Raw genomic sequence first — 57120 nt, 5'->3', positions numbered from 1 at the left:
AGAGCCCCGCCTTGGTGACCGAGCCGTTCTTGACCAGCGGGTCGAGCACGTCCGCGACCCGGGTGCACTTGGGGTCCTTCAGGTCGATGTGCACCTTGTCCGGCCCGGTCACCTGCTGGATCGGGCAGCCGCTGGACCAGAAGTAGTCGTAATAGGTGAAGAAGCTGCCCGCGCTGCCGATGACGTAGCCGGGGTGCTCCTTGGCCACCCGCTCGCCCAGCGCCCGGTAGTCGTTCCAGGTCTTGGGGAGCTGATAGCCGAAGCGCTCCATGAGCGGCTTGTTGTACCACAGCACGGTCTGGGCCAGGTCGTTGCGCAGGCAGTACAGCTTGCCTCCCACCTCGCAGGGCGCGTTGGCCGTGCCGAAGTCCTTCCGGATCTGCTCCTGCACCAGTGAGTCGAGGGGCTGGGCATAGTCGAGCTTCCCGGCGAACTGGGAGACCATGTTGGGCTGCCCGGCGAAGATGACGTCCGGCCAGCCCTTGCCGGTGCGGTTGAACAGCTGGATCTTCGTCAGCAGGCTCTGCCCGTCGTAGGTTTCGACCTTCATCTTCAGGTTCGGGTGCGTCTTCTTGAACTGTTCGAATCCGGCCAGCCGGGTGGGGTCACTCCACACCAGCAATGTCGCGTCACGATCCTCGGTGATGGCACCGCTGACGGCTGCGGGCGTGTTGGACGAACAGGCGGCGAGCAGGGCGCCTGCGAGGCACGCCGTTAGGGGGATGCGAAATCTGATCACAGCTGCCTCGACAAAATCGTGTACGATGTCTGAAGTCAGATGTTGCATGTATGTTACGGCGACGTCAACCCCCATTTGTCGCTATGTTGTGAACGTCAGGAGGCTTGGATGACCGACTCACCCGCGCCGGCACCGGCGCTCCCCCGCCGGCAAGTGCTGGCCGACGACGTGTACGACGTGTTGCGAGAAATGCTGCTGAGTGGCCATATCCCACATGGCAGCCGGGTCAAGATCGACGCCCTGGCGGCCCAGCTGAAGATCTCCAACACGCCGATCCGCCAGGCCCTGGGCCGCCTGGAGGCCGACGGCCTGGTCAGCAAGCACCCCTACCGCGGCTTCGTCGCCGCCGACCTGCCCGACCACAAGACGATCTCCGACCTGTACGAGTTCAGGCTCCTGCTCGAACCTCCCACGGCCGCCCGTGCCGCCCAGGAGTTCCGCGCGGAGGACCGGGCGTTCCTGCGCCGACAGGTCGACGTTCCCGGCGGCGACCTCACCATGCTGGCCAAGGCAGACGAACTACTGCACGGCAAACTCGCCGAGATGGCCAAAAACCTGATCGTGGCCGAGACCCTGGAGCGGCTGTTCGTCCGTTCGCGCGCTTTCCGGATCTTCTACGCCCGGGAAGGCGCCGCCGAGCTCACCCGGGACGAGCACGAAGCCATCGTACGAGCAGTCGTGGCGGGCGACAGCCCGGCTGCGGCGGCCGCGATGACCGCCCATCTGCGATCGGCGGGAGAGCGAATGCTCGCGTCACTGCCGTGAGATCCAGAGGTCCGCGGCCGCCGATGCCAGGGGCTCTGGTGGCCGACGGCGGTGAGGTCACCCACGTCAAGGCCCATCTGGTCATCCCGGTCGACGCATCCGGCGCGGGCGACACGTTCGACGGGGCCTTCGCCGCGCGCCTGCTGCGGGGCGCCACCGCCGTCGAAGCCGCCCGGTACGCGGCCGTGGCCACGGCCATCACCACCATCGGACACGGCGCCGTCCACCCGATCCCCCTCCGAGCCCCTGGCGTGCCCGGTCGGGACTCATCGCGGCAGCGCCGACCGCCGCGCCCCGGAGCTTCCCCGTACTCCGGACGCCTGACCTGAGGTCACCCCTGATCGAATGCGAGCCTAATAGCTGGGCGCGTGCTGGGGGCAGGCCGTAGGGGCTGACGGCCAGGTACGTCTCCGGCGTCGCCGCTTCGAGGAGCCCCTCGTCGCCTTCGAGGTCGAGTTCTGGCTCCTGGGGACGGCGCAGCAGATCACTCCGGTCACTTGTCGCTCCCCGCTGGTAGGCGTCGCGGAGCCGGGGGCGGGCTTCCTTCTGCTGCTCGCGGAAGATCCGCCGCTGGGTGAGTCGCTGTTCTTCCTGAGCGTCGTCGCTGAGTTCCTGGTCATCGGCCGGCTGGTCCTCGGCGCGCAGGCCCGGGGTGCGCTGGGCGATGGCGAGGTCTTCCTCGTGGAGGCGCTCGCAGGCGGCGTACAGCTTCCGGGACATGCCGAGGTGAACCTCGGTTCCGGGGATGCGGCAGGCGAGGAAGTCGTCAAGGCTCATGGAACGGATACGGGCGCGCAGGGCGTACCGCTCGATGTGGCGCGCTGCTCCACGGGCATCGGCCCGCATGGCGCGGGTGAGGTCGTCGTCCTCCAGAGGCGTGATCAGCCCGGAGCGCCGATGACGGGACGCGCGGTCGGCGGGAACGAGCACGGTGCGGAGCTGCGAGGCGGGAGCGGAGCGACAGCGCCAGGTAGGCGAGCATCTGAGCGCGGGCCGCGCCGATGAGCGCGTCGTCACTGTCGCCGAGACGGTCTTCGAGGTTGCCTTCGCACCGCCTGGCTGACCACTATGGCCCGTTACCTGGAAGGCCCCGGCGCGCTCCGAGTGCAGCCGGTGGACCTGCATCCCGGCAACGTGCACTGGATCTTCGTGCAGATGCGTGCCCCCGATGTGAAGCCAGGCAAAGTCCTGGTACCTCGTGATGGGTGCGCAGCCGTTGCTGGAGACGCTCGGCCTCAAACTTTCACGAACCGGCGCCGCCACGGAGGCCAGTACGGCCTGACCGGCCCAGCTGCCGTCCGACTCGTGGCCGGAGGGAAGCCCGCGGCTTAGCTGATGCTGTTGATCCAAATGCCGATTGGGATGGACAGCAGGGCACTGGCGACGAGGCTGATAATGAAGAGCTTCCACTCGCGGCGACGTTGGCGGCGACGTGCAGGCAGGGCGGCGGCTTCGAGTTGGGCAACGATGGCCTGAGCAATCTTCGCGACCTGTTCAGTGCTCATCTCAGGCGATGCATTGCGGATCATGCCTGAGATGGCGGCTTCGCCGATACTGGCGCTCCCTATGGCGTCCTGGTTGAAATCGCGTTCGAGACAGCGACTCGCGCGGAATATCGCCCTCCTTTCGTCAAGAGTAAGATCCTTACGAACATACCAATCGTGACGAATGCCCGGATCGTGACGAACACGCTGATCGCGGCGGACGGCCGTACACTTCGACTGGCACTTAATATAGATTTAATGCTGTCCAGATCGAAGTCGCGTGCGACAAGCCCGATTGCATCAAATACGGCACTCTTGTCACCTAGGTCGACTTTTGGCCGAACGCGTCGGCTTGCGGTGAATATGACCTTTGTGTCTCCTAAGTCGGCTTCCGAGGTTTCGGTGGACGGGAGTGCCCCGGACCCATTGTCGTCCTCGGCCCTCCCGTCGCCGCTAGAGATATAAGACGCCACGCCCCCGTCCTCCATGCTTCCAGCTTTGCAGATGAAAACGACTTGCGCGAGGACGGAAATCAAGGAAGTCGATCTTATGCACCAACCTCTTATTGCGCGAAGTTATCACGGAAAACGCTTACATCTTCAAAAAAGGCGGCGTGGTCAATGTCTTGGCTGTATCAACGCTGGTCCAGCGGCAGGTCGGGCCGGGCGGTGTGCTTAGCCTTGTAACCCGACATATACGTGATCAGGCCGGGCAGCAGCGGAACCGTCAGCGATTCCAGCCAGTCGGGCAGGAACGCGATGAGGTCGAGGTCTGCATTCACCGTCTGCAGGACGGTCAGGACCGCCAGCAGGCTGAGGCAGCTGCCCACCGTCGCGCCGGTCACCTTCCGCTCGACCGGCTTGCCGTAGGTCACCGGCTCTGCATGCATGGATCCTCCGAATAGGGGTGGACACGCGAAAGGCCCGCCCAGTCGGGCGGGCCATCAAGATCAGCTAGGGAAACGGATGGCGCTATTGGGATGGGCGCATGAGGATGCTCCTCGAAGGGATCGGTTACGCGCGATGGGCCGTGCCCCATCGGGCAGTCCGTCCCGGGGGACTGAGGCGGACGGCCGCTCGGGCCGCCGCTCAGTTATGAATCAGTTAGCGGCAGCATCTGGTGCCGCCTTCTCTGACTGCGACAGAATCCGCCGCTGTGACCGTAGAGAAGACCTATGAACAGCAGCTTGAAGCCTTGATCCGCGAAGCCAAGTGGAAGAACCTGCTTGCCTTGTTAATCGCTGTCGTGCGGCAGGCCGTCAGCGCTGCGATCGTGTGCGCTGCAATTCGGCTTCCTGTTTGACCTAGATCTTGATGCCTATCCGGATCTCCTCCTGGCCGGGATGCCGGTAGGGATCGCCGTCTTCATGGTCATCGCCATGCATCGGAGCGACAACTGGACTCTTACTCCTCCACGGGCCCGGGCTCAACGGAAATCGGGATTGGTACAGGAGGTGGCCACGCGGGGTTCAGTCCACGCGCAGCAGCGCGGGCCAGGTCCTCGGGCCGCATTCGCCGTCCACCTTCAGCCCGGCCTCCTTCCGGAAGCGGCGCAGCGCCTCGTCCAGTGGCGCACCGAACACGGTGTCGTCGATGCCGCCGTTCACGCCCATGCCGCGGGCATGCAGCAGGTAGAACAGCCTCTTCACGTCGTAGCCACGTGAGCCGCGCTTCAGCGCCGGCAAGGTCTTCACGATTTCCTCCCTCCCAGGACACCTCAGGCTTGGGTGCGGGCTTGCTGGAGTAGGCCGGATAGCCGAAGCCCGCGATCACGCTCATGGAGCGTTCGCGGCGCTTGACCTGGTTGGCAGTGTTGCCCTCGATCGTCACCACCGTGCCGTTCGAGCGGATCGCCTCCACGATGCCGACATGGTCGATCGCCAGGATGTTCTTGGAACCGGCCCAGTCGAAGAACACGATCGCGGCCTTGAACCAGGAGGCATGACCGACCGTCCACGCCGAATCCCCCACCCCCGCAACGCGGTGTCGATCACGGCGTGTGCAGGGCTGGTCAGCCTGGCAGCTGCTGCGCCCTATGGTCGCCGATCACAGTGAGTTACAGAACGAGTGGCGACAGTCACCGAATCGGCCCCAGCCCGCGAGATCTTCTGCTAATCGTCTGGTATTGGCCGGTGAGCGGTGGAGAGACAACGATGAGGTTGTGGCGGAAGATCGCGAAAACGGGCCGGGTGGCCGAGTCCGCGCCGCGGCGCGATGGCGGTGAGCCGTCGGCGAAGGCGGCGGAGCTGGCCGGATCGGTGCAGATCAGGCATGTGGACGCGGGTTCGTGCAACGGGTGCGAGGTGGAGATCGCCTCGGCGTTCGGCCCGGTCTACGACGCCGAGCGATACGGCGCACGGCTGGTGGCGTCGCCTCGGCACGCGGACGCCCTGCTCGTGACCGGGCCAGTGACCCGCAACATGGAGGTAGCGCTGCGCCGCACCCATGACGCGGTTACTGAGCCGCGGCTGGTGATCGCGCTGGGTGACTGCGCACGCAACTGCGGGGCGTTCGCCGGAGCCTATGGGGTGGCCGGGGCGGTGAGCGACGTGGTGCCGGTGGATGTGGAGGTGCCGGGGTGCCCGCCGAAGCCTGAGGCGATCGTGGCGGCGTTGCGGGGGCTGACCGGGCGATGAACGTGGTCGGCACACTGTTCACGGTGGCGCTGTCCTGCTGCGCGGTGGCCGCTCTGGCCGCCTTGATGGCGCCGCCGCGGGCGCGGCTGCATCTGGCGGGCTGGTGCACGGCGGCCGCGGGGGCCGCAGGAGCGGCGGCGGGTGTGGCGGCCGTTGTGGTTGCCGGCAACGGTCAGCTCTGGTCGGCCTGGCTGCCGGAGTTGCTGCCGCTGGCCGGGGTGCGGCTGACCCTCGACCCGCTGGGCGGGATGTTCGTCGCGATCACCGGGGTGGTGGCGGTGTGCGCGGCGATCTACGGGATCGGCTACTGCGCTCACGGCCTGGACGGGCGAGTGTTCCAGGCCGTGCTGCCGCTGTTCGTGGCAGCCATGCTGGTGGTGCCGGCCGCGGCCAGCGTGAGCACGTTCCTGCTGGCCTGGGAGCTGATGGCCATCTCATCGCTGGTGCTGCTGCTGGCCGAGCACCGGCGGCGGGCGGCGGTGGGGTGGGCCGGGTTGTGGTATGCGGTCATGACCCACCTCGGCCTGGTGACGATCCTGGCCGGGTTGGTCACGTTCGCCGCCGGGGCCGGTGGGGAGAGCTTCGAGCAGTTGCGCGCCGCCACGCTGCCACCGGCCGCCAAGACGGTGGCTTTCCTGGCGACGTTCGCCGGGTTCGCCTCGAAGGCCGGCATCGTGCCGCTGCATGTGTGGCTGCCGCGCGCGTACCCGGAAGCGCCGAGTCACGTGTCGGCGCTGATGAGCGCGGCGATGGTGAACATGGGTGCCTACGGCGTCGTCCGGGTCGGGCTGGATCTGCTGCACGTCGGCCCGGCCTGGTGGTGGCTGCTGGTGCTGGCGGCGGGCGCGGCGTCGGCGCTGTTTGGAATCTTGCAGGCGATCGTGACCTCGGATCTGAAGCGGCTGCTGGCCTACTCCTCGACGGAGAACCTGGGCCTGGTGCTGGTCGGGGTGGGCGCGGCGGGATTCTTCGCCGCGTCACAACTGTCCGTGGTGGCGGCATTGGCGCTGGCCGCGGCGCTCCTGCACGTGGTCAACCATGCCGCGTTCAAAACGGTGTTGTTCCTGTCGGCGGGCTCGGTGCTGCACTCCACGGGCACCCGCGACCTGGACGCGCTGGGCGGGCTGCGCACACGGATGCCGCACACCACTGTCGTGTTCGCCGTCGGGGCGTTGTGTGCCTCGGCGCTGCCGCCCGGCAACGCTTTCGTCAGCGAGTGGCTGCTGCTGCAGAGCCTGATCCACGCCGTACCCGGTGCCGGGGTGGTGGGTGTGGTGACGATGCCGCTGGCCGTCGGGGTGATCGCGCTGTCGGCAGGGCTGGCGGTGGCCACCTTCGTCAAGGCGTTCGGCGTGGGCTTTTTGGCCCGGCCCCGCAGCGTGCAGGCCGAGCGGGCGAGCGAGAGCCCGCTGGCCATGCTCGGTGCGACGGCGCTCGCCGCAGCGGGCTGCGCGGCTCTGACGCTGACGCCCACGCTGGTCGTACCCGCGCTCGGCGAGGCTGTCGGCGTGGTGTTCCCGGGACGGGCGGTGGTGAGCGGGGAGCTGGCGCTGAGGCTGGCGGGCGTCTCGGGGGTGATCTCGCCGCTGCTGATCGCCCTCGCCCTCATGGCAGCTGTCGTCGCGGTACTGGGTCTGGTACGCGTGATGGCGGCGCGGCGGGCCCGGCGAGCCGCCCGGCTGTGGGACTGCGGCGCCGGGCCGATGTCGGCCCGGATGGAGTACACCGCGACCTCGTTCGCCGAGCCGTTGCAGCGGGTCTTCGACAACGTGCTGGCCCCCGAAAGCGATGTGGCCGTCACCCCGGTGAAGGAGTCGGCCTACTTGGTGGAACGCGTGCGCTTTCAGGCGCGGGTGCCGGACCGGATCGAGCACCGGCTCTACGATCCGCTGATCGCCGCCGTGACTGTGCTCGGGCTCGGTGCCCGCAAGCTCGCGACCGGCAGCGTGCACCGCTATCTCGGCTACGGGTTCTGGGCGCTGACCGGAGCGCTGATCGTCCTGGTGGTGCTGTGGTGATGAGCGTGGTCGGGGCGACACTGCAGGTGGTCTTCGTCGGGGTCGGCGCCCCGCTGCTGGTGGGGGTGATGCGGCAGGCCCGCGCCCGGCTTGAGGGACGCGCTGGGGCCGGTGTCTGGCAGCCCTGGCGAGATCTGCGCAAGCTGATGCGCAAACAGGCGATCACGCCGCACGGCACCGGCTGGGTGTTCCGCGCCGCGCCGCTGCTGTTGGCCGGCACCACGCTGGTGGTCGCCGCAGTGGTGCCGTTGGTGACCACGGACTCGCCGCTGGACGGTGTCGCCGACCTGTTCGCGGTGACCGCGCTGCTCGCCTTGGGGTCGGTGGCGCTGGCACTCGGCGCGCTGGACACCGGCACGGCGTTCGGCGGGATGGGCGCCAGCCGGGAGATGACCGTGCTGGCGCTGGTGGAGCCGACGATACTGGTGTCGACCTTCGCGCTGTCGATCAAGGCCGGCTCCACCAGTCTGGGCGCGATCGTCACCGCGACAGTGGAGAACCCGCTGTCGGTGATCTCCCCGGTGAGCGTACTGGCCGCGATCGCCCTGGCGATCGTCACGATCGCCGAGACCGGGCGGATCCCGCTGGACAATCCGTCCACGCATCTGGAACTGACGATGATCCATGAGGCGATGGTGCTGGAGTACGCAGGTCCGGACCTGGCGCTGATCGAGTGGGCCTCAGCCATGCGGTTGTCGGTGCTGCTGGGTCTGCTGGCCGGCCTGTTCTTCCCGCTGGGGATCGCAGGCGCGGACGCGGGGCTGCTCGCGCTGGCGGTGGCGTCGATCGCGCTCGTGCTGAAGGTGGGGGTGCTGGGAGTGGTCTTGGCGGTCGGTGAGGTGTTCATGGCCAAGCTGCGATTGTTCCGTGTTCCTGAGCTGCTGGCCGGTTCGTTCCTGTTGGCGCTGCTGGCCGTGGCCGCTTCCTTCTTCCTGGCGTGACATATGACTGACGCGATGTACATCCAGCTGCTGGATCTGGCCTGCGGGGCGTTCCTACTGACGGGCGTGCTGGTGCTGTGGCGGCGCGAGTTGTCGGCGATCGTGTGGTTGTTCACCCTGCAAGGGGTGGCTCTGACCGCGCTGGTCGTGATCCTGGGCGTCCGGCAGGACAGTCTCGAACTGATCATGATCGGTGTCGGTGTGGGCGCGTTGCGGGCCGGGCTGCTGCCGTACCTGATGCGCCGCGCGCTGGTGGCCGGCGGTGCCGGCCGCGAGACGCAGCCGCTGGTCAACGTGGCGACCTCGCTGCTGGTGGCGGCGGCGCTGGCGATGCTGGCCTACGCGCTGTCCCAGCCGCTGGTACGGCTGTCGCCCACCCCGGCCACACAGACCGTGCCGCTCGCGCTGACCGTGCTGCTGATCGGGTTCTTCGTCCTGGTGACCCGGCGGCGGGCGCTGTCGCAGCTGGTCGGGTTCCTGCTGATGGACAACGCCATCACCGCCACCGCCTTCCTGACCACCAGCGGCGTCCCGCTCGTGGTCGAACTCGGGATCTCCCTGGACGTCCTGCTGGCCGTCCTGGTGCTGCAGGTGCTGACCACCTGGATGTGCGCCGCGTTCGGCGGCACCGACCTCGACGAGCTACGGGAGTTGCACGACTGATGGACAGCCTGCTGGTGATCGCTCCAGTCGCGGTGCCGGTGACCGCCGCATGCCTGTACGCCGTGCTCGGTTGGAACCGGATCACCGCCTGGCTGGGCACGTTGTCCGCGGCCGGGCTGCTGGCCTGCGCCATCGCCTTGAGCACGGCAGGCAGGCACGACGCTCTGGGCGGGCTGCTGGTCAGTGACGCGCTCAGCGCCTTCATGCTGCTCGTGATCGGCGCGGTCGCGCTGCTGGCGATGGCCGCCAGCCCCGCCTACCTGGTGACCGAGCTCGCCGCCGGGCACACCGGCCCGCGCGCGATGCGCCGCTACGGGGTGCTGACCCAGGCTTTCATCGCCGCGATGGCGCTGGCCGTCCTGGCCTCCAGCCTGGGCCTGCTGTTGGTCGCCATCGAGGCCACCACCATCCTGACCGCCCTCCTGGTCGGACACCAGCGCACCCGCCAGGCCACCGAGGCCGCGTGGAAATACGTGGTCATCTGCTCGGTCGGCATCGCGCTCGCGCTGCTCGGCATCGTCATCGCCTACTACGCCGGCACCCACGCCGGCGTGGCCTCCCTCGACTGGGCGGTGCTGGCCGAGCACGCCGGCCGGCTGGATCCCGGGGTGATGCGTGTCGCGGTCATGCTGCTCGTGCTCGGGTTCGGCGCCAAAGCCGGGCTGGCGCCGATGCACGCCTGGCTGCCCGACGCGCACAGCCAGGCCCCGGCCCCGGTGTCGGCGCTGATGTCAGGGGCACTGCTGTCGGTGGCGTTCTACGCCATCCTGCGCGTCAAGGTCATCGCCGACGCGGCGCTCGGCGCAGGCTTCACCCGGGCGCTGCTCGTCATCGTGGCACTGGCCTCCCTGACGGTGGCCGCGCTGCTGCTGATCGGCCAGCGAGACTACAAGCGGCTCCTGGCCTATTCCAGCATCGAGCACATGGGCCTACTCGCTCTCGGCGCGGCCATCGGCAACAGCCTCGCCCTGGTCGCGGTCCTGCTGCACATTCTCGGGCACGGGCTCGGCAAGTCGGTGTTGTTCCTGTCCGCCGGGCAGCTACACCAGGCACTCGGCAGCAGCCGGATCCACGCCACCGGCGGTCTCTTGGCCAGGGCGCCCCTGCTCGCCGGAGTGTTCGCGCTCGGGTTGCTGGCCTTGCTCGGTCTGCCTCCGTTCAGCCTGTTCGCCAGCGAACTGGGCATCGCGCGGGCGGGCTTCAACGCCGGGCTGGGCTGGGCCGTCACGGCAGCGCTGGTACTGATGCTCCTCATCGTCGCCGCCATCGGGCGCCACACCCGGCGGATGCTGCTGGGCGGAGGGCCAGGCGAGGCCGGCAGCCTAAGCGTGCTGCCGCGTACCGTGGCCACCCCTCTGGTCGCGGGCCTGGCCGCCTGCGCCGTCCTGGGCATCACCCTCGGGCCGCTGCAACCCTTGCTGCAGGCCGCCGCCGCCATCGCCGGAGCAACGCCATGAGCATCCGCACTATCGCCGACATCAGCCCCGGCGAGCTACCCGAGCACGCCACCCGGCTGCTCAACGCCGGCCACCGGCTGGCGCTGGTCTCCGCGCGCCAGGAGACGGCCGGGTTCGCTCTGGTGTACCTGTTCGTCGCCGGCAGCCAGGATCGCCGTACCGAGCTGCGCCTCCATCTTCAGGGCGAGCAGCCGGAGGTGCCCAGCCTCGCCCAGCAGTCCTTCCCCGCAGGCCGGTTCGAGCGGGAGATGCACGACCTGTACGGGATCACCCCGCTCGGCCACCCACTCCTCAGGCGGCTCGTACGCCACCACCACTGGCCACGCGGCTGGTACCCGATGCGCGCCGACGCCGGGCCACCGCCCTCCTTCGGCGACCCCGAGGGCCCCTACCCGTTCGTCACCGTGGAGGGCCAGGGCGTCTATGAGATCCCCGTCGGGCCGGTCCACGCCGGACTCATCGAACCGGGGCATTTCCGCTTCTCCGTGGTCGGCGAGACCATCATCAAGCTCAAGGCCCGGCTCTGGTTCGTGCACAAGGGCATCGAGAAGCTCTTCGAAGGCCGCCGGCCCGCCGACGGGCTGGAGTTGGCCGAACGCGTCAGCGGCGACACCTGCGTCGGTCACGCTCTGGCCTACTGCCTGGCCGTGGAGGAAGCCACCCAGACCCCGGTGAGCGCGCGGGCGCAGCGGGACCGGGCCGTGCTGCTGGAGCTGGAACGCCTCTACAACCACGTCACCGACTTGGGCGCGCTCTGCAACGACGTGGCCTTCGCCATCCTGCACGCACACACAGGGCGCATCCGTGAACAGCTCCTGCGCCTCAACGCCCAGGTCACTGGGCACCGGCTGCTGCGTGGCGGCATCCGCCTCGGCGGCGCCGATCTGAAGACCCTGCCCGATCCCGGGCGGCTGCACGCCATCGGCGCCGACATGGCCGAGATCATCGAACTCGCCCTGCGGCACACCGTCGTCGCCGACCGCTTCGCAGGCACCGCCGTCCTGTCCCGCGACGCCGCCCGCGACCTCGGCACGCTCGGTTACGTGGCCCGCGCCAGCGGCCTCGATCTCGACGCCCGCCGCGACCATCCGTTCACCGGCCTCGGCGATTTCACCCCCGCCCGCCGCACCACCGGGGACGTGCTGGCCCGCTTCCAGATCCGTGCCGAGGAGATCGCCGCGTCCATCGCGCTGATCACGCACCTGGTCGACGGACCCACCGCGGCGGATGCGTCCGCGGGCGAGGGATCTTCCTCAGGCGTGGGCCTCGTCGAGGGATGGCGCGGCACGATCGCCCACCGCATCGAGCTCGCCCCCGACGGCACCCTCGCCCGCGTGAAGATCGTCGATCCGTCCTTCTTCAACTGGCCCGCTCTTCCAGTGGCGCTCAACAGCGCGATCGTCCCCGACTTTCCCCTGGTCAACAAGAGCTTCAACCTGTCCTACGCCGGCAACGACCTCTGACCGCACGATGCTCCGGCACGCGAGCGGCCCGCAAGGTCGCCGCCTTGGGCGTCAGCCGGCCAGCGGCTCTGCGCCTGCCGACAATTACATCCGCCGCCTGGCCTACCTCACCATTACCAGCACCTTCGCCGCGCTGCGACTGCCGCCTATGAGCGATCGGGACAAGGACGCGGAGATTCTCGTCCTGCGTCACCAGATCACCGTCCTTGAACGCCAACTTGGCGCTGACAACCCCAGAGTGAGATTCGCACCCGAGGACCGAGCCTTTCTTGCTGCCGGCCGAAGCGACGTGGGCGCCCACCCACGGTCCGCTCCATCCGCGCTCTCGTCCTGCGCCTGGTCCTAAGAGAACCCGACCTGGGGCTACCGGCAGTCCACGGAGAGCTCACCACACTGGGCATCAAGGTGGCAGTCCACGGTCTGGGAGACCCTCAAGCAGCCAGGTCTTGATCCGGCGCCCGAGCGGGCGTCCACCAGCTGGGCCGACTTCCTGCGTTCGCAAGCCGACGTCCTGCCGGCCTGTGATTTCATCGAAACCGTCACCTTGAACGGGCAACGCCAGTACATCCTGGCCGTCATCGAGCACGCCGCCGGGCGCGTCCGCGTGCTGAGGACCACGGCACACCCAAGCGCGAACTGGGTCACCCAGGCGATAAAGAACCTGGTGATGGATCTGGACGATACGGGCTGCCGGGCCATCGACCTGAACATACGCCGACGAGACCGGCTCGGCGGCGTCCTCCACGAATACTCACATGCCGCTTGACCTGCATGGATGGAATTTTCGGCAGGCGCAGTGTTCAGCGAACCCGCAGATCGGACGCAGTGGCCGAATATTCGAGCCCCACAGCGTCCTGCGGACCGTGTCGCCGATGTATTCGACTCCGGCGCCGGACTCCAAGCCACTTGTCAGCGAGTTGATTCGCGGATCACGAGTGTGAAGGGAGCTATGTGTTCACCGGCCTGGCGGAGCGGGGCGTGAATACGATTGATCAGCAGTTCGACGGCCTTCGCGGCCATCCACCGGTGGTCGGGTGCCACCGTGGACAACGACGGGACCATGAACTCCGCCTCGGGGATGTCGTCGAAGCCGATGAGCCGTACGTCGTCGGGGACGCGAACACCGCGGTCGGCGAGGCCGCGGAGCACCCCTTGGGCGACAGTGTCGGTCACCGCGACCACGCCGTCGATCCCGCCGCCGGAGTCGGCCAGGCGGCGGCCCGCGTCGCGGCCAGCGTCCATGGTCATCCCATCGATGGCGAAGAGCAACGCGGGATCGGGGGAGAGTCCATGTTCGGCGAGGGCGGCGAGGTAGCCCTGATAGCGGCGCGTCACCACGTTCACTCCGTCAAGGGCGCTGCCGGTGACGAGCGCGATCCGGCGGCATCCCCGGTCGATCAGGTGTGCGGTCGCCGCCTTCGTGCCTTCCTCGTTGGGCATGGCGACGTGGTCGAACTTCGCGCCGAAGTCCTGCTCGCCGAGCATCACGATGGGGTAGCCGGCGTCAGCCAGCCGCGGATCAGCGCGGTCAAGTTCGACCGCGCTGAGGATCAGCCCATCGAAATGGAGCGTGTGCGAATGGGCGATCGCGTCCATTTCACCGGCCGCGGCCGCGCCGGTCTGCTCGATCGCGACGTGGAAGCCGTGCGCCCTCGCCTGGTCGATCACGTGGGCGGCGAGCTGGCCGAAGTAGGGCCGGTCGATCTCGGGCACGGCCAGCCCGATGACGCCGGTCCGCCCGGATCTGAGGGTCCGGGCGGAGACGTTGACGCGGTAGCCCGATTGGCGGATCGCCTCCAGCACCCGGCGGCGGACCTGATCGCTGACTCCGGCCCGGCCGTTGATGACGTTGGAGACCGTCATCTTCGACACCCCGGACAGCTTGGCGACGTCGCTCATGGTGACCATGCCGGGTCCTGCCTCCTCCGGTCGGATCCGATCCGACCGCGTCCGACTGCGGTCGCCGCCGCCTCGAGCCTACTGCGCCTCACGGGTTGAGCGTGCTCAACAGCGGACGGCTGCCCTCGCGGACGAACACGGGGATGCGTTCCAGCGGCGTGGCGGCCTCGCTGGTGCCGCTGTCGTGGATGTCGCCGGTGGCGAGCTCCACCCAGCGCGTGCCCTGGGGCAGGTAGACGCTCCGGCCGGCCGCCGCGGGGGCCAGCACGGGCGCGACCAGCAGGTCCGGGCCGAGCATGAACTGGTCGTCCACGGCCCAGGCCCGTTCGTCGCCGGGGAAGTCGAACAGCAGCGGGCGCAGCACGGGCTCGCCCCGCTCGTGTGCGGCTTCGGCGAGCCTCATCAGGTACGGCTTGAGCCGTTCGCGCAGGAACAAGTGCTCGCGGAGGATCTCGTAGGCGCGCTCGCCGTAGGACCAGACCTCGTTGTCCGCTCCGCTCTGCTCGGCGGTGAACGGGCCGGACGGTTCGCGTACCCCGTGCAGGCGCATGACCGGGCAGAACGTACCGAACTGGAACCAGCGGATCATCAGCTCCCGATACTCCTCAGAAGCGGGATCGCCGCCGTGGAAGCCGCCGATGTCGGTGTTCCACCAGGGGATGCCGCTGAGCGCGACGTTCAGCCCGGTGCGGACCTGAGTGGCCAGCGCGTCCCAGGTGGGCCCGATGTCGCCCGACCACAGGGCGACGCCGTACCGCTGACTGCCCGCCCAGCAGGAGCGGACGAGTGACAGCGGCCGCTCGACGCCTGCCTCGGTCAGGCCGTCGTGAATGCCGCGGGCGTGGTAGTGGCCGTACATGTTGCCGACCTGCCGTCCCGGGCCGGCCCCGTACAGCGCCTGCTCCGCCCTGCGCGGGGTCAGATCGGGCTCGCCGGCGTCCAGCCAGAACCCCTCGACGCCCAGGTCGAAGTAGTGCTCACGCAGTTCCCGCCAGAGCTTGCGCCGGGCATCGGGAACGGTCGCGTCGTAGTAGGCCGAGGGCAGGAAGCTCTCGCCCCGTCCCTTGGCCGGCCAGTTCTGAGTGAGCAGGCCGCCCTCCACGCTGCCCACCAAATGTCCGGCCGTGCGCATGTCGGGGTAGTTGTCGCTGTCGGCTTCCACGGTCGGCCAGACCGACACCACCAGCTTGACACCGAGCTGGTGGAGCTCCTTGACCATGGCCTGCGGGTCGGGCCAGAACTCCGTGTCGAAGCGCCAGTCCCCCATGCGCTCCCAGTGGAAATAGTCAGCGACGATCGCCGACAACGGCAGGCCCAGCTCCTTGTAGCGTCTGGCCACGGAGAGGAGTTCGGCTTGCGTCCGGTAGCGCAGCTTGCTCTGCCAGAACCCGGCCGCCCACTCCGGAATGAGCGGGGCGTGGCCGGTGGCGTCGGCGTAGCTCGCCATGATCTGGGCGGGCGAGTCGCCTGCCGTGATCCAGTAGTCGATCTGGTGCGCGGAGTCGGCCACCCAGCGGGTGGCGTCGTGGGCCAGTTCCACCCGGCCCATCGCGGGGTTGTTCCACAGCAGCCCGTATCCGCGGGAGGAGAACAGGAACGGGATGGTCGTGGTGGTGTTGCGCTGGACGAGGTCGATCACGCAGCCCTTCTGGTCCAGCAGGCCGTGCTGGTGCTGGCCCAGGCCGTAGACGCGTTCGTCGTCGTAGGCGCGGAAGTGCTGCTCGAGGCGGAGGCTGCCGTCCCCGAGCGGAGCGTGGACTCGCGGCCCCCGGTGCCAGACGTAGGGCTGCTTCTCGGCGAGCAGCTCTCTGCCGGTCTCGGTGTGGACGAAGCGCAGGCGCCCGGCCTCGAACTCGGCGGTGATCCGGCCGTTCACGATGCCACTCCCCTGCTGCTCCGGGCGTGCCCCGGCCGGTGGAGCGGTGAGCGCGCCGGGCAGGTCGTTCCTGATGGCGCGCGGTGCGGAGCGGACCCGGAAGGCGTGCGGGCCCCACGGTTCGACTTGCAGGATCTCATCGGGGCCGGTCTTTATGATCAAGGAATCCTCCTGATGATCGCCGTGACGAACGACCAGGGCGGCAGGTCGAGTGTGTCCCCTGCGGCCGTGGTGATGACCGGTGCGACAGGTGATGCGGTGAAGGGCCGGCCTTCGTCGGGGCCCGCGCCGGCGAGCGTCGTCACCGTGGCGACCGCCGGCCCGAGTGGCTCGGCGAGCCGTATCGACGCCACGCGGGCGGTGGGATGGGCGTTCACGGCGCGGATCACGTACTCGGTGCTCCCGTCGGCCGCCGTCCGCGAGGCCGCGCCGACGACCACCCGGTGCTCGGGACGCAGGTCCTGTTCGTAGTCGTGCCGCAGTTCGCCGTCGATCCACGCGCGTACGCGCGCACCGTCCAGGCGTACCTTGACACGCACCGGGACGCCGGTGCGCACGCCGTGCCAGTGCAGCGGCCCGTGGTCGTCGTTGGTGATGCCGTCGTCGCCGCGGATCACGAGGGTGGATTTGTTCTGCCAGGCTCCGACGTGGACCTGCAGGTAGCTGTCACCGCCGAGTTCGACGACGAACCCCTCGTCGCCCGCCCGTCTGGTGGCGGTGAGCTCGAGGGTGGCCGCGGCGGGGTCGATGCCGCCGAGCTCAACGGGCTCTCCGCTCGGGTCGGTGGTCACAGGATGCCGTACGACGCCGTCGAGCACGATGTCGGCGTAGTCGACGCTCGCGCCCTGCGACATCAGCCGTACCGAGCCGGTCGCCGGCAGCGTCACGGGCTCCGGCTCGACACCGCCGAGCGTGACGGGGTGGAGCCTGGTCCCGCGTTCGCGGGAGAACATTCCCTGTACGTGGTAGGAGGCCGAGGGCAACACCTCGGTGGCGGTGAAGTAGATCAGGTCAGGGGTCCACTGAGCGTGCCCGGCCCGGGCCAGGAGGGGCGCGTAGGAGGCCAGCCGCACCACGGCGGGGTTTCGCTCCAGGCCGATCATGTAGGCGGCCTCGGCCAGGGCGGAGCGCATGGTGTTGCTGCGCGCGGCGTACTCCCCCAGGTAGACCTGAGGGCCGGGCTCGTAGGCGAGGTAACGGTCGACGTTCTGGTGGAACCAGCGCGGGTTGCGGTAGCCGTGCTCATCGACCATGGCGGTGCCGCGAGCGCGCGCTAACGCCCAACCGGCCTCGAAGTCGGGGCCGAAGGGCTGGGGCCCAACCGTGCCGATCACGCAGATCTCCGGATGGCGGCCGCGCACGGCGTCCTCGATGCGCGCGTAGCGGTCGCGGAAATCGTCGGTGATCTCGTCCTCGTTGCCCAGCCCAAGGTAGCGCAGCCTGAACGGTTCCGGATGGCCGAGCGCGGCACGGCGCGCGCCCCACGGGGTGTCCGGCGACCCGTTCGCGAACTCGATGAGGTCGAGCACGTCCTGGATGTAGGCGTCCATGGCGTCGTCGTCGATCGCCTGGGCGCCGCCCGGGTAGTTCTGGCAGCACACTCCGGCCGCGACCACCGGGAGCGGGGTGGCTCCGGTGGCCTGGCACAGCTCGAAGTACTCCAGGTAGCCGATCTGCCGGGACTGGTGGTAGCCCCACGAGTTGGGGATCTGGGCCCGTTCGTGGCGCGGGCCGATCGTGGTCTTCCAGTGGTAGATGTTGTCCAGGCCGAGCCCGTGCGCGACGCAGCCGCCGGGGAAGCGGATGAAGCTCGGCGCCAGATCCTTCAGCGCCTGGAGCAGGTCGGGCCGGAAGGTCAGCGGCTCGCCGCCTGGGCCGGTCGGCCGCAGCGAGACATGATCGAGATCGACGACGAGTCCCGCCGGGATCTCGATGTGCAGCCGGCCCCGGCCGTCGGCGACCGCGGTGAGGGGCGTCTCGCAGCGGTGCCAGCCGCCGGACGGCACCATGACCTGTGCGCGGGCGAGGTTGCCGCCGTTCGAGCCGATGGTGACCGTCAGGCGCGCCGGTTCCGCTCCGGCGCGGGCGAAGAACGAGAGCAGGAAGCCCTGCCCCTCAGTGGTGCCCGTGCCGTCCCATCCTTCGTTGACCAGGGTCACCGGCCCGGTCAGGCGCAGGTAGTGCGCGTTGTTCGGATGGATCGGGGCATCGGTGCGGACCTCGACCCGATCCGCGACATCGGCGCTCCACGCGGTCAGCGCGTCCCAGCCGTCCCGGTCGGCGGCGTTGAACTCGAAGTCCCCGTTGCGGAGGCATTCGGCGTTCAGGCCTCCGTCGAGCGCGTCGTTGAGGTCCTCGATGAACAGTCCCCACAGGTCCGGGGCGACCTCGACGCCCTGCTGGGCCCCGACGTCGATGGTGATGCGTTCGTGCGCGGTCATGCGAGGCGCCCCTCCACGGTGACGAAGGAGTGTGCGGGCAGGTGGACCCGCAGCCCGGAGGCGGTGGGCGTGACCTGCTGGTGGGAGCGGGGCGCGACGGCGTCCGGCGCCTCGGGCGTGTTGTGGGTCTGCGGCTTGTCGGCGGTGAGGACGCGGGCGCGGACGTCGGCCACGGCGCCGCCGCGCAGGTCGAGGTCCACGTCGATCGGCTCGGCCGCGTCCAGGTTGGACAGCGAGACGAGCACGCGCCCGTCCTTGCGGCTGGCCGACAGCGAGACGGTCTTCAACGTCTCACGGGTGGGCACGCCCTCGGGGAGGTCGACCCGAAGTGAGGCCGCGTCCTGGTGGCCCTTGTTCATCTCGAACACGTGGTACGTGGGCGTGAGCACGAGCGCGCCCGAGTCGGGGTCGGTGAGGATCATGGCCTGGAGCACGTTCACCGTCTGGGCGATGTTGGCCATCACCAGCCGGTCGGCGTGGCGGTGGAAGATGTCGAAGTGCAGGCTCGCGACCAGCGCGTCGCGCAGGGTGTTCTGCTGGTAGAGGAAGCCGGGGTTGGTGCCCGGCTCGACGTTCCACCACGTGCCCCACTCGTCCACGACCAGGCCCACGTTCTTGTCCGGGTCGTAGCAGTCCATGACGTTGGAGTGGCGGGTGATCGGCTCGTCGATCCGCGCGGCCTGGACCAGCGTCCGGTAGTAGTCCTCGGTGTCGAACACCGTGGCGTCGCCCTTGTCCTGCCAGGTGCCCGGGATCGTGTAGTAGTGCAGGGAGAGCGCCTGGTAGAACGGCTGGGGCCGGTAGGCGCAGCCCAGGTCGCCGAGCTGCTTCATGAGCGTCTCGGTCCAGGCGTAGTCGTCGGCGTTCGCGCCGGCGGCGATACGGTACAGCTTGTTGTCGCCGTGGTCCCGGCAGTACGTGCCGTACCGGCGCGCGTCGTGGGCGTACTGCTCGGCGGTCATGTGGCCGCCACAACCCCACGCCTCGTTGCCCAGCCCCCAGAACCGCACCCGCCAGGGCTCGTCGCGGCCGTTGGCCTTGCGCAACCGCACCATCGGGGAGTCGCCGTCACGGGTGAGGTACTCCACCCAGTCGCTCATCTCCTTGACCGTGCCCGACCCGACGTTGCCGCTGATGTACGGCTCGGCGCCGAGCAACTCGCACAGGGCCATGAATTCGTGCGTCCCGAAGTGGTTGTTCTCCTCGACGTTGCCCCAGTGCGTGTTGACCATCGCGGGACGCTGGTCCTTCGGCCCGATGCCGTCCATCCAGTGGTACTCGTCGGCGAAACAGCCACCCGGCCAGCGCAGGTTCGGGATGTTCAGCGCGCGCAGCGCCTCCACGACGTCCAGCCGGATACCACCGGCGTTCGGGATCTCGCTGTCCTCGCCCACGTAGAAGCCGCCGTAGATGCACCGGCCCAGGTGCTCGGCGAAATGACCGTAAAGATGGCGGCTGATCTGCGGGCCCTCGACATCGACATTGATGATGGCGGGCACGACATTGTTGCTCATGTGTGAATACCTTGCGTTCGCTGGAATGAATCGGCCTTGCGCAGCGCCCTGCTCCTGGCCGCGTACACCGCGCAGGCGACCGAGAACAGCAGGCAGCCGACGACATCGCGGGTCAGCAGCGCCCCGACCGCGCACGCGCCTGCCCACCACAGGACGGCCGCGCCGGGCCGGGTGCCGATCCGCCAGGCCAGCCAGCCGGTGACGAGCGCCACGAGCAGCAGGACCAGGCCATAGACGCCAACCACGGCGGAGGCGCCGGCGATCAGACTCTCGCCTGCGGAACCGGCCGCCACCTGCTCGAACCACATCCGGTAGGGGAACAGCGTGACGAGCGCGAGGAGGCCGGTCCAGATGGCTGCGGCCACCAGGAGCCGCCCTTCCAGTCGCCGTTGCACGGATCTATCCCTTCAGACCGGCGTTGAGGTTCAGGGAGCTGAGGAAATAACGCTGCGCCGCCAGAAACAGGACTGTGGTGGGGATCATCGCCAGCACGGCGCTGGCCATGAGCTGCCCCAACTTGGAGTAGTCGCCGAACATGTTCTGCAACAACAGCAGCCCGGCGGTGATGGGCATCCGCTCGATGTCGTTGAACACGATCGTGGGCCACAGGAAGTCGTTCCACGAACCGGTGAACGAGAACAGGAAGACGACGATGAGGACCGGGCGGATACTCGGCAGGATGACCTGGGCGAAGATCCGGAAATCACCTGCCCCGTCGACGCGGGCGGCCTCGTCCAGTTCACGCGGCACACCCGCCATGAAGCTGCGTACCAGGAAGACATTCGCCACACCCGCCAGACCAGGGATGATCATGGCGAGCGGCGAGTTGACCCACCCCAGAGTCTGCACGATCTTGTACGAGGGGATGAGGTTGACGACGCTGGGGAACAGGGATATTCCCAGCAGCGTCAGGAACAGAGCGTCCCTGCCGGGGAAGCGCATCCGGGTGTAGCCGTATCCGGCGAGGGCGACCACGACGACGGTGAGCGCGGCGTGCGAGGTGGAGATGACCAGAGAGTTCACGAACCACTGGAGCACCGGATAGCTGGAGGCGCCCTCGACGAGGGTCACGTAGTTCTCCGCGACCCAGTGCGCCGGCAGCAGGCTGAAGCCCGAGTAGGCGATCTCGGTCGCCGACTTGAACGACGTCGCGATCGAGTACGCGATGGGAAGCAGCCATACCAGGGCGAGCGCGGCCAGCGCGACGTAGCAGATGATCAAACTCGTACGCCGCCGCAGGCGCCCGCCGTCGCCCGGCGGCACTGTCATCGATTCAGCCACGGATCCCCCTGTACATCACGGAGAACTGAACCGCCGAGATGAGCATCAGCACCACTCCGAGCAGCATGGACATGGCGGCGGCCATCCCGGCGATGGACGCTCCCGTACCGAAGGCGAGGTCGCGAATGTTCATCATCAGGACCTTGGTGCTGCTGTTCGGCCCGCCCTTGGTGAGCATCATGGGCTGACCGAACACGTTGAAGCTGCCGACGGTCGTGAGGACCATGGTGTAGAGCAGGGGGAACCGGATCGAGGGCAACGTCACGCTGAGGAAGCGCCGCACCGTGCCCGCGCCGTCGATCTGCGCGGCTTCGTGAAGCTCGCGCGGTACCGCGGAGATCGCCGATCGGTAGATCACGAGGTTGCCGCCGATGCCGGCCCACACGGTCAGGACGAAGATCGTCAGCCAGGCCCACGGCTGTGTCGTGACGAAACTGATGTCGGTGCCCAGGAGGTTGTTGAGCGGTCCGAGTTCGCGGTTGAACATCAGGACCCAGGCGATCGCACCGGCCGAGACCGAGATCAGCCCGGGGATGTAGAAGACGCCTTGGAAGAATCCCGCGCCCTTGAGGTCCTTGCGCGACAGCCCGGCGGCCAGCAGCAGCGGGATCACGATCAGCAGCGGGACGGAGACGGCGACGAAGATCAGCGTGTTGACCAGGCCGTTGACGAACTGGTCGTGGAACACCGACTCGGAGTCGAACAGGATCTCGTGGAAGTTGTTGAAGCCGACGAATTGGGGGTCGCCCAGGAGGTTCCACCGGGTGAAGCCGATGTAGAGGCCGTACACGCCGGGAAGGAGACCGAACACGGCGAACAGCACCAGGTGCGGACCGATGAAGGGCGCCGCGCGAAGAGCACGTCTCATCGCCTGCCCCCTCGGTGGCCCAAGAGGGTGACGCGCAGCGGGTCAGTCACGCTTCGTTCCCGCGGCGTCGGCTTCGGCGATCTTCGCTTCGATCTCCTTCTGCATCGTCTCCAGCCCTTGGGCGACCGGGACGCGGCCCCAGACGATGTCCTTGCTGTGGGTCCACAGCGCACCCGAGATGAAGCCGGCGTGCGGCGTGGCGTCGATCTTCAGCATGGACTGCTGTTCGGAGGTGGCGGTGAGGAAGGACTGCGGGTACTTGGCGTACTCGGGGCTCTCGAAGACCTGGCGGCTGGCCGGGATCTGGCCCGAGTCGGCCCACTTCAGGGAGTTCTTGCGCACGAACTCGACGAACGCCGCCACCGCCTTGTCGCGCTCCTTGCCGCGGTTGCCATCCTTGAGCTGGACGAACTGGTGGGAGCCGAGGACGTTGACCGGCTTGTCGGGCGACATCTGAAGAGCGTTCGTGAGCCCGAAGTTCAGGCCCTTGATGGCGCGGTGGCCGCTGAGCCCCCAGGTGCCGTCGGGCAGGAAGAGAGCCTTACCACTGTTGAACACCTGCATCGAGTCCGAGTCCTCGGGCGCGATGAGCCCATCCTTCTGAAGCTGTACCAGCTTGCTGTAAACAGTGGTGAACTGCGGAGAGGTCATCTCGACCTTGCCGGGCTGAGGTTCGGCACTTCCGCCCAGGTTACGCACGCCGGCGTCCACTACGCCCGGGATGAACAGGCCGGCGAACGCGTAGGTATCCGGGGGAAGCTTGCCCTTGAGGGTGGCGAGCTCGTCGAGCGTGATCACCTTGTCGTCGAGGAAGTCTTCAGCGTCGTACTTGGCGACCAGGTCCTTGTTGTAGTACATGATCACGCCGTGGAGGTCGAGCGGGATGCCGTACGACTTGCCGCCGACCGTGCCGGCGTCCCACGCCGTCTCCTGATAGTTGTCACGCTTGAGCTGGGGCTGGGCAGCCGTGAGAGTCTCGTCCGTCGTCAGGACTCCAGCGCCCGCGAACTCCGGGATGCGCGCCGCGTGCATGATCATCACGTCGGGAATGTCGGCCTCGGCGTTCACCACGCTGTAGACCTTCGTGTACAGGTCGGCTTCGGCCATGGGCTGGAAGGTGACCGGATACTGGGGTTTGGTGGCGTTGTAGTCCTGGACGATCTGGCGCATGTAGGCGCCGTCGTCGCCGGTGAGCGGGTTCCAGAAGGTCAGCGTGTTGCTCTCGCTCGAAGAGCAGCCGGTGAGCAGCGCGGCGACCATGGCAGCGGCCGCGAACGCCTTGGGAGTTCGTCTCATTGCGTGTTCTCGCTTCGATGGGGACCTGGCGACGTGGGGGGAGTGAGGCGCATCACTTTATCGATCCATGTATCGATAAAGTGAGGTAACTTTATCGATACATCCTGAGCTGTCAAGGGGCCCCGACCAGTTCACGGCCCGCAGAGGAAGCAGCGGTCATCGCAGCCGCTGCGGTTGATCGCCGAGGATCCGAGCACCAGCCCGATCCCGGTGGCCGACGCGCTCGCGAGTCGCGCAGCACCTTGTTGGGCGTCAAACTCGCGCGTGGGTTGAGCTGGGGTTTCACCAACCGAGCTGGGCGGCTCGGCGATACTCGTTGATCGCTCCTCCAAGTATTTTGTGGCGTTCGATCCGGCCTTCCATTGGCACCACCACATGCTCATCGTGATCAGGTGGTCGTTGCCCACGAGCCTGATGCGGCCGATGTCGATGGCCACATGAGTCATGGCGCCACGCCAGGTGGCGGGCTGGGCCGTCAGCCAGGCGGCCACCACGGCCGAGACGCGGCCCTCAACCTGGCCCAGCAGCCCGTGGCCGCCGTGCCCTGGTCCACGCCGCCGCCACCCGCACGGCGCTCAATAATCTTCATCACACGTTTCGCGGCATCTCTAACGAAAGATCGATCAGCGACAACCACAGCCGCTTCCTCATGGAGATTGGCAGCTTCATAGGTCCGATTGGCGCCGCCAATCCAAACAACGTCTGGCACAAGGAAAAGGCCAGTGAAGCCTTCATCGTCTTCGTAAGTGCCACCCAGCACGAGCATCTTGGCATGAAGTAGTGCTTTGGTCTGGTTGTCACGTTTCCTGTGTCCATAGACCCGCAGAGGGCCGAGCGAAAAGTGCCTTTGAACTGGGAGGATGGGGCTTGTCGAGAGTCCCGTCCGCCCCAGACCAGAAGGCACTTTTCAAGCGAAGAGTATCGCTTCGCGCGGCAAGATCACCGCATCCGCTGATGCGCGGGCTCCTCTCTCACGCGGGTGCCCTGCTGCTCCTGCAGACGCTGCGTGTCACCGGCCTGAACCGGGCTCTGTCCGCGCAGTTGGAACGCTGGCGGCCCGAGCGCGCGATGCACGACCCCGGCAAGATCGTGGCCGACCTGGCCGTCAGTCTTGCCATGGGCGGTGACTGCCTGGCCGACATCGCCCTGCTGCGTGCCCAGCCCGACGTGTTCGGCCCCGTCGCCTCCGACCCGACCGTCTCCCGGCTGATCGACCGGCTCGCCCGCGACGAGGCCAAGGCGCTCAAGGCCCTGCGCGCGGCCCGCGAGCATGCCTGGGACCTGGCCGAAACGATGGCTCCGGGCACTGACGGCGAGCTGATCCCCCTCGACCTCGACGCCACCATCGTCATCGCCCACTCCGACAAAGAAATCGCCCACTCCGACAAAGAACACGCCGCGCCGACCTGGAATCACACCTTCGGCTTCCACCCCATGACGGTCTTCGCCGACCACGGCCCGCAAGGATCCGGTGAACCGCTGGCCATCGTGCTGCGGCCGGGCAACGCCGGCTCCAACACCGCCGACCACATCGAAGCCACCCGCCTGGCCCTAGCCCAGCTCCCCAAGCACCGCCGGCGCCAGGTGCTGATTCGCACCGACTCCGGCGGCGGCACCCACGAGTTCCTGACCTGGCTCACCAAACCCGGCAGGCGGCTGTCCTACTCGATCGGGTTCACCCTGACCGAAGAGATCCAGCAGGCCGTCCTGCGCCTGCCCATCAGCGCGTGGACGCCCGCCTACGACGCCGACCGTCAAGTGCGGCCCGGCGCCTGGGTGGCCGAGCTGACCGGCCTGCTCAACCTGTCCACCTGGCCCAAAGGCATGCGGGTCATCGCCCGCAAGGAACGTCCACACCCCGGCGCCCCGCTGCGTTTCACCGACCTCGACGGATGCCGCGTCACCTGCTTCGTCACCAACGCCAAACGCGGCCAGCTCGCCGACCTGGAACTACGCCACCGCCGCCGGGCACGCGCCGAAGACCGCATCCGCTGCGCAAAGGACACCGGCCTGGCCAACCTGCCGCTCCACTACTTCACCCGCAACCAGATCTGGTGCGAGTTCGTCGCCCTGGCCTGGATGCAGATGCTGGCCCTACCCGGCACCGCCGCCCAAACCTACGAGCCCAAACACCTGCGCCTGTCCGCGGTGGCCGGACGGCTGGTGCGCGGTGGCCGACGTCTGCGCCTACGCATCGCCGCCCAATGGCCCTGGACCGGCGACATCCTCACCGCTTGGACCCGCCTGCAAGCCCTGCCGTCCCCGACCTAATCAGCCACAAGCTGTCCCTACGACCAAGAAAGGGAACGCCCGCGGGCCCGTGGAACCCCGCCCACCCGACGCGACAGCCGGGCCAGCATGCTACCCACAGCACGCAGTTCGACCTTCAGCTGGACCGCTCAGCCGACCACACCTTGGTCACGAAAGATCGAGGTTAGATGCCCGAGCGGCCGACAAAAGTCCCTGTCACTCCTTGGGGCAGGAGGAGAGCCCGTAGGCGCGGAACTCGGACTCGGACATGGTGAAGTCGACCGCTCCCTTCGTCTCGCTGCTGTATTTCGTCCGGAGGATGCGGCCGGTCCTCAGGTCCTTGAGCGAGGCCGCGTCGAACTCGGCGTTCCACAAGGCCGTCTTCCGCTCGCTGGACCAGGCGTCCACCGAGTAGAACCCGGTGAGGGGCTTCTTCTTCACGTCGACGGACACGAACCAGCCGTCCGGCGGGTGACGCAGGTCAATATAGGCCAGGTCTCCGGTGAGCGGCTTCGTCGACCGGATGATCATCCGTCCCCGGCCCACGTCGTCGGCGGCCGGCGACGTGTTCGGCTTCTGCTCGGGCCTGATCGTGATCGAATCGGGCGGGGCGCCGCACCAGGTGAGAGCGACCACCGGGTCCCCCTCGTCGTTCACGGAGACGCCGACGGCGCCGTACCGAGCGGGCGAGGTGGGGGCGCAGCCGGTCAGGCCGGCGACGACCACCAGGGCCGCCGCCGTCGAGTGCGCGATCGCCGGGCGCTTTCGGCCGCCGTTCAGAGACATTGTGAATAGCCTCCTCTTTCCCACCCGGCCTCGGCCTCGAATCCGTTCTGACAGGGATCCTGGCCTTCCTTGGCGTAGGCCACGGCGAAGGCGAGCGGATTACCGGTCAGCGCGTAGTAGTAATACCGCTGCTTGGTGTGGACCTTCTCGTGCTCGATGAGCCCGGCGCTGATCTTCGAGCGGTCCTTCTCCGGGGTGAAGTAGACGCGGCCGATCGTCACGCCGGACCGGTCCTTAGGAAGCCCAGGAAGCTGCGCGCCGGAGCAGACCATCATGCGATACAGGTCGTCGCATTTCGCGCCCTTCAATTTCGCGTACGCCATGACGATGTCCTCGATCTCCTGGACGGTGTCGACCCCGAGGACCTTCGCGATTATATGGACCGGCAGGAATCCGAGCGCGTCCTTCAAGTCCTGGTCCTTGACGACCGACGAGAGGACCGACTGGGAACAGGCCGTCTCCTTGCCCCCCTTCTTCCTGCAGGTGCCGTACGCGTCGGCGCGGTTGTCGCAGCGGGCGTCGTCGGCGCCAACGTCCCTGCAGATCGAGTAGACGTCGGCTCTCGACTCGCAGCTGGCGGTGTCCACCTTCTCGCGGCGGCACCCGAGGAACACCTCGCCCGCGCCGCCGCACACGTCGCCGGCGTTGCTCTTCTTCCGGGTGCCCAGGCAGTCCACTTCTCTCTCGTACGCCTTGTTGCAGTCCTGGGCCCGGTCCCCGGACTTGCGGCAATCGCTGTAATCCTCGTTCGCCCAGGTGCACTTGGAGTGGTCCAGGCCCTTCACACCTCGGCAGTCGGTGTACTTGTCGGAGATGTCTCTGCACAGTTTCCGGCTGTCGCCGCCGTTGCGGCAGCTGTCGTACCTCCTGCTGGAGTCGACGCAGGCGCTCCGGTCCGCGGAGGTGTCGGCCCGGCAGTCACCGAAGACGTCCTTCTGCTCCTGGCAGTCCTTCTGCTTCCCGCCGCCCAGGCGGCAGCTCTTGTACCAGCCCTCCGCCTCCTTGCAGCCCGACTTGCCGTAGTCCGTCCTGCAGCGGTTGTAGTCCTTCTTGTTCTCTCCATCCACGCAGGCGCTCTTCTTCTTCCCCTTAAGTCCGTCCCAGCTCTTGTGACCGTCGGGGTCGATGTTGGTCAGCGGATTGTCGTTGGCGTAGGCGTAGCGGTTGAGCTGCACCGACGGGTCGGGACTCTGGGTGAGGGTGTCCCCGGAGACGAAGCCGCCCGTGGTGGGCTGGTACCAGCGGGCGGCCATGCTGACCTTGCCGCTGACCGGGTCGGTGTAGCCGCCCTGGTAGCCGAGGGTGTGGGCGGCACCGGTACGCGTGACGACCTCGCCGAACGGGTTGTAGGCGACCGAGTCGGCCAGCGAGGTTCCGGTCGCGGTGAAGGTGCCGACGAGGTCGCCGCGCAGGTCGCAGAACGCGAGCTGGGCTCCGGCCCCGTCCGACAGGCCGAGGGTGCGGCCGAGGGCGTCGTGGCCGAACATCGCGGTCTTGGCGCCGGTGGCGGCGTCGGTGACGGTGACCAGGCTGTTGCTGGCGCCGTCGTTGGTCATGCGCTCGGTCTTGCCGGCGCGCGTGCGGGTCTCGACGCGGTCGAGGGCGTCGTAGTCGTAGGTCACGTCGTCGTCGACGACCATGCGGTCGAAGGCGTCGAACTTGGTGATGCGGACCTGCCGCCGCCTTCCTCGGCGAGGGTGCCGCGAGCGGTGTAGGTGTAGGTCCAGCCGTCTCCGGAGGTGAGGCGGTTGCGCTCGTCGTAGGTGTAGGTCTTGTGGCCGGCCTTGACGCGGTTGCCAGCCGCGTCCCAGCTGGCTGTTCGACAGCCGCTATGAATCGACCCGCTTTCCTGCCCAGGTGCTGAACGGCCCGGCGAACCGATCGTGCACACTCGCGTGGCTGCGTCAGCACGATCCGGCCGGCGACAGCTGCGACATCCTTGACCGGACCTTCTTTGTGCGAGTGACCAGGACGGATGTGCAGCGGCCAATCAGTAAGAGAGAGCGCGGTTGCTTCCACAGGCTGAGCGCGGCGGGATGTGATACGCCGTCTCCGCTGACACGTCGTGTGACGCGCTCGGACATGTCCACCACATGTCGGCCTCTCCTGGACGCACCCGAATGGGCCGCTCCTGCCACCGCTACCCGGCGACAACGCTCCGCTATGGTGGCTACGCCCAGGTTGTGGGAACGAGAATGTTGGCGCCTTCTTCCCCGAGCGTGGTGCGAAGCCCATTGGCACTGCCGCGGCGTATGCCCATCACTTCCTAGTGAGCGGGTCGTGAGTATCAGGGACACCACATGAGGTATGTCTCGTTTCAGATTGACTGTGCGGTGGTGACGATGGCTGGCTGCTGAGGTCTGCTGGAGAGATGGCAGACAGCAGTCGAGCAGTTCCCGCTGGCCTTCGTGCTCTGGGTAGCTGACCGGCCGTAGATGGTCCCCCTCTTCGAGCGGCACCGACGTTGGCCAGTCGGGGGTTATGGTCCACCCGTACTCGTACAGCATGTTCGGCAGGTAGCCGGGCAGCCGCTTGTGCTCGATCGTCAGGGTGCAGGTGGTGTGGTCGTAGCAGGCTATGCCTGTTCTCACAGCGAGTCTCCCCTGGTTGCGGCAGGGTTGAGACAGTCTCCGCACGCGAAGGGCGTTGCAACGAGGCAGACCTGTGGATCCTCAGCCCGCCACGGGGCCGCCACGGTCGCCGGTGGCTTCGACGAGCCCTCCGAACATAACGGAGGTGGCTGACAACCCGGTGGGCTCCTGGGCTGCGTTCGGCCGCCAGCTGCGGCTGAGAGCGATAGCTGGCCTCTGGGCGTGACAGCTGGCCACGAGTGCCTGGAGGTGTGAACGGGCCCAGAAGATCCATGAAAGGGCGGCGTTATCTCGCTAACGATCAGCGTTCTGGCTGAGGTCGTACCGCGCTCCGGGGATCCAGCACGGGACGCGAAGCGATCCCGTCGGCGATGGCAACTCCGCTGGCGGCGGTAATGCCTTGTGCTACGCAACACCGCGATGGCTGCGCCGATATACAACCAGGGAGGAACGACCGGTGGGGGACGTTCATGGCTAAAAGGCGCCGTGGCAAGAGTAGGAAAACTCAAACGAATCCCGCGCCACCCCAGGACCAGGAGGCAGCGGGGGCGGGGGCGGGGGCCGGGCGGTGGAAGGGTGTGCGGGCGTGGCTGGCTGGGATCTTGAGTGCGGTGATCATCGCCGCGGTCGGGGTCGTGTTCGCCACCTGGTTCAACGCCCGTGGACTCGAGGCAATCGACAAGGTCGGCGGCGAGCCCGCCATCAAAATCGGTCACGTGGCCCTCGAGTACTCCAAGCGGGACATCGCGCTGAGGGAGCCGGTGACCGACGCCAGAGAGCGGGCGATCCTCCTGGGCACAGGAGCAGCCGACTCCCAGCGAAACGCCGTCCTGACCCGCCATCAAAGAGCCCTGCTCGACCACGCGGACATCACCGTCGTCCTCATCGGCAACCGCACCAGTCTGCGCATCGTCGACATCGAGCCGCGCGTGCTCACCCGCGAACCCGTCTCGGACGGCGCGCTGGCCTTCCTCAGCACCGCCGGCGAAGTCGACACCATCGAGCTCGCCGCCGATCTCGATGCGCCGGCTCCTCGATTCACCACCGTGAAGGATCGGGACGTCTCGTACTTCAGGAAGAAGCAGATCGATCTGAAGTGGGACGAACCAGTCACACTGTCCTTGTCGGTCACGGGGAAGAAGTGGTACTACGAGTTCGATTTCCTGGTCACCGTGCTGGCGGAGGGCCGGATTGAGAAGATAGAGGTCAAGGCGCCCGACAAGGGCCCGTTCCGGCTGACCGGTTTCGCCGGCTCCTACCGCTCCTACTACGACGGGACCGCGAACGGCGACTGGCAGCCGATCTCGCAAGATGAGGCCTGCACGCGGCGAAAGCTCGAAGGATGTTGACCGTGCCGCGGCGTCGCACGGTCGCCGTCCTGCTCGCGATGGTCGTGGTGGCCTGCTCGACCGTGGCAGCGGACGCCCCGCGACTCTCGATCGTGCCCGTCGAGTGGCGTGCGACATGGTCGATGCCCGTCGACCTGGATATCGGCGGGACGCCGACCCTTGATTTCGCGACCCCACTCATCGCCGTGTCGGATCGGGCGGTCGCCGTGGCGAGCCGGCAGGGCAGCGTGACGGTTCACGATCCGCGTACGGGCACGCTGATGCGCACCATCCCGGCCGCCTCAGGGCTTCCCTCATCCGTGAGCGGCGTCTGGATCGTGACCGGGACGCTCGTCGTGTCGCGGGGGACGCGAGTCGCCGCCGGCCACACTCTGTCCGGCTACGACCTGCTCACGGGCGTCAAGCTGTGGCAGCGCACGATCATCGTCTCCCTGCAGTCCCCAACGCAGGACGCCGGCCTATACGACGGCCCTCGGATCATGGCGACCGAGCGCGGCATCGTGGTCGTCGAGCGCTCGTTCGAGCCCCTTGCCATCCACGCCCTCGATCCGCGGACCGGGGCGACCACCGCGCGGATGACTCACCCACGACGCTGCCACGTGCGGGGCGCCGCCACGGTCCGTTCGGTGATGCTTTTGAGCTATTGCTTGGAGACTCGGTTCCAACTCGCCTCTTTGGATCCGCATTCGCTGCGCTACGAATGGACGCGCCGGCTGTCCTCCTTCCCCCCGCCGGTCGACGGCTCGCCTGGCGACGACGAACCGGAGCTGGGCAGCCCTCCTGATATGGACATCGAGAGCGGCGCGGACGGATACGTCTACGTCTGGGGAGGCAGCGACGCGCTCTTCTATGCGGCGGACGGCAGGTTGTTGTCCACCGTTCGGGAAGCCGTCGAGGTCACCGACTCCAGCCGTTGGAGTCTGCCCCTGTTCGCTGGGTCAAACCCCACTGTGGGCGAGGAGGGGGAGCTCGTTCTGCACAGCAAGTGGCCGATGCCCGCGTACTTGCTGTCTCTGGACACCGTCACCGGCCACCTCGGCGGACTGCCCATCGACATACCTTACGAGTTCGCGTCCCTTGCCGGAGCGACCCGGAGCATGGCATTCGTCTACAGCGACATCGCCAAGACCGAGTGGATCAGTGCGTACACCCTGGTGCGCGGGCTGCCCACCGGTCCCGCCGTGTTCGGCGGCATCGCACCGCAGGCCTGGCCGGACGCTTGCGCCCTGCTGACCGAACGCGACCTACGAACCGTCGGGGACGGCTACCGTGCCGTGCCCCTGGGAAACGACCGGGCGGGGACGAGGTTACCCAAACCCCCGCAGTGTAACTGGGTACCGTCCAGGGACGATGCCGCGGTGATCTCGCTTTCAGTGGACTGGGTCTCCCCGTCGAACACGGTCGCCCGCAAGCTGTTCGCCGCCGAGGCGGACGATGTCAAGAACAGCAGCGCCCTGCCGCCCGCCCGCTTCGACCCCAGCACCGAAGGCCCGGGTTTCCTCACCTACGGTGTGACCGGGCCGAACGGAGATAGCGGCGGGACGATCCTGACTGTGGGCCCTGTCGTGGCCACGCTGCACTCCTCCTCGCGGCTGGCGGTGCGGCTGCTCTCCACGCGACTGCGGGACAACCTGCTGACCCGGTACCGGCCGGGCGTCCGCGCCACGCCGCCCGCGAACACCGGTCGCTGGAGCTACCCGACGGACTCAGCGATCGCGACCAGGCCGGTGGTGGTCCATGGCGTCGTCTACGTCGGCAGCGACGACGGCAAGGTGTACGCGCTGGACGCCACCACCGGCACGGCCCGATGGAGTTTCCAGACCGGCGAGTCCATCAGCGACGAACTGGCGGTGACGGGCGGGGTCGTTTACGCGATCAACGCCGCCGGCAAGACGGTGGCGCTCGACGCCGCCGGCGGCGGGAAATTGTGGATCCGCCGGACCGGTGCGAGCCTCGGCCCCGTGGCGGCGGAGCGCAGGGTGTACATCTCGACGGACGACTCGGAAGTCGTCGCGCTGGACGCCGGCACCGGCAAGGAGCAGTGGCGGTTCCGGCCCGCCCGTACCGTCCTCGAACACCGCCTGATCCCGGGTGTCGTCCCCTTCGGCCCGGTGGTGGCCGGTGGAGTCGTCTACGTCGGCGGCGACCACGGCATGGTGTACGCCCTGGACGCCCGGTCGGGCGCTCAGCGGTGGAGGTTCCGGCCCGTTGACCCCCAGGCCCGTATGGAACTGGTGGTGGCAGGCAGAGTCGTCTACGCCTTCAGTACGGACGGCAAGGTGTACGCGCTGGACGCCGCCACCGGCACGGCCCGATGGAGTTCACGGCTCGGCTCGCGCATCTTCGACCGGCTCGTGGTGGCGAACGGCATCGTTCACCTCGGCGGCACGAACGGGATGACGTATGCCCTGGACGCGGCCACCGGCAAGCGACTGTGGAAGTTCCGGGCCGGACACGGCGGCCAGGACTACGAGTGGTACCTCGCGGCGGCCCGGGGAGTCACGTATGTCAGCGGCGCCGACAGCAAGGTGTACGCACTGGACGCCTCCTCGGGAGCGACCCGCTGGAGCTTCCACGTGAGAGGCGGTGTCGGCTCCCACCCTGCGGTGGAAAGGGGCACCCTATACGTTGGCGGCCGCGACGGGACGCTTCATGCGCTGGACGCCGTATCCGGCGCCCTCCGGTGGAGCTTCGAGACCGGCGGCTTCGGCGAGTCCACCGCAGTAGTGTCCAACGGCATGGTGTACGTCGGCAGCGCGAACAGCATCCTGTACGCGTTGCCAGCGTGAGGTTTCTCCCGCACCTTGCCCGGCGGCGCCGTGGTGTCCAGGGCTATGATCTGACCCGGCCGGTGCAGCCGGGGAAACTCACCTCTGAGAGTCTGACCATCGGATTAAGTAGTCGAAGTCCCCAGAATTCGTGCGCGAGCCCTAGCGACGTTTGAGACAAGGTATTCTGTACATGTTTAGCAAATCATTGGCGACGCGCTGATTTCGATAAATCAAGTGTTGGCCACCAACGCGATCGAACGTAAAAACTAGATCAAACTTCGTCTCGACTCGTCTCGAAAGCGCAGATATCGGAGTTGCGAGCACTGCGGCCATCGGATTTGAAGCAAGATCTTTTAGTGTCGCGCAGCGACGTTGGATGATGGTTCGTCCCGCCCCAGCGTACTTCGCGTGTTAGGCGGTGCCGGGTCCTGACGGCGTGTGACGGGGCGGACGAGCTCGCACCGAGCACGCCGGACGCCCTAATGTGATCATTGCCGGTGGTGCCACACAAGGAAACCTGTACCCCAAAACACTCCGGCACTACGTATAGATGACGGGCGCCGTGCTCGGCACGTGCTCCAACATCCGAACGCTCCGTCAGGCGCCCCCATAGGCAAGTTATCTTCCGACCTGTGGAGGATTCCGCGGCCTTAACACCCACCGGTACGCGCTGCACGGTCGCCTCAAGACGGTGGCCATGGCAGACCACGGGGCACTCGCGAGTTCCTGCGGTCGAATTAACGGCCGGTCAGTTCTGTGACGTCGACCGCGTTCACCAGCGCCTGCAGCTCCGGCTTGAGCCGGAGATCGAGCGGGTACGCCTCCTTGGCGGCGCCCTTCTGATTGATCATCAGGTTGTCGCCGGTGTCGTTGACCACGGTGGCCGCGTTGACGGCGTCCCATCACACGCCGTCGAAGGAGCGCCACTCGAAGCGTCCGGCGAGCATCGCCTCCACGCCATGGTCGGTGAGCACGCGGGTCAGGCGGGCGCGTTCGCGGCCCCGTGCGTGCTCCATCGTGGTGCGATGGGGGGCGAAGGCGGTCTGGCAGTAGCGGACGGCCAGGCTGGCCAGGCCGGTGATGGCGCGCTGGTTGCCGCGGGCGAGGTCGTCGAGGGTGGCGGGCAGGGCTGTGTGCCGGCGCAATTGGTCCACTTCGCGGCGCACCCGGGAGGGCGGGGTGTCGGCCAGCGCGTCGATGCCGTTCTGCCGTCCGGCCTGGGCGTGGTGCGGGGTCAGGAAGTCGGGGAAGTAGGCCTTGATCGGCATCAGCGTCCGCCGTACCGGCGTCGGCGGGCCCATCTCGGCCAGGTCAGCGCCTGCCTGCCGCCGCCAGCCGGTCATGTCCTCGCTGCCGCCGGGTCTTTGCAGCACGTGCAGGCCCATCGCCATTTCCCACAGCTCATCAATGCGCGAGGCGATGCGCACCCGGGCCAGATCCTCACCGGTAAAGACGATCCTCAAGGTTCCCCCGGTCATGCCCGCATACTCCGTGGTGCGGATCACCAAGCGATCACCGCCCTGTCGACGGTGCTGGGAGCGAGGCTGTGGCCTGGGTGTTCCAGACCAGGCTGGAACAGGGTGACGCGCGGGAGCCTGGCGCTGTGAACTGGCCTGGACCGATCCCCGACAGCAAGGGAAGGTATCCTTTCGATGATCAGACACGTGAGGCGGATCGCCGCGCTCGCCCTGGCCGCAGGCCCCGCCGCCGCCACCCTGCCTTTCGCCAGGGTCGCGTCAGCCCCGGCCCAGGCGGCCGCCGCAGGCTGCGAAGTACACATCGGGCTCACCAGCAATCCGGCAACTACACCAAGGGGTTCGGCAGCAAGCTGAACTGCGGCAACGGCGACAGTTGGCTGCAGATCCAGCGCAAGCGCTGGTATGGGTGGGAGCCCATGGGGCCCGAGGTAACGGTGCGCGGAAGCGGCGTGATGTACCGATCTCCTACTTTTACAAGGGCACGGGCAAGCACACCTGGCGCACCAGCCACGTGATGCGGAAACTCAGCGGCGATGCCGTGTTCAAGTTCTCCAACGAGATCAGAGTCACCTGCTGACACGGGGAGCTTTGAGCGGGTAGCCACCGCTGCCTCTGAGCCCGAGGGCGCCTGTCGTCGCCGGTGGGGTAGACGAACGCGGCACCGGTCTCCGCTTCTTCCGGGGCCTGGGCCTCGTCTGCGACCAGGCTGATGGACAGCCGGGCTGCGGCGGGGATGCGGGCGATGCGGCGTGAGGGCCGGTCGGCGTCAAGCATCCAGCGGTTCGTTCAGGACTTCGAGCCAGCCGTTGACCATCCGCACCTTCTTGCCGAGCGCCTGCGAGATGGCGGCCTGCCATCGGGGATCGTGGTCGCGATGGGTGCCGATCTCCTTGAACGGTGCTCGGCCGCGCAGGCCTGCGGGGTCGAGGTCGTCCGGGAGTCTCAACAACGACAGCTTGGTGAGTGCTGGGAGATCGGCTATGCCGCCGAGGTCTTCCAGCGCGGGGCTGCCCCACAGGGTCAGCTGGCGCAGCGACGGGAGATCGTGGCCGGTTCCTGGCGTGCGCAGCCCGCCGCATCCGTCCAACCACAGATCGGACAGTGCGGGCAGGTCGCCAAGCCCGTCGAGGTTGTCCAGGATGTCACAGTGGCGGATGGTGAGCTCGTTCAGCGATGCCGAGCGAGGGAGTGAGGAGGCGTCGGTGACAGGTTGCCCGGAGAGGAGGAGCTTACGCAGCGCGGGCACGGCGGACAGAGGCGAGAGATCGCGCACCTCGGGGCTGTCGACGATCGAGACCCACCGGAGCGACGGCAGCTGTTCGACGCCTTCGAGCGAGGCGAGGCCGGCGCACCCGGAGATCACCAGCCCTTCCAGCCCGGTGAGGCCGGCGATCCCTCGTAGGTCGGTCAGCTTGTCGCAGCCCGTCAGGCTGAGGCGGGTGATCCCGGGAAGCGTGCCGAGGCCCCGCAGGGACGTGAGCCGGGCGCATCCCTCGATCTTCAGGGTAGTCAAGGCCGGTTTATCGCCGAGCCCTTCGAGGTCTTCCAGACGGACGCATCGAGAGACGTTCAGTTCGGCGAGAGCGGCGAGTTCCGTTAGGTCGGCGAGATGGCTGATGCCGGTCCTGGACAGATCGAGACTTTCGAGGCCGGTGAGAGCCTTGAGCGGGGCGAGGTCGGTGACTGTGCGGCAGCCGGCCAGGTTGACTGTGGTCAGCTCGGTGAGGCCGGCGATCGGGGCCAGGTCGGAGATCTCAGGGCATTGGTCGAGATCGAGATGGACGAGGTTGCCGAGGGCGGCGAGCTCGTCCAGGACCGTGATGTCCTTGCGGCGCGAGATCCGCAGGCGGCGGAGCGTCGTCAGGTGGCCCACACCCTCCAATGTGTGTTTCCTGCCGAGGTCGAGGTCGGTGCGCTGCTCGCGGGCGAAGGCGGGAGCGAGGAGGAGTCGAGCGAATTCGCCGCGGTCGGTAGCGGCCGGCCACAGTTTGAGCAGCCTGTCCGTTGGCGGTTCCGCTATCACGGCGAAGTCGGCGGCGAGTTCGGTCGCGGCGGTGGTGCCGATGCCGTAATCCATGACGACCAGCTCACGTATCGCCCGCCAGGCGCGGGACGGTGAGGGCGGCTTTTCTTCGCCCAGCAGACTGCGGAGTGCGGCCAGTTGAGGTGATTCGCCGGTTCGGGGTGTCATGGCGATCACGATATCCACGTCGACAGACGGATGGACGATGCCGAGGCCGAGCCCGGCATCGCCACAACGTCTACCCGCGCATCAACCAACTGCCGAGCCGGCATGACACGAGCGTGGCAGAGACAGCGACATCAACCGTGGCACGTCACACCCCGGGGACGGACCGTTGCGCCAGTTCACCCTGGCCAACTCTGCGTCTGCCGATAACTACATCCGCCCACGTCATGGCCATGTGAGGGCTTCGCGTGGCGTGCGCGAGCTCCGGCCACCAGGAGAGGCAAACGCGTGCGGCATGATGATCAGCCGTGCTCCTTCGCCTCGCCTACCTCATCGTCACAAGCACCTTCGCCGCACTGCGGCTGCTGCCCATAGGCGATCGAGACAAGGACATCGAGATTCTCGCCCTGCGCCTGTCCCGCTCGCAAACACGGCTTCGCGCTGTGAGCTGGGGTTTTGCTGCGTGATCAGAGCGGCGGGCCATTGTGCGCAAGGAGGCCTGGCCATCGCACGATGACACCCTGGCCGGGCACTTCCTGGGTCGCAACACATTCACCCCTGCACCAGGTGATCGGCGCGTTCGACCTGCGGCCGCGCGGTTCACCTGGAGCATCGGCTCGCACCGTTTCAAGGCGGCCGGCTCGGTGTAGCGCTTTCGGCTGCCCGGCCGAAGTGCAGCAGCCCCGCCAGATGCCGGGGGGCAGCGGATCGCAGCTCGTGCAAGGCGTCATGCAGGGCCTCTGCCCCGGAACGGCCGCGTGCCGCGGCCTGCCGGTAGAACGCCTCAGCGGCCCGTACGGCGAAGTCGTCCGAGAGTGGCCACAAGCAGGCCACCACGTCGGCGAATCCCGCGAGGTGGAACGCGGCGCCGATATGCAGGGCCTCATCGGGCAGCCGGTGCCCGGCTTGGCCCGTGCCGCAGACCGACAGATACGCGAACTCGGCCCCCCCGCAGCAGCCGGCTACCGGCAGCGGGTACGCGGTCGGCCCAGGACGGTGACCAGGCGGTCGAGCAGGGCGGGATCGTTGGGCAGCGCGCCGTGCTCCACGCCGGGATTGTCTGTCAGGCTGAAGTGATGGCAGTGCATGGCCCGCCAGGCCAGGATGGCGTTGTTGGTGATGTCCTCCTGGTTACCGTCGCCGTCGCGCCGCAGGAAGCCACCGGGGTCGGCGATCTGGCCGGTGGACAGGTTCGCCAGCCGGGCCCCGACGACCGTGGGCAGGCCGGACCCCTTCTCCCCGTAGACGTCCACGTCGGGGAACGACCCCGGATCGGCGAACCGGACGAAGCCGATGTAGTACGCGGCGATCTTCCCGGCCGTCGGCAGCCCCGCGTCGGCGAACAGGCGCGGATAGTCGCGAGGCGTGTAGGAGCGGTCCGTCGAGGAGTCGCGAATGACGACCTCACGGTCGCCGAAGACCGCCGGGTCGGCCGCACTCATGTAGGTCGAGGGGGCGCTCTGGTACATCCGCGCGCTGCTCCGCGCGTTCTGTCTGGTCGTGGGGTAGCCGAAGTCCTGGATGTTCTGCCCGGTGAACATCAGGGAGTACATCAGGCCCTGCCCCGGCATGTTGCCCGCGATCGGGGTGAAGCCGTGGATGTAGCGGTCTCGCCATGCCTGGCTGGTGTGGGTGAGCAGGTATTGGGCATACAGCGGCCCGTTGGAGTGGCCGACCAGGTGCACCGGCCGCTCGCCGTTGTCGCGGTAGGTGTCCTCGATGAGCCGGCGGGTGCGCTCGAAGAAGCCGCCCATGTCGGGGGTGAGCCGGGCGTCGTACCCGGCGACCCGGATGTCCCGGTCGCGGACATACCCGGCGGTCTCCAGCCTGCGGTAGAGAGCCTCGTAGTAGGGTGCGCTGTCCGTGCGGCCGTATTCCATGATCTCGACGGTGACGCCCGGTTGCTCGGCGAAACGCCCCGGCATCGGCAGCGACGGATCGTCGCGGTAGCGCAGGGTGAGCAGCCGGTCTCGGCAGATCTGGCTGAACCTGCTCGGCCGGTCGTTGCGGAACCAGTCCTGGAAGGTGCCAGAGCGCGGGCAGCCCGGCGCCGTGGTCTGGTCGCGTACGGTCGCCTGGAGCTTGGTGAAATGGAACGCGGGGAACAGCACGACCGGGGGTTTCTCCCGCGCCGGAGACCCGGACGGGCCGGGCTGGCCCGCGGTCAGCCCCAGCGGGACCAGCGCAGCCAGCACACCGTGCATCCAGCGACCGTCAAACAAGGCCATCCCTCTCAGCCACTCAATGTTCCAAGCGGTCGTTACCCACGATCACGTTCTGTGATACCTGCTGGTCGGAGGGACAGCCAGGACCGCTCGATCGGCCCAGTTGGGCTTCGGCCGGACGACCTGACGCCGCAGCACAGCCAGCTCATGCCGGAGCACCATGATTTCCATGTCTTTGGACGCCTGACCACGTCCCAGGAGCATCAGCAAGCCGAACACCTGGATCATGAGCAGATAGAGGAGACGGAGAGGCACGGGAACTGATCCTGGACCGAGCCGCCACCTCAGGTCGATCCGCAGGTCAAGCACCCCGCGACGGATTCTGAAGCGGTACAGGCCAGCGCCTTCGGCAGCGTGCCGCGGGCGATCTCGGCGGGAACGCCCGTGTTGGCGCCGGGCCCGCTGCCGGGCACCACGATGAGGTCGGCCAGCTCGGGTGCCCCGTCGTTCTCGACCTCGACCGTCGTCCCGTTGGCAGGTGCACCGTGCCCGGCCCGTCGACGCGTATCTGCACCAGCGGGCGCGACCATCGGCTCCTCACCGGAGACGTACGGAGGGCATTCGCCGAGCTGACGGCTACGCCGCCGGAGGCGTGATCTCCACCGCCGACGACCTCAGCGCCTTTCACCGGGAGCGCTGGACACGTACGAATTGCTGACGAAGGAGGAACTAAAGGGTCTCAACGCCGGCCGACCGCCCACGGATCCCCGCTACCCACCCTCGAGGTGTGCGAGAGCCAGGGTGAGTACAAGGCCGTCAAGAGCAACTCGCCCGGCTTCACCACCCCCACCTTCGGCTCGCGGGACGGGGCGGGTCCAGCTCATCATGTCCCTCACCCTGGCCAGCGCCCACCGCGATCCCGCCATCGACCCGCTCGCCTCCAGGACGGGGGACGCCATCCTCTGCCCCGAGTAGTGACTGGCGACACTCGATCCGCTGTCCATGCCGAGCGAATGCTCAGGTGCCCATCCGGAAACCGGCTCCTGACCAGATGCGCCCTGAAGCCGACCCGAGTGCCCTGCGGAGCGTGACCATATGCCCCTGCTCAGGAGGTCACGCTGCTCAGAGCAGATCTGCCGCAGGCGGATCGTGTCGACGCCGATGCGAATCGCCTCACATGATGGACGCATGAGCGAAGAATCGAAACTTCCCCTGTTCAACCAGCGGATGAGACGCGAGCTTTACGAGCAGCGTGTTCTCGTTCTCGACGGCCCTCTCGACGACGACAATGGGACACTGCTGGCCACGCAACTGATAGCACTCGCCACCCAGGACGCGTCGACCGATATCGCATTGTGGATTCACTCCCCGGGCGGCTCGGTCCCCTCGATGCTGGCGATTCGCGACATCATTCGCCTCATTCCCTGTGACGTATCGACCCTCGTGCTGGGCATCGCTTACAGCGCCGGGCAATTCCTGCTGTCGTCGGGGGCCCGAGGCAAGCGCCGTGCCCTGCCGCACGCACGCGTCCTGATGCACCAGGGCTCGGCGGGAATCGGTGGCACCGCGGTCGACATCGAACTGCAGGCCGGCGACCTCCGGCATACTCGTGACACGGTGCTCGGTCTTATCGCCGAGGACACGGGCCAGCCCGTCGAGCGCATATTCGAGGATTCTCTGCACGATCGTTGGTACACAGCGCAAGAGGCGCTCGACTACGGTTTCATAGATGCGATCGTGCAGACCTTTGACGAAGTCGCGCCTCACAATCGCCCGCGGCCCGGATTCGGCGTCACCGAAGGAGTCGGCAAGTGACCACATATACGATACCGAACGTCATCGCGCAGAATCCTCGAGGCGAGCGGATCATGGATGTCTACTCGCACCTGCTCACCGAGCGAATCGTTTATCTGGGCACCGCGATCGACGCGGGCGTCGCCAACGCGCTCATCGCGCAGCTGATTTTTCTGGAGTCGGACAACCCCGATGCCGAAATACAGTTCTATATCAACTGCGAAGGTGGTGATCCGAGTGCGATGCTCGCGATATACGACACCATGCGCCATATCCGCCCGCGGGTTTCGACAACCTGCGTCGGACAAGCCGTCGCGGTCGGTGCCGTCCTTCTCGCCGCGGGTGCCGAGGGAAAACGTGCCGCTCTCCCCCACGCACGCGTGATCCTGCACCAACCAGCCGCTCAGGGGCGCGGAACGATCCCCGACCTCATCTTGCAGGCCGACGAGGTTGTACGAGTCCGGGCAGACATCGAGCGCATCCTGTCACGGCACACCGGCCAGACGATCGAGACCCTACGCGCCGACACCGATCACGATCGCGTGTTCACCGCGACCGCGGCCTTGGAGTACGGGCTCCTCGATCAGATCATCGAGGAGCACTCATAGGCCCGCGAACAACCCCGGCAAGCCGCTAAGCGGCCAGAGCATACGCCGCCGAGCAGACAGCACCCCTCGACCCGCTGGGCTGAGCAGACCGCAAACTCTCTGCGACAGCAAGAGTCAGATCGACCAGGGTCACATCCAGCGCGCCGGCGACCGCGGCGATCATTTCACTCGACGGCTCTTTGACGCCTCTTTCCATCTCGGAGAGATATTGCGGCGAGACTCCGGCGCGACCCGCCGTCTCACTCAACTTCTCGCCTCGCTGTTGACGAAGGCCCCTCAGACACTCACCGAGCACCTGCCGCCACAGCGGCTCGCGAGCCGGAGAGGGCTTGAGGGCGGTCCGATCGATCGCTGGACGTAGCGGCGAGATGGAAGATGGCTGCGGGATGGAGGAGGCCATACTCCACACCATAGGTAGACAGCGCTGTCGAATTCCGCTGGCTTCGCGCAGAGCGGAACCAGTCCCTGCCTCCTCCGTTCGGCCTCAGGCGCACCTGCGCGCTCACCACAGGGTCACCGCGGCGGCGATTGCTCGGGTGACGTTGGTGACCAGCCACACGAGCAGGGTGCGCACCGTACTCGGCGCAGCGAGATCAGGCGGGTCGGGTTGCCGGCGATGTGGGCTTGGGCCGGTCGTCTGGGTGGTTCGCAGCGGTGAGGTCCGGGTGGCCGTCGCACAGGGCGTGGCCTGCCTGGGCCAGCCGAGCACGCCGCCGCTGGTGTAAGGCGGCAAGCCCCTCCCACACCCGGCAGACCCTCGTCACAGTCCTGCATCCGGCGACGTGACGGCGCGTTCACGACGGGGCCGGTTCGTCGAGCCCCACGTATTTCAGCCACTCGCCCTGAGGTCGTCCCTGATCGAGTGCAAGTCCTAGCCGGCGCGTCTGTCGTCGCACACCGTGGAGGAGGTGGGGCAGATGGCAAAGACACGTGTGCAGGTCAGCAGGCGATGCGGCTGCGTGGATGCGGAAACAGGACGTCAGCGAAGCGTCACGTGTCCGCGTCTGCCGGTAGATGACGATCACGGCAGCCGGTATTTCGCGGTCCAGGTACGCGACCTGGACGGGCAGCGACAGCGCGTCCGCCAAGGTGGCTACGCCGACCCCGAGGAAGCGCAAGCGGCAGGCCGAGCCCTGGCCGCTGCCGACCGCGACGGCGCAGGGGCCGGATGCACCCTCGGACAGTGGCCGGCACGCTGGCCGGCCCCCAAGGACGCCCTGCGTCCGTCGACCCGGCAGGGCTACGCCACGCACATCCGTCTCTACCTCATCCCACAGTTGGGACGGATCCTGCTCCACCAACTCACCTCCCGCGACGTCAACGAACTGCTCGCGACGCTCACGTCCCGTCCCTCGCCGACCGGTCGCCGACTGTCGCCCGCTACCGTGGTGCGAATCCACGCCACCTTGCGGACCGCGCTGAACGCGGCGGTGCGTGCCCGGCTGATCCCGGTCAACCCTGCCAACGGAGCCGAACTCCCCCACCCCCGCCGACCGCATCCAGTCGTCTGGACCGCCGGACGGACCGCGCGCTGGCAGCAAACAGGAGAACGTCCGGCAGTGGCAGTCTGGACCGAACAACAACTCGCGGCCTTCCTGACCGACATCGCGCAGGACCGCCTGTACGCCGCCTGGTGGCCGGCCGCGCTGCGCGGGCTGCGCCGCGGTGAGCCGGCCGGGCTACGCTGGACGAACGTCGACCTGCACGCCGCGGAACTGACGGTGGCCCAGCAGCGAGTACACGCCGACGACCAGGTCGTGGTCGGCCTGCCGAAAAGCGCCGCCAGCTACCGGGTGGTGGCCCTGGACGCGCAGACCGTGCGGATGCTGACCCGGCACCGCGAGCGGCAAGAGGAGCTGAGCGCGATGGCGGGCACACGCTGGCAGGACTCGGGATAGGTGTTCACCACCGCGACGGGTGCGGCTCTGCGGCCGGACTACCTCACCGGCCGATTCCGCCGGCTGGTGGCCGCCTCAGGCTTGCCACCGGTCCGGCTGCACGATCTGCGCCATGGCGCCGCCACGCTGGCGCTGGCCGCGCACACCGATCTGAAGGTGGTGCAGGCGATGCTGGGGCACGCCAGCATTGTGCTGACCGCCGATACGTATGTCTCGGTGCTGCCGAAGGTGGCCCACAAAGCTGCCCAAGAGACGGCGAGGCTGGTGCTGAGAGCGGCGTCCAAGCTCAGGCGGGAGCTCAGCACGTGACCCAGCTTGCCTCACATTTGCCCCACGCCACCATCGAGCGTGACCGCGGTGCGAGTTCCCGCAGGTGGAGAAGCGCGCCCTGCAGGATTCGAACCTGCGACCGTCGGATTAGAAGCAAGATCCTTTTGTGTCGCGTCGTGCCGTCGGGTGATGGTTCGTGCCACCTCAGCGCGTTTTGCGTGTCAGGCGGTGCCGGGTCCTGACGGGGCCTGCCGGGGCGTGCGAGCACGCACCGAGCACGGCTGACACCCCAATTGATCAACGTAGGTGGGGTCGCACGAATGAATCCTGCCCCCGCAGCACGCTGGCACTACATGTAGATGGAGGAGCCCGCGGCTTCATCACCCAGCCGGTTCGCGCTCAACGATCGTCTCAAGACGTTTACTACCGGGCGCTCCCTGTGATCCAGCAGGACGGCCTTCGCGGGACACGAGAGCACACCACGAGCACGGCTCTCCCTGGCCCGTTGGACCAGGGAAACCCTGGACGCTTCGATGAGCCGGTGATGGGAGAGCATCGCCGGTATGGATGCGACAAGGAATAGATCACGATCATCCGCGAGTGGACACGAGAGTGATTCGCTGGTCGAGAGATCCCGTGTAAGCGCCATACAGAATGAACGCCGTCGGCGGGCGTTTGCCGGCGAACTCCTTGCCGATCGAGAGCGACATGCCGGAGGACACGCTGATCAGACGCGGTACCCCATCGGAGAAGGTGGGTGTGTGCCAGCGCTGGGCGGAGGCGTCGGAGCAGCGCGAGAGCCGGACCGCACGCATGCCGCCCCCGTTGAAGGCGACGTCGTCGTACTTCTCCCCCGCAGTCAGACACAGTCCGCTGACGATGTTGACGAGCTGGAACCCTTGAGGGTCTCCCTTGTTGCGCCAGGCTGTCCGCGCGTCGGTGCAGCGCGGCGTCGCGATCCGGCCGCTGATCACACCGATGCAACGGCCGACGTAGGAGATCCGGGTGCCAGGGACCGCCCTCGGAGTGGGCTTCCGGGTGGGTGTCGGCGTGGATCTCCGGGTCCTCTTGGGCTTGGAGGTGGGCTTTGGCTCGGGGGAATTCCTCAGTGTCGGTTGGGCCGCGGGTGGAGATGGGGACGGATTTGAGGGATCCGGTGGCAGGGCCACCAGCACAACCACTGCGGTGGCCGCGATCGCCGTCGTGATCAACGCGGGCGTCACCCAGCCCACTCCTCCGGCGGTGCCACCCTTCGCCTTGCCCATGGCAAGGGGCAGAGCGACGATCAGCAGCGCGGCCCGCAGCCTGGTGTTGAGATCGAGCAGCTCGCCGTAGGCCCGCGTGCAACTGGGGCAGGACTCGAGATGCGCGCGCAGCGACCGCGGAAGCCGCCCCTTCTTCTTGCGTACGGCGGCGGCCAGCGGCTCGGCGAACTCGCGGCATTCAGGGGAAGCACCCGCCATGTGCGCGGCCAGATAAGCCTTGCGCAACCCCTCGCGGGCGCGGAAGGCCAGCACGTTCACGTTGCCGGTCGTGATGCCGAGGATCTTGGCGACCTTTTCGGGCGTTTCCTCCTCGATCAATGTGTGCCACAGCACGGTCTGCCAGCGTGGCGGCAGGGAACGATAGGCGCGGCTCACCAGGTCATCGGGCAGTTCCGGCGCCTCCACCGTCAGCGCATCTTCCCTGAACTCAGAGGTCAGGACCAGCCGCTGATCGGAGCGGGCCCACTCGGCCGCCGTGTTGCGAACCACTGCATACAGATAGGGACGCCACGGCCCCTCGGGACCGGCCGTACCAGAGCGGACGGTCCGGAGGGTGCGGGTGAACGCCTCACTGGCGAGATCCTCCGCCGTCTGCGGGTCTGGACACAGACGGCGGGCAAGAGCGAGGACAGCCGCGTGGTGCCGCTCATGGAGCTCGGCGACGGCGCGGCTGTCTCCCGCCCTGACCATGCGGGTCAGGGCGGTGTCCTCGATGGCGGCCTCCGTCACCTACCTGATCACGAACCTCAGCGCGTTCTTCGTGTACGCCGCCTTGGCATACACGCGAGCCGACTTGCCGACGGGGAGACCGACGAGCCGGGTAGCTCTTGTGGTCGCGCTCTTCACCGTCACCGTGCCGTCCTGCTGGGATTCCAGCAGCCAGTGCTGGCTTTTGGCAGTGCCGCGGCAGGTGGTGAGGACGACAGCGCGTTTACCCTGGCGGGCCGCGCCGAGAGCCAGGCAGCGGCTGCTGTATCGCAGTTGCACGGCCCCGCGGACGACCGGTACGACGCGCCACTTCGTCCGGCACGCCCCTAGGCTCGCCTGTGAGCGGGTGGCGGTCAGGCAGGTCCCATACGAGCTCTTGAAGCTGGCGGTCCGTGCCTGCTGCCCAGCCGACGGGAGCGGTTCAGGGACCGCCGTCGGAGCCGCGGAGGGTTCAGGCGTCCGGGTCGGAGTGGGAGTCGTGGTTGCCTCCGGGTTCTTGGCCGGGGTCGGCGCGGCTGTGGTGCCGCCGAGCAATTCGGCCACGAAGCTGCCTCCGCCGTCGCGCACCGCCGGAGCTCCGTCGTTCTTGTCCTTGATGGACAGGCGTCCACCGGCCCGGCTGACGAAGCTCGTCCGCTCCTGCTCCGCCTGGGGCAGCCACTGCTGCGACCGTTCCTTCTCCACGCACTTCTCGATCGTCACCGTGGCGGCCATCTTCAGGCACTGGCCGGTTCCGGCGTTGCGGATCGTCAGATAGCCGTCGGCGTCGATGCTCCGCTGCCAGGTCTGGTTCTTGGCGTCCGTACACGAGCCCTGCACCACCTGCTGCCCGCTGCCGTCGAGACACTTGCCGTTATCGACCACTTTGATGCGGAGGTTCCACACCGGGCTCGGCTGATCCTGGATCAGGTACGGGCTGAACGCGACATTCCTGTTCTTCGCCAGCGGCGGCTGCTTGACCGGGGTCGGCTCGAAATAGCGGAACTCGTCGATCCGGCACGAGTCGAGGTGATAGTTCGACGCGGCGTCGCTCTTGCACTCCGGCTTGCTGCCCGAATTGCGGCAGAGCGGGTCGTTACCGTTCTTGGGATCGTCGTTGCAGTGCGAAAGCCCGAAGGTGTGCAGCAGCTCGTGGGTGAGCCCGGCTTCGCCCCAGCACCAGCGAGGCAGGATGGCGCCACCATTGCTGAGTCCGGCGTCGGCACCGCCACCCGTGCACGAGTTGGTGATGTCGTTGTCCCTGACGAAGAACAGCGGCTTGACACGATTGGTAGGCCAGAGCTTGCGTACCAGGGCCGGCTGGGCGGCGAGGTTCTCCCCGAGCGCCTTGCTCATCTCCGCCCGGTTGCGGCCCTTGACAAAGGGCAGCTTCGCCACCACGGGACGGCAGTCGCCATCCTGCAGGAACCGGATTCTCCGGGAGATCTCGAACGGTTGAGCGCTGGCGTCGAAGGTCTGGTCCGTCTCCCAGATGGCATTCAACAGGGCGCCCAGATCGGCGTCGTACTTGTCCTGCTCTGGCTGATAGACGTAGATCGGCAACACCCATCCCTTGTCCGGCGAATCCGCTGCGTCGCAGGCGAACCGCGATCGCGAAGCCGCCACCGCCGAGGTGGACCACGGTACGGTCAGCACTCCCGCCAGCATCGACAACAGCAACGACAGCGGGAGGAGCAATCTGATTCTGTTCATTGGAGCTCCTTTCGCCAGGAAGGAGTCGATCCAACGATGCGAATTACGCGGCTTGGAGATTTTTCTGGGGAAGTCGCTACAAGAGGGCACTGCAGTGGCAGGGTTGGCAGGCCTTCCAGTCCAATCACGCTGGCCGGGCGCGGCGGGCGGTTAGCGGCGGCTCAGGGTGGTGAGAAGGTCCTTGACCTCGGTCGCCGCGTAGGCGTCGCCGTCGAATGGGCCGATGAGGACGGGGCCGTCGGCGGGATCGTCGGGTAGGCGGCCGTGGCTGCCGCGGACCGGCGAGGGGTCCAGCGGCACGACGGACATCGTGTAGCGAAACCCCAGCTTCTTCCTGGCCAGCGCTGCCGCAGCGCGGAGCTTGACGAACGGGTCCCGGGGGTCCATGAACAGCTCGGCCGGGTCGTAGCCGGGCTTGCGGTGGATGTCCACCAGCCGCGCGAAGTCCGGCGCCCGATCGTCGGAGAGCCAGTAGTAGTACGTGAACCAGGCGTCGGGCTCGGCCACCGCGACGAGTTCCCCCGCGCGTTCGTGGTCGAGGCCGTACTTCGCTTTGCCTGTCTGGTCGAGCACCTCGTCCACGCCGGGCAGGGCGGCGATGACGTCGCGAACACGGTCGAGGTCGGCAGGGTCACGTACGTACACGTGGGCCACCTGGTGGTCGGCGACGGCGAAGGCACGGGAGGTCCACGGGTCTAGGTACTCCATCCCGGCCTGGGTGTAGACCGCCAGCAGGCCTGCGGTGCGCAGCGCCCGGTTGATGTCCACTGGGCGGGAGGCCGGCGTGATGCCGTATTCCGACAGCACCACCACCTCTGCGTCCTCTTCTAGGAGCGGGGCCAGCGCGGCGTCGACGGCGCGGGCCGCGGCGATCGCCTCGGGACCGGCGGGGCCGTACCGCTGCAGGTCGTAGTCGAGGTGAGGCACGTAGACCAGCAGCAGATCCGGCCGTTCGCGGGCCAGGATGCGGCGGGCCGCAGCGATGATCCATTCGGAGGAGGCGATCCCGGCGTTCGGGCCCCAGTAGGTGAACAGGGGGAACGGTCCCAGCGCCGCCTCGAGGTCGTCGTGGAGTGAGGCCGGGCGGGTGTAGCAGTCGGGCGACTTGCGGCCGTCGGCGTGGTAGATGGGGCGCGGGGTGACGAGCAGGTCGGTCGCGGCGCCCATCGCGTACCACCAGCAGACGTTGGCGGTGCGCAGGCCGGGCGCGGCGCTCCACAGTTGGTCTCCCTGGATGAGCGCGTTGTGCTGGCGCCACAGGAGCACCTCGCCGAGGTCGCGGAAGTACCAGCCGTTGCCCACGATGCCGTGCTCGCGCGGTGGCGCGCCGGTGAGCAGGGTGGCCTGCATCGAGCAGGTGACGGCCGGAAGGATCGGGCGGAGGCCGGCGGCCGGGCCCACTTTCGCCACGTTGAGCATGTGTGCCAGCAGGCGCGGGGTGAGCCCGACGACGTTGATCACGACCAGTGGCGCCATCACAGCTCCTTCAGACCGAGCGCGGCCAACTGCCGCCGGGTCCAGTCGAGTTCGGCGGCGATGCCTTCGGCGAGGTCCGGCGGTGCGCCGGGGAGCACGTTCCAGGTGTAGGTCTCCACCTCGATGTGCCGGGTGAGCGGGGCGGGGCCGCCGAGCAGGGCATCCAGCACTTCCCGCAGGTAGGGCGCGGTGGTGGTGAGCGGTGGCGGTGGTGCGGCGTGCAGCGGTACGTGGAAGTGCACCCGCCAGCGCTCCCCCATGGGCAGCCCGCCGGCCAGCGCCTCGCCCAGATCGTCGGTGAATCCGCTCGGCGAGCGCGTCTGGTGCAGGAAGCGGGGCTCGTCGAACGCCTTCAGCGTGTCCTGGCTGCCGGGTGGTGCCTCCAGGGCGCACGAAGCCTGAAGCTTGACGATGGGGAGTCCGAGGCCGGCTGCCGCGGCGGCTTCCTCGAAGCCCACGGCCAGGTGGCAGGCGTCAAGGCATACGCCAAGGTGGTCGCGGTCGACGTCGGCGAGCAGGCGGGTGGCCTGCGGGGTGGTCTCGACGATGCAGCCAGGCTCTGGTTCGAAGCCCAGCCGGATCGTCTTGCCGGTTCGATCGGCCAGATCGCGCAGTCCACGAGCGGCGGCGTCGAGATTGGCCGCGACCGCTGCCGCCTTCTCCGCCGTCCAGCCGGTCCGCCAGGCGAGGGGCAGCGTGGAGATCGTGCCCTCGGTGACGTCGTCCGGCAGCAGCGCGGCGAGGATCTCGGCGAGCCCCAGGGTGTAGCGCAGCCGCTCCGCGTCGGCCCAGTCAGGGGCGTACACGCGGTACTTCACGATCTCGTCGTGAAAGCCGCGGTACGGGAACCCGTTGAGGGTCACGACCTCCATCCCAAGTTCGGACAGCCGCTCACGCAGGCCGGCGAGCTCCCCGGGCCGGGCAAGGAGATCCGCTGCGGCGTGCTGCGACAACCACAGGCCGAGACCGAGCCGTTCGGTGCCGAGCAGATTCCTGACCCTCGCCGCGATACCTGAGAGCTGTCCATGGATGCCGGGGAGATCCTCGGCAGGGTGCACGTTGGTGCAGTAAGCCAGGTGCACGGTCGAGCCGTCCGGGTGGCGCAGTCGCATGGTCAGCCTCGCTTGATCGTGTTGCCGGCGTAGTCTGGGTCGGGTGAGCCGGTCTCCAGATCGAGCCGTCCGCTCTGCCCGTAGAAGGCGACCGGATTGCGCCAGAGCACCTGGTCCACATCGTCGTCACCGAAGCCGGCGGCGAGCATGGCGTCGCGGACCTCACGGGTCTTCAGCGGGTCGCTGCGGCCCCAGTCGGCGGCCGAGTTCACCAGCATCCTGGCGGTGCCGTACTCCTTGAGGATCGCCACCATCCGGCCGGGGTCCATCTTGGTGTCGGGGTAGATCGAAAACCCCATCCAGCAGCCGGAATCGGCGACCATACCGACGGTGGGCTCGTTGAGGTGGTCGACGAGCACCCGTTCGGGCGGGGTGCCCGCCGCCTTGACGACGTCGAGGCTGCGGCGGGTTCCCGCGACCTTGTCTCGGTGGGGGGTGTGCACCAGGATCGGGAGGTCGTTCTCCGCCGCCATCGCGAGCTGGGCCTCGAAGGCCCGCTCCTCGGCGTCGGTCATGGAGTCGTAGCCGACCTCGCCGACCGCGACGACGGAGTCCTTCAGCAGGTATCGCGGCAGTTCGGTGAGCACCTCGGCGCAGCGCGGGTCGTTCGCCTCCTTCGGGTTGAGCGCGAGGGCGCAGTGGTGGTGGATGCCGTACTGCGCGGCGCGGTACGGCTCCCAGCCGAGGAGCGCGTCGAAGTAGTCGAGAAAGCTCCCGACGCTGGTCCGCGGCTGGCCCAGCCAGAAGGCGGGTTCGACCACGGCGCGTACCCCGGCGTCGTACATCCGCTGGTAGTCGTCCGTGGTCCGGGAGGTCATGTGGATGTGCGGGTCGAAGATGCGCATCAGGTCCTCTCCAGGATGTCGTGGGGAACCGGGCGTCCGGCCGCCCGCCGCTCCGTCGCGAAGTCCGACAGCATGCGGGTCAGCTCGACGTCGGTCCGGCGGTCGAGCCCGGCGATGGAAGCCAGCGGGATCTCCATGAAGACGCACTTGAGCACGCCCTGGCGGAAGGCGTGGTCGTCGAGCCACCGCGCGCCGTACGGCCCGAGGGCCGCGGCCACCAGCCGCGCGTCGTTGGTCCGCAACGCGTCCTCGACCAGCGGGATCGCTGCCGCGCCGAGGCCGAGCTCGGGCAGGGCCGCCAGGATCGTCAGCCGCTCACCGCTGTCGCCCCGCTCGTAGAGCGCTCGTATGGTCGCCTGGTCCCCGTGCAGCGCCGCGAGCAGCGCGCGCCGCGCGCCGGTGCCGCCCCGCCGTTCGGCCTGCGGGAAGAGCAGGTGTACGGCGCCGTGGTCAGCCTCGACCTGCGACAGCGCCCGCGCCAGCCACTCCCTCGCCCGCGGCCCCATCTCGCCCATACTGTCTCCTTCCTTCCTGACTCGCCGTCCTGAGGAAATCGATCGACCGGCGGGCGACCTGCGGTGCCGCGTGGCAGTGCCGGGCGAGCTCCACGGCCACCTGGCCCCGATAGCCGGCCAGCGCGGCGAGCACCGGCGGGAAGTCGATCTCGCCCTCGCCGAACTGCAGGTGCTCGTGGACGCCTCGGCGCATGTCCTCGATCTGCACATGCACGAGATACGGCAGCGCCCGCCGGACGCATGCGGGCACGTCGTCCGGCTCCAGGCAGTGGCAGTGCCCGATGTCGAGGGTGAGCCCGAAGCGAGGGTGACCGCCGAGCATGGCACGCAGCCCCTCGAATCCGGCCAGGTCTTCCACGAGCATTCCGGGTTCGGGCTCGAATCCGAGTGTGATGCCGAGGCGGTCGGCTGTGGTGAGGAGCCCTTCGCACTGGCGCGCCAGCCGGGCCCACGCCGTCTCCTCGGGCACGTCCTCGGGCTTGGCTCCGCTCCACAGGTGCACCACGGGAGCGCCCAGGTCGGCGGCGATCCGCACGGCCTGGCTCAGGAATCCGACGCGGCGCTCGGCGTCCTCGCTGATGAGGGTGGGGTGGTGCTTGCGGCGGGGGTCCAGGGTGTAGCGACCACCCGTCTCGATGACCGCATTCATACCGAGCCGGTCGAGCAGGCCCGCGATGCGGTTCACCTCGGCGGTCAATCCGGGGGCGTATGGGTCCAGATGGCCGTGATCCAGGGTGATGGCGGCACCCGTGTAGCCCAGCTCGGACAGGATCACGAGGGCCTCGTGAAGTCGATGGCCGGCAAATCCATTGGTGCAATAGGCCCAGTTCAGGGCCGGAGCCTTCACGCCGGTCCGGGTCATGACGTGGCCATCCGGGCCGAGAGCCACCTGCCCGCGGGCAGCGCGCCGAGTAACACCCCTGCCGCCGGCAGCCGTCCGCTGCCCGCGACCGCCGCCGCCTGCAGGGGGATCAGGCCGAGGATGCTCGCCCGGACGGCCTTGCGTACCTGCTCGGGGTCGGGGCGGGCGCGTAACCCTGCCTGGGCCGGGATGGTGGCGGCGAGATGGCCGGTGAGGAGAAGGACCGCGCTCGCCCGCGCGGCGGTGTCCTTCGAAGAAGGACTGTCACGCAGGCAGGACACGGCCGCAAGCCCGGCCGCAGCGGTGCTGGCGGCGAGCGCGCCGCGCACTGTCTTCACCGTCGCCCCGGTCACTTCGGCTCTGCCAAGGATGCTGATCCCGTAGGTGTGGGCGCCGATCGCCAACGCCATCGGGGCGGCGGCCCTGACCTGTGGGCCCGCGCCGAGCAGCACGTCTAGTGCGCGGCAACTCGCCATCGTGGCCGGTCCCAGCGGGGTCCGTTTGAGTCCCAGGTCGTACGCCCACACGGAACCGGCCAGTAACCCGGCCACGCCCAGGGCGCGGCGACCGCCGGACGCCGCGGCGACGATCAGACCCGCGCCGGTCAGCCCGGCCGCGATGCCGAGCGCGGTGCCCGGGCGTACCCGGCCCGAGGGGATGGGGCGTTCCGGCCGTTCGACGGCGTCGGCCTCGCGGTCGGCCCAGTCGTTCAGCGCCATGCCCGCCCAGTAGATGAGCACCGAGGTGAGGGCCAGGCCAGGTGTGGAGCTCCGCCCGGCGGCGGCGGCCCCGGCCATCATGTCCCCCGGCACCGACAGCGCGGCGGGGGCACGGACCAGTTCGAGCAGCGCCTTCACGAGGCATCCCCAGCCAGGTCCGCGGCGAACGCGCGCAGCCGGGAGTACTGGGCGGCGAGCGCATGCTCATCCGCGCCCAGCGGGTCCTTGAAGAAGAAGCCGAGGTCTGCCAGCACGCCGTACCGCCCGCGCTCGTGCGCGCGAGCCACCAGCCGGGCCAGATCCAGGACGAGCGGAGCGGCGAGCGCCGAGTCGCAACCCTGCCAGGTGAACTGGAGGCTCATGCGCACGCCGAGGAAGCCCTCGAAGGTCACATGGTCCCAGGCGGTCTTCCACTCGCCAAGATCCTCGACGTAGTCGATGTGCGTCTCTCCTTCGACGGGCGTGCCAAGGATCCCGGCGACGGCCCGGTCCTTCGAGAGCGCCTTGCTCGCCCGGGCCGCCGGGTCGGCGAGGGTGGCGCCGTCTCCCCCTCCGAGCAGGTTGAGCCCGGACCATGAGCGGACCCCCAGCGACCTCTGCGCGAACATGGGCGCCAGGGCGCTCTTGACCAGGGTCTCGCCGGTCTTCCCGTCGCGCCCGGCATACGGGACGGCCCGCAACTCCGCGAGCTCGGCCAAGGCCGGCAGGACAGGCCCGGTCGACGGGGTGAACTCCACGTAGCCGCAGCCGGCGCGGAACGCCGCATAGGCGTAGAGGGAGCTCGTCGGCAGCACCTCATCGCCCGCGGCGAGCCGCTCTTCGAGGTCGGCCAGACTCTGGAACTCCGGGCGTGGGGCGGTGGGAGGCTCGGTCGACGAGACGTTGACGACGACCACCCGGGCGAGCCGGTGCCGGTCGCGGAAGTCGGCGATGTCGTCGGCCAGGCGGCCCGCGGCTGCCGCCTGGGTGTTGTCGCCGGGAACATGACCCGGTCTGATCTCCGCGTCGGCGGCGTCGAGATCCTGGTCGAGCAGTCCGGGCAGGCCCGCCGGCACCACTCCCGCCTTGCTCAGCTGTTCGGCGCGCTTCCGTAAGGGGACTTCAGTGATGTCGTGGCCGCCGAAGATCAGGCCGGCGATCGGAACCAGACCTCCGGGGAAATCCGGAGACTCGGTGACGCAGCTCTGGGCCGGTAAAGCACCCGCCCTGACCGCGGCGGCACCGATGGTCGCGGTGGTCGCCACGGATCCGCGTGCTCCGATGAACCAGACGCCGACCTTGCGCATAGGAGCTCCCGTTCATTCCGCGTATACCGGTATGGAGTTGACATACCGGTATGGGATTACGCGGATCGTAAGAGCCCTTTTATCGACGGTCAAGCATAAGTCTGCCGACTCTCGCCCTAACTGGCGCCGGTCAGGCCGACAACGCCTGGTCCACGGCCTCCGGCGACAGCATGTGCTCGATCATCATCACCGCCGCGCCGACCACCCCCGCCCGGTCGCCGAGCTCGCTGACACGAATGCTCAGATGCTGGGTGGCGAGGGGCAGGGACCTGCTGTAAATCACCTCTCGAAGTCCGGCGAGCAGGTGCTCGCCCGCTCCCGCGAGGTCACCGCCGATCAAGATCACGGCTGGGTTGAAGAAGTTCACAATGGAGGCCAGGACGACGCCGACCTCCCGGCCTGCCTGCCGGACCAGCTGGATGGCCTCGGTGTTGCCCGCACGCACCAGGCGTACGACGTCGCGGCTGTCGGCGGTCTCGTGGCCCGCCGCGTGCAGGCGTGCGGCCAGCGCCGCGCCGCCCGCCACGGCCTCCAGGCAGCCGACGTTGCCACAGCGGCACACCACGTTCTCCTCGGACGAGGGCACCCGGATGTGGCCAATGTCCCCCGCCGCACCTTGCGCACCGCGGTGCAGGCTGCGGCCGCTGATGATGCCACAGCCGATGCCGGTGCCGATCTTGACGTAGATGAGGTGCTCGGCCCCGGACCGCCCAGCCCAGTATTCACCCAACGCCATCATGTTCACGTCATTGTCGACCAGCACAGGGACACCGAGCCGAGTGCCGAGCCAGTCGGGCACCGGAAAACCGTCCCAGCCGGGCATGATCGGCGGGTTGACCGGCTTGCCGGTGTCATGCTCCACCGGACCCGGCAGGCCGACGCCGACTCCGCACACGTCGGCGAGATGGCGGTCGCACTCGGTGAGGAGCTCGCGGAAGGCGTCCACGAGCCAGGTCAACACGGCCTCCGGACCGCGGGCGATGGGCATCTCCACTTCCTGCTCGGCCACCATCGTGGCCGCCAGGTCGGTCACGGCGAGCCTGGCGTGCGTCGCACCAAGGTCAGCCGCGAGTACGATCCGCGCACTCTTGTTGAAGGCGAACGCCGTCGCCGGACGGCCGCCAGAGGAGATCACGTCGTCGGCCGGCACCACCCAGCGCTGACTCAGCAAGGCGTCGAGGCGGAGGGACACCGTGGACCGCGCCAGGCCGGTGAGCTCGACCAGCTCAGCGCGGGTGCGGGCCCGCCCGTCGCGCAGGAGCGAGAGCAGAGCCCCCGCTCCGGCCGCCGAGCTGCTTGCGCCGGTCAGCATGCTCTCAGTCAACAAGCGCTCCATTTCGTCGAGAGATGCACACTTTCTATGATCCCTCATGCGCCATTATGCCATTTACACTTCAACTTTTGCTTGACCGTCGGCATAAGTGCGATCTAGCATCCGGCAACATGAAGGACATAAGCCGGAAACCGGATGATGCTCCGCGTGTAGGGATCGTCGGCACCGGTTTCATGGGCCGGGTGCATGCCCGCGCCGCGCGCATGGCCGGGGCAACGATCGCCGGGGTGGCCGGGTCGCGATTAGAGAAGGCGCAGGAGGCCGGACTGGGTGCTGCCAGGGTCTTCGCCTCCGGCGACGAGCTCATCGAGTCCGGCGAGATCGATCTGGTGCATATCTGCACCCCCAACCATCTCCACGCCCCATTCGTCCTCAAAGCGCTGTCGGCCGGGCTGGCCGTCGTCTGCGAGAAACCGCTGGCCGGCGACGCGATGACCGCCGCGCTCATGGCGGGCCGGGCGGCCGAGGCGGGACTGGTCGCGACGGTGCCGTTCGTGTACCGCTTCCACGCCATGGTGCGGGAGGCGCGGGAGCGGGTCGCCTGCGGTGACATCGGCAGGATCAGCTTGATCCAGGGAAGCTATCTCCAGGATTGGCTTCTCCGCCCGGACGACGACAACTGGCGGGTGGACCCCGAGCTCGGCGGGCCCAGCCGGACATTCGCCGACATCGGCTCCCACTGGTGCGACCTGGCGGAGTTCGTCACCGCCGACCGCATCGTCAGCGTCTGCGCGCAGACCGCCATTGTCCAGTCCAGTCGGGCGACCAACACACCCGTCGTGACGGAGGACGTGGCAACCGTCCAGTTCCGCACCGCCTCCGGCGCCGTCGGCACGCTCGCCACGAGCCAGGTCTCCCCGGGCCGCAAGAACCGCCTGTTCCTGGAGATCTCAGGCACCGAGGCGAGCCTCGCGTTCGACCAGGAACAGCCCGAGCTTCTCTGGGTCGGCGACCGCAGCGGATCGCGGACGCTCATGCGCGACCCGGCGATCCTTTCCGAGGCGGCCCAGCCGTATTCGCCGCTCCCGGCCGGACACCCTCAGGGCTACCATGACTGCTTCGACGCCTTCGTCGCCGACACCTACGCCGCGCTCCGTGGCGAGCATCGTGACGGGTTGCCGGTGTTCGCGGACGGCGCCCGAGCCGCCGCCATCTGCGAGGCCGTCCTGACCTCGGCGCGGACCGGGGGGTGGACCGAGTGCTGAGCATGCGTGGCATCGGCAAGAGCTTCCTGGGCGTGCGGGTGCTGTCCGGAGTGGACCTGGACGTGACGGCCGGCGAGGTGCACGCTGTCGTCGGCGAGAACGGAGCCGGAAAGTCCACCCTCATGAAGATCATCTGCGGGGTACACGCGCCGGACGAGGGCACCGTCGAGATAGACGGGCGGCCGGTTTCCTTCGGCCACCCCCTGGACGCACAGCGTTCCGGTATCGCGATCATCTACCAGGAGTTCAACCTGCTGCCCGAGCGCACCGTCGCCGAGAACGTCTTCCTCGGGCGCGAGCCCGTCAGGCGCGGCCTGGTCGATCGGGCCGCCATGGAGCAGGCGACCGGGCGGCTCCTCGACGAGCTCGGCGAGCACTCCTTCGGCCCCCGCGACGCCGTCAAGCGCCTGTCGGTGGCCCAGCAGCAGGTCGTCGAGATCGTCAAGGCGTTATCGGTGAACGCCCGGCTCGTCGTCATGGACGAGCCCAGCGCGGCGCTCGCCGAGCACGAGGTCGAGCTGCTCTACCGGCTGATCGGGCGGCTGAGGGAGCGTGGCGTCGCCGTCGTGTACATCTCCCACCGATTACGCGAGGTGTTCGACCTCGCCGACCGG

General features: G+C 68.1%; 53 protein-coding genes and 2 pseudogenes (1 of these 55 only partly in view). 20 read left to right on the top strand and 35 right to left on the bottom strand.

Annotation, left to right across the window (positions count from 1 at the left end):
* On the bottom strand, positions 1-739 hold the 5' portion of the coding sequence (locus tag ABZX61_RS32745) for an extracellular solute-binding protein (RefSeq protein WP_355199995.1). 554 nt of this gene lie to the left of the window's left edge; 739 of the gene's 1293 nt are visible here — the first part of the coding sequence; the start codon lies at positions 737-739; the stop codon falls past the left edge of the window.
* A gap of 108 nt (positions 740-847) precedes the next feature.
* On the opposite strand from ABZX61_RS32745, the gene ABZX61_RS32740 reads away from it, so the two are divergent.
* Both ABZX61_RS32740 and ABZX61_RS32735 read left to right on the top strand, forming a co-directional pair.
* Positions 848-1504, top strand: a complete 657-nt coding sequence (locus ABZX61_RS32740) for a GntR family transcriptional regulator (RefSeq protein WP_355199994.1) — start codon at positions 848-850, stop codon at positions 1502-1504.
* 23 nt (positions 1505-1527) lie between these two features.
* A pseudogene (locus ABZX61_RS32735) lies at positions 1528-1680 on the top strand (PfkB family carbohydrate kinase); the annotation flags it as partial.
* Between the two features lie 22 nt (positions 1681-1702).
* Here ABZX61_RS32735 and ABZX61_RS32730 read toward each other — a convergent pair.
* The 3 genes from ABZX61_RS32730 to ABZX61_RS32720 form a co-directional block, all read right to left on the bottom strand.
* Positions 1703-2434, bottom strand: coding sequence for a hypothetical protein (locus ABZX61_RS32730; RefSeq protein ID WP_355199993.1), 732 nt, complete (start codon positions 2432-2434; stop codon positions 1703-1705).
* Positions 2435-2832: 398 nt separating this feature from the next.
* Positions 2833-3033 (bottom strand): hypothetical protein, encoded by a 201-nt coding sequence (locus ABZX61_RS32725; protein ID WP_355199992.1) that lies wholly within the window; start codon positions 3031-3033, stop codon positions 2833-2835.
* Positions 3034-3622: 589 nt separating this feature from the next.
* Positions 3623-3862, bottom strand: coding sequence for a hypothetical protein (locus tag ABZX61_RS32720; protein WP_355199991.1), 240 nt, complete (start codon positions 3860-3862; stop codon positions 3623-3625).
* Between the two features lie 281 nt (positions 3863-4143).
* On the opposite strand from ABZX61_RS32720, the gene ABZX61_RS32715 reads away from it, so the two are divergent.
* Complete coding sequence (locus ABZX61_RS32715; RefSeq protein ID WP_355199990.1) at positions 4144-4290, top strand: hypothetical protein; 147 nt, start codon at positions 4144-4146, stop codon at positions 4288-4290.
* Positions 4291-4456: 166 nt separating this feature from the next.
* Here ABZX61_RS32715 and ABZX61_RS32710 read toward each other — a convergent pair whose 3' ends face one another.
* Together ABZX61_RS32710 and ABZX61_RS32705 are read right to left on the bottom strand one after the other, a co-directional pair.
* Positions 4457-4681, bottom strand: coding sequence for a peptidoglycan-binding domain-containing protein (locus tag ABZX61_RS32710; protein WP_355199989.1), 225 nt, complete (start codon positions 4679-4681; stop codon positions 4457-4459).
* A 178-nt stretch (positions 4682-4859) separates the two neighbouring features.
* Positions 4860-4904, bottom strand: a pseudogene (locus tag ABZX61_RS32705) (hypothetical protein); the annotation flags it as partial.
* Between the two features lie 236 nt (positions 4905-5140).
* On the opposite strand from ABZX61_RS32705, the gene nuoB reads away from it, so the two are divergent.
* The 6 genes from nuoB to ABZX61_RS32675 are packed head-to-tail and all read left to right on the top strand — an operon-like array spanning position 5141 to position 12165.
* Positions 5141-5623: an NADH-quinone oxidoreductase subunit NuoB gene (nuoB, locus tag ABZX61_RS32700; protein WP_355199988.1), complete on the top strand. Its 483-nt coding sequence runs from the start codon at positions 5141-5143 to the stop codon at positions 5621-5623.
* Entirely contained in the window at positions 5620-7641 is a 2022-nt protein-coding gene (locus tag ABZX61_RS32695) for a proton-conducting transporter membrane subunit (RefSeq protein ID WP_355199987.1), read from the top strand. The genes nuoB and ABZX61_RS32695 overlap by 4 nt, the downstream gene beginning before the upstream one ends.
* Positions 7641-8582, top strand: a complete 942-nt coding sequence (locus ABZX61_RS32690; RefSeq protein WP_355199986.1) for an NADH-quinone oxidoreductase subunit H — start codon at positions 7641-7643, stop codon at positions 8580-8582. Before ABZX61_RS32695 ends, ABZX61_RS32690 begins: the two co-directional genes overlap by 1 nt.
* A 3-nt stretch (positions 8583-8585) precedes the next feature.
* Positions 8586-9245 (top strand): hypothetical protein, encoded by a 660-nt coding sequence (locus ABZX61_RS32685; protein WP_355199985.1) that lies wholly within the window; start codon positions 8586-8588, stop codon positions 9243-9245.
* Entirely contained in the window at positions 9245-10702 is a 1458-nt protein-coding gene (locus ABZX61_RS32680; protein WP_355199984.1) for a proton-conducting transporter membrane subunit, read from the top strand. Before ABZX61_RS32685 ends, ABZX61_RS32680 begins: the two co-directional genes overlap by 1 nt.
* Positions 10699-12165, top strand: coding sequence for an NADH-quinone oxidoreductase subunit C (locus ABZX61_RS32675; RefSeq protein ID WP_355199983.1), 1467 nt, complete (start codon positions 10699-10701; stop codon positions 12163-12165). Before ABZX61_RS32680 ends, ABZX61_RS32675 begins: the two co-directional genes overlap by 4 nt.
* A 400-nt stretch (positions 12166-12565) precedes the next feature.
* Here ABZX61_RS32675 and ABZX61_RS32670 read toward each other — a convergent pair whose 3' ends face one another.
* From ABZX61_RS32670 to ABZX61_RS32625, 10 genes are all read right to left on the bottom strand, one after another.
* Positions 12566-12910: a hypothetical protein gene (locus ABZX61_RS32670; RefSeq protein WP_355199982.1), complete on the bottom strand. Its 345-nt coding sequence runs from the start codon at positions 12908-12910 to the stop codon at positions 12566-12568.
* A 164-nt stretch (positions 12911-13074) separates the two neighbouring features.
* Positions 13075-14073 (bottom strand): LacI family DNA-binding transcriptional regulator, encoded by a 999-nt coding sequence (locus ABZX61_RS32665; protein ID WP_355199981.1) that lies wholly within the window; start codon positions 14071-14073, stop codon positions 13075-13077.
* A 79-nt stretch (positions 14074-14152) separates the two neighbouring features.
* A complete protein-coding gene (locus tag ABZX61_RS32660; protein WP_355199980.1) occupies positions 14153-16102 on the bottom strand; it encodes a TIM-barrel domain-containing protein in 1950 nt (649 codons plus the stop codon).
* Entirely contained in the window at positions 16099-18381 is a 2283-nt protein-coding gene (locus tag ABZX61_RS32655) for an alpha-L-arabinofuranosidase C-terminal domain-containing protein (protein WP_355199979.1), read from the bottom strand. Before ABZX61_RS32655 ends, ABZX61_RS32660 begins: the two co-directional genes overlap by 4 nt.
* A complete protein-coding gene (locus ABZX61_RS32650; protein ID WP_355199978.1) occupies positions 18378-19895 on the bottom strand; it encodes an alpha-L-arabinofuranosidase C-terminal domain-containing protein in 1518 nt (505 codons plus the stop codon). Before ABZX61_RS32650 ends, ABZX61_RS32655 begins: the two co-directional genes overlap by 4 nt.
* Positions 19892-20290: a hypothetical protein gene (locus ABZX61_RS32645; protein WP_355199977.1), complete on the bottom strand. Its 399-nt coding sequence runs from the start codon at positions 20288-20290 to the stop codon at positions 19892-19894. The genes ABZX61_RS32650 and ABZX61_RS32645 overlap by 4 nt, the downstream gene beginning before the upstream one ends.
* A gap of 4 nt (positions 20291-20294) precedes the next feature.
* Positions 20295-21176, bottom strand: a complete 882-nt coding sequence (locus ABZX61_RS32640) for a carbohydrate ABC transporter permease (protein WP_355199976.1) — start codon at positions 21174-21176, stop codon at positions 20295-20297.
* Entirely contained in the window at positions 21169-22044 is an 876-nt protein-coding gene (locus ABZX61_RS32635) for a sugar ABC transporter permease (RefSeq protein ID WP_355199975.1), read from the bottom strand. Before ABZX61_RS32635 ends, ABZX61_RS32640 begins: the two co-directional genes overlap by 8 nt.
* A 42-nt stretch (positions 22045-22086) precedes the next feature.
* On the bottom strand, positions 22087-23340 hold the full coding sequence (locus ABZX61_RS32630; protein ID WP_355199974.1) for an extracellular solute-binding protein: 1254 nt from the start codon (positions 23338-23340) through the stop codon (positions 22087-22089).
* Between the two features lie 131 nt (positions 23341-23471).
* Entirely contained in the window at positions 23472-23777 is a 306-nt protein-coding gene (locus tag ABZX61_RS32625) for a hypothetical protein (protein ID WP_355199973.1), read from the bottom strand.
* Positions 23778-23989: 212 nt separating this feature from the next.
* Here ABZX61_RS32625 and ABZX61_RS32620 point away from each other — a divergent pair, with 212 nt between their 5' ends.
* Positions 23990-24121 (top strand): hypothetical protein, encoded by a 132-nt coding sequence (locus tag ABZX61_RS32620; RefSeq protein ID WP_355199972.1) that lies wholly within the window; start codon positions 23990-23992, stop codon positions 24119-24121.
* Between the two features lie 173 nt (positions 24122-24294).
* A complete protein-coding gene (locus tag ABZX61_RS32615; protein WP_355199971.1) occupies positions 24295-25611 on the top strand; it encodes an IS1380 family transposase in 1317 nt (438 codons plus the stop codon).
* 195 nt (positions 25612-25806) lie between these two features.
* Here ABZX61_RS32615 and ABZX61_RS32610 read toward each other — a convergent pair whose 3' ends face one another.
* Together ABZX61_RS32610 and ABZX61_RS32605 are read right to left on the bottom strand one after the other, a co-directional pair.
* Positions 25807-26376 carry a hypothetical protein gene (locus ABZX61_RS32610; RefSeq protein WP_355199970.1) on the bottom strand — a complete coding sequence of 190 codons (570 nt, stop codon included), beginning with the start codon at positions 26374-26376 and terminating at the stop codon, positions 25807-25809.
* Positions 26367-28016, bottom strand: coding sequence for an RHS repeat-associated core domain-containing protein (locus ABZX61_RS32605; RefSeq protein ID WP_355199969.1), 1650 nt, complete (start codon positions 28014-28016; stop codon positions 26367-26369). Before ABZX61_RS32605 ends, ABZX61_RS32610 begins: the two co-directional genes overlap by 10 nt.
* Before the next feature lie 1562 nt (positions 28017-29578).
* On the opposite strand from ABZX61_RS32605, the gene ABZX61_RS32600 reads away from it, so the two are divergent.
* Both ABZX61_RS32600 and ABZX61_RS32595 read left to right on the top strand, forming a co-directional pair.
* Positions 29579-30316, top strand: coding sequence for a hypothetical protein (locus ABZX61_RS32600; RefSeq protein WP_355199968.1), 738 nt, complete (start codon positions 29579-29581; stop codon positions 30314-30316).
* A 2-nt stretch (positions 30317-30318) separates the two neighbouring features.
* Complete coding sequence (locus ABZX61_RS32595) at positions 30319-33105, top strand: PQQ-binding-like beta-propeller repeat protein (protein ID WP_355199967.1); 2787 nt, start codon at positions 30319-30321, stop codon at positions 33103-33105.
* 719 nt (positions 33106-33824) lie between these two features.
* On the opposite strand, the gene ABZX61_RS32590 is transcribed toward ABZX61_RS32595, so the two are convergent.
* From ABZX61_RS32590 to ABZX61_RS32580, 3 genes are all read right to left on the bottom strand, one after another.
* Positions 33825-33965 (bottom strand): hypothetical protein, encoded by a 141-nt coding sequence (locus tag ABZX61_RS32590; RefSeq protein WP_355199966.1) that lies wholly within the window; start codon positions 33963-33965, stop codon positions 33825-33827.
* A 24-nt stretch (positions 33966-33989) separates the two neighbouring features.
* The gene (locus ABZX61_RS32585) at positions 33990-34565 is read right to left on the bottom strand and encodes a hypothetical protein (RefSeq protein WP_355199965.1); all 576 of its coding nucleotides are present in this window, start codon (positions 34563-34565) and stop codon (positions 33990-33992) included.
* Positions 34566-35331: 766 nt separating this feature from the next.
* A complete protein-coding gene (locus ABZX61_RS32580; protein ID WP_355199964.1) occupies positions 35332-36774 on the bottom strand; it encodes a hypothetical protein in 1443 nt (480 codons plus the stop codon).
* A 287-nt stretch (positions 36775-37061) separates the two neighbouring features.
* Between ABZX61_RS32580 and ABZX61_RS32575 the strand changes: the two genes are divergently transcribed.
* Complete coding sequence (locus ABZX61_RS32575; RefSeq protein ID WP_355199963.1) at positions 37062-37220, top strand: hypothetical protein; 159 nt, start codon at positions 37062-37064, stop codon at positions 37218-37220.
* 160 nt (positions 37221-37380) lie between these two features.
* On the opposite strand, the gene ABZX61_RS32570 is transcribed toward ABZX61_RS32575, so the two are convergent.
* From ABZX61_RS32570 to ABZX61_RS32560, 3 genes are all read right to left on the bottom strand, one after another.
* Complete coding sequence (locus tag ABZX61_RS32570) at positions 37381-37725, bottom strand: CHAT domain-containing protein (protein ID WP_355200220.1); 345 nt, start codon at positions 37723-37725, stop codon at positions 37381-37383.
* Complete coding sequence (locus ABZX61_RS32565; protein WP_355199962.1) at positions 37716-38957, bottom strand: hypothetical protein; 1242 nt, start codon at positions 38955-38957, stop codon at positions 37716-37718. The genes ABZX61_RS32570 and ABZX61_RS32565 overlap by 10 nt, the downstream gene beginning before the upstream one ends.
* Positions 38958-39262: 305 nt before the next feature.
* Entirely contained in the window at positions 39263-39508 is a 246-nt protein-coding gene (locus ABZX61_RS32560; RefSeq protein WP_355199961.1) for a hypothetical protein, read from the bottom strand.
* A 598-nt stretch (positions 39509-40106) separates the two neighbouring features.
* On the opposite strand from ABZX61_RS32560, the gene ABZX61_RS32555 reads away from it, so the two are divergent.
* A complete protein-coding gene (locus ABZX61_RS32555; protein WP_355199960.1) occupies positions 40107-40733 on the top strand; it encodes an ATP-dependent Clp protease proteolytic subunit in 627 nt (208 codons plus the stop codon).
* Positions 40730-41320, top strand: coding sequence for an ATP-dependent Clp protease proteolytic subunit (locus tag ABZX61_RS32550; protein WP_192787173.1), 591 nt, complete (start codon positions 40730-40732; stop codon positions 41318-41320). Before ABZX61_RS32555 ends, ABZX61_RS32550 begins: the two co-directional genes overlap by 4 nt.
* A 25-nt stretch (positions 41321-41345) precedes the next feature.
* Here the strand turns inward: ABZX61_RS32550 and ABZX61_RS32545 are convergent, their stop codons facing one another.
* Positions 41346-41720 carry a helix-turn-helix transcriptional regulator gene (locus ABZX61_RS32545; protein WP_350727265.1) on the bottom strand — a complete coding sequence of 125 codons (375 nt, stop codon included), beginning with the start codon at positions 41718-41720 and terminating at the stop codon, positions 41346-41348.
* 517 nt (positions 41721-42237) lie between these two features.
* On the opposite strand from ABZX61_RS32545, the gene ABZX61_RS32540 reads away from it, so the two are divergent.
* Positions 42238-43218: a site-specific integrase gene (locus ABZX61_RS32540; RefSeq protein ID WP_355199959.1), complete on the top strand. Its 981-nt coding sequence runs from the start codon at positions 42238-42240 to the stop codon at positions 43216-43218.
* A complete protein-coding gene (locus tag ABZX61_RS32535) occupies positions 43219-43527 on the top strand; it encodes a tyrosine-type recombinase/integrase (protein ID WP_355199958.1) in 309 nt (102 codons plus the stop codon).
* Positions 43528-44078: 551 nt separating this feature from the next.
* Here ABZX61_RS32535 and ABZX61_RS32530 read toward each other — a convergent pair.
* The 10 genes from ABZX61_RS32530 to ABZX61_RS32485 form a co-directional block, all read right to left on the bottom strand.
* Positions 44079-45482 carry a sigma-70 family RNA polymerase sigma factor gene (locus ABZX61_RS32530; RefSeq protein WP_355199957.1) on the bottom strand — a complete coding sequence of 468 codons (1404 nt, stop codon included), beginning with the start codon at positions 45480-45482 and terminating at the stop codon, positions 44079-44081.
* Complete coding sequence (locus ABZX61_RS32525; protein WP_355199956.1) at positions 45483-47153, bottom strand: RICIN domain-containing protein; 1671 nt, start codon at positions 47151-47153, stop codon at positions 45483-45485.
* Positions 47154-47303: 150 nt separating this feature from the next.
* Positions 47304-48629: a nucleotide pyrophosphatase/phosphodiesterase family protein gene (locus tag ABZX61_RS32520; protein WP_355199955.1), complete on the bottom strand. Its 1326-nt coding sequence runs from the start codon at positions 48627-48629 to the stop codon at positions 47304-47306.
* Positions 48629-49741: a metabolite traffic protein EboE gene (gene eboE, locus ABZX61_RS32515; protein WP_355199954.1), complete on the bottom strand. Its 1113-nt coding sequence runs from the start codon at positions 49739-49741 to the stop codon at positions 48629-48631. Before eboE ends, ABZX61_RS32520 begins: the two co-directional genes overlap by 1 nt.
* Before the next feature lie 2 nt (positions 49742-49743).
* Positions 49744-50586, bottom strand: a complete 843-nt coding sequence (locus tag ABZX61_RS32510) for a TatD family hydrolase (protein WP_355199953.1) — start codon at positions 50584-50586, stop codon at positions 49744-49746.
* Positions 50586-51101: an EboA domain-containing protein gene (locus tag ABZX61_RS32505; RefSeq protein ID WP_355199952.1), complete on the bottom strand. Its 516-nt coding sequence runs from the start codon at positions 51099-51101 to the stop codon at positions 50586-50588. The genes ABZX61_RS32510 and ABZX61_RS32505 overlap by 1 nt, the downstream gene beginning before the upstream one ends.
* Entirely contained in the window at positions 51037-51876 is an 840-nt protein-coding gene (locus tag ABZX61_RS32500) for a sugar phosphate isomerase/epimerase family protein (RefSeq protein WP_355199951.1), read from the bottom strand. Before ABZX61_RS32500 ends, ABZX61_RS32505 begins: the two co-directional genes overlap by 65 nt.
* An 83-nt stretch (positions 51877-51959) precedes the next feature.
* Positions 51960-52820, bottom strand: coding sequence for an SCO3242 family prenyltransferase (locus ABZX61_RS32495; protein WP_355199950.1), 861 nt, complete (start codon positions 52818-52820; stop codon positions 51960-51962).
* Entirely contained in the window at positions 52817-53968 is a 1152-nt protein-coding gene (locus ABZX61_RS32490; protein WP_355199949.1) for an inositol-3-phosphate synthase, read from the bottom strand. The genes ABZX61_RS32495 and ABZX61_RS32490 overlap by 4 nt, the downstream gene beginning before the upstream one ends.
* Positions 53969-54098: 130 nt before the next feature.
* Entirely contained in the window at positions 54099-55280 is a 1182-nt protein-coding gene (locus tag ABZX61_RS32485) for an ROK family protein (RefSeq protein ID WP_355200219.1), read from the bottom strand.
* A 131-nt stretch (positions 55281-55411) separates the two neighbouring features.
* On the opposite strand from ABZX61_RS32485, the gene ABZX61_RS32480 reads away from it, so the two are divergent.
* A complete protein-coding gene (locus ABZX61_RS32480; protein WP_355199948.1) occupies positions 55412-56506 on the top strand; it encodes a Gfo/Idh/MocA family oxidoreductase in 1095 nt (364 codons plus the stop codon).
* Positions 56507-56508: 2 nt separating this feature from the next.
* A partial coding sequence (locus ABZX61_RS32475) for an ATP-binding cassette domain-containing protein (RefSeq protein ID WP_355200218.1) occupies positions 56509-57120 on the top strand: 612 nt, incomplete at its 3' end.

Origin of the sequence: Nonomuraea sp. NPDC003709 (genome assembly GCF_040610775.1) — a bacterium.
Lineage (GTDB): Bacteria > Actinomycetota > Actinomycetes > Streptosporangiales > Streptosporangiaceae > Nonomuraea > Nonomuraea angiospora_A.
Note: the sequence above shows the minus strand (reverse complement) of the source record. Positions and strands in the feature narration are given on the sequence as shown.

Bases quoted from the DNA above. Each gene is read 5' to 3' on its own strand.
- ABZX61_RS32740 (WP_355199994.1), top strand. From the start codon at position 848: ATGACCGACTCACCCGCGCCGGCACCGGCGCTCCCCCGCCGGCAAGTG.
- ABZX61_RS32725 (WP_355199992.1), bottom strand. From the start codon at position 3,033: ATGATCCGCAATGCATCGCCTGAGATGAGCACTGAACAGGTCGCGAAG.
- nuoB (WP_355199988.1), top strand. From the start codon at position 5,141: ATGAGGTTGTGGCGGAAGATCGCGAAAACGGGCCGGGTGGCCGAGTCC.
- ABZX61_RS32695 (WP_355199987.1), top strand. From the start codon at position 5,620: ATGAACGTGGTCGGCACACTGTTCACGGTGGCGCTGTCCTGCTGCGCG.
- ABZX61_RS32690 (WP_355199986.1), top strand. From the start codon at position 7,641: ATGAGCGTGGTCGGGGCGACACTGCAGGTGGTCTTCGTCGGGGTCGGC.
- ABZX61_RS32685 (WP_355199985.1), top strand. From the start codon at position 8,586: ATGACTGACGCGATGTACATCCAGCTGCTGGATCTGGCCTGCGGGGCG.
- ABZX61_RS32680 (WP_355199984.1), top strand. From the start codon at position 9,245: ATGGACAGCCTGCTGGTGATCGCTCCAGTCGCGGTGCCGGTGACCGCC.
- ABZX61_RS32675 (WP_355199983.1), top strand. From the start codon at position 10,699: ATGAGCATCCGCACTATCGCCGACATCAGCCCCGGCGAGCTACCCGAG.
- ABZX61_RS32665 (WP_355199981.1), bottom strand. From the start codon at position 14,073: ATGGTCACCATGAGCGACGTCGCCAAGCTGTCCGGGGTGTCGAAGATG.
- ABZX61_RS32655 (WP_355199979.1), bottom strand. From the start codon at position 18,381: ATGACCGCGCACGAACGCATCACCATCGACGTCGGGGCCCAGCAGGGC.
- ABZX61_RS32650 (WP_355199978.1), bottom strand. From the start codon at position 19,895: ATGAGCAACAATGTCGTGCCCGCCATCATCAATGTCGATGTCGAGGGC.
- ABZX61_RS32635 (WP_355199975.1), bottom strand. From the start codon at position 22,044: ATGAGACGTGCTCTTCGCGCGGCGCCCTTCATCGGTCCGCACCTGGTG.
- ABZX61_RS32630 (WP_355199974.1), bottom strand. From the start codon at position 23,340: ATGAGACGAACTCCCAAGGCGTTCGCGGCCGCTGCCATGGTCGCCGCG.
- ABZX61_RS32620 (WP_355199972.1), top strand. From the start codon at position 23,990: ATGGAGATTGGCAGCTTCATAGGTCCGATTGGCGCCGCCAATCCAAAC.
- ABZX61_RS32615 (WP_355199971.1), top strand. From the start codon at position 24,295: ATGCGCGGGCTCCTCTCTCACGCGGGTGCCCTGCTGCTCCTGCAGACG.
- ABZX61_RS32610 (WP_355199970.1), bottom strand. From the start codon at position 26,376: ATGTCTCTGAACGGCGGCCGAAAGCGCCCGGCGATCGCGCACTCGACG.
- ABZX61_RS32605 (WP_355199969.1), bottom strand. From the start codon at position 28,016: ATGGTCGTCGACGACGACGTGACCTACGACTACGACGCCCTCGACCGC.
- ABZX61_RS32585 (WP_355199965.1), bottom strand. From the start codon at position 34,565: ATGACCGGGGGAACCTTGAGGATCGTCTTTACCGGTGAGGATCTGGCC.
- ABZX61_RS32565 (WP_355199962.1), bottom strand. From the start codon at position 38,957: ATGCACGGTGTGCTGGCTGCGCTGGTCCCGCTGGGGCTGACCGCGGGC.
- ABZX61_RS32560 (WP_355199961.1), bottom strand. From the start codon at position 39,508: ATGGTCGCGCCCGCTGGTGCAGATACGCGTCGACGGGCCGGGCACGGT.
- ABZX61_RS32555 (WP_355199960.1), top strand. From the start codon at position 40,107: ATGAGCGAAGAATCGAAACTTCCCCTGTTCAACCAGCGGATGAGACGC.
- ABZX61_RS32545 (WP_350727265.1), bottom strand. From the start codon at position 41,720: ATGGCCTCCTCCATCCCGCAGCCATCTTCCATCTCGCCGCTACGTCCA.
- ABZX61_RS32540 (WP_355199959.1), top strand. From the start codon at position 42,238: ATGGCAAAGACACGTGTGCAGGTCAGCAGGCGATGCGGCTGCGTGGAT.
- ABZX61_RS32525 (WP_355199956.1), bottom strand. From the start codon at position 47,153: ATGAACAGAATCAGATTGCTCCTCCCGCTGTCGTTGCTGTTGTCGATG.
- ABZX61_RS32520 (WP_355199955.1), bottom strand. From the start codon at position 48,629: ATGGCGCCACTGGTCGTGATCAACGTCGTCGGGCTCACCCCGCGCCTG.
- eboE (WP_355199954.1), bottom strand. From the start codon at position 49,741: ATGCGACTGCGCCACCCGGACGGCTCGACCGTGCACCTGGCTTACTGC.
- ABZX61_RS32510 (WP_355199953.1), bottom strand. From the start codon at position 50,586: ATGCGCATCTTCGACCCGCACATCCACATGACCTCCCGGACCACGGAC.
- ABZX61_RS32505 (WP_355199952.1), bottom strand. From the start codon at position 51,101: ATGGGCGAGATGGGGCCGCGGGCGAGGGAGTGGCTGGCGCGGGCGCTG.
- ABZX61_RS32490 (WP_355199949.1), bottom strand. From the start codon at position 53,968: ATGCGCAAGGTCGGCGTCTGGTTCATCGGAGCACGCGGATCCGTGGCG.
- ABZX61_RS32485 (WP_355200219.1), bottom strand. From the start codon at position 55,280: ATGCTGACCGGCGCAAGCAGCTCGGCGGCCGGAGCGGGGGCTCTGCTC.
- ABZX61_RS32480 (WP_355199948.1), top strand. From the start codon at position 55,412: ATGAAGGACATAAGCCGGAAACCGGATGATGCTCCGCGTGTAGGGATC.